Here is a 56,645-nt window from a genome sequence, read left to right as displayed (position 1 = left end):
TGTAATAATGGGCCGTCGCCGACAGCCCGGCCCAGCCCAGCGGCAGGGTATAGTTGTCGAAATAGACCAGGTCGGGCCGATAGCGATCGACCAGGTCGTTCTGCCGGGCCAGCCAGTTCCGGACAAAGCCGGGATTGTTTGGCGGCGGGGTCTCGATCCATTCGCCGTCGTGGGCGTCATGCCAGGCGTTGGCGGCCTTGATGCTGTCCATCCCATCGGGGATCAGCATGTTGCGGCCAGTGTAGAGCTCCTGTGGGTCGAGGCCCTGCCACCACTGGCCCTTGCCATCGGCCTTGGTCAGGCGGAAGGCGTCGTAGCGTTGGCCCTCCAGCGGACCCTCGGCGTCATAGCCATAGGCGGTCTGCCACCAGTGCCAGGCATGGGCCGAATGGTTGGAGACGCCGAACCGCATGCCGTGGGCGCGGGCGACCTTCTCCCAGGTCCCGACGATGTCGCGGCCCGGCCCCACGCGGGTGGCGTTCCAGGCGTGGTGGCGGCTGGCGAACATGTCGAAATTGTCGTGATGGTTGGCCATCGACATGAAGTAGCGGGCCCCGGCGGCCTGGTACTTCTTCATCAGGCCATCAGGATCCCAGCGCTCGGCCTTCCAGCGGCCGATCAACTCCATGAAGCCGAATTTGGTGGGGTGACCGTAGGTCCTGACGTGGTGTTCGTAGAACGGATTGCCCTGGATATACATCTGGCGGCCGTACCAGTCGCCGTACTCCGGCACGCATTGCGGACCCCAGTGCGACCAGATGCCCAGCTTGGCGTCGCGGAACCAGTCGGGGGTCTCGTAACGCTCGGCCAGCGATTCCCAGCTGGGTTGGAAGCCGCCCTTCGCGCCCGCGAGGGCGGGGCCGGCCGAGGCGGCCAGGCCGGCGGCGCCGAGGTTCAAAAGGTCGCGGCGGTTGACAGTCATGGCGATCCTCAGTGTGAAGCCGGCGACGGATCGCCATAGACGACGCCCCGGCCATGGACGCCGAGATAGACCCGGCCGAACCGCGCCGGATCGCCGGTCAGGGCCCGGACCTCGGCGAAGCCCCAGCGCTCGTCATTGAGCTTGAGCCAGGTCTTGCCGACGTCATCGGAGCGGAACACTCCTTCGGCGCCCTCGACCTTGCCCCAGATGAACACCGCCGGGTGGGCCTGGCCCGGCGCGGCCTTGCCGAAGCCGACCAGGCCGGCGTCATTGACGCCCGCCAGGCGCTTGAAGCTGTCGCCGCCGTTTGTGGAGCGCATCAGGCCCTGGCGGGTCGGCAACCAGACCTCGCCCTCGATGCCAGGAACGGCCTTGAGCGGCGCGCCGTCGGGCAGGTCGCGGGAGACGACCTTGAAAGCCTCGCCGCCGTCGGTGCTGGCCAGCACCGCGCCGTGGGCGGCGTCATAGACGTAGAACCGCAGAGGGTTCACGCGATCGGAGGCCGGGGTGAAGTTGGGCTGGTCACCGGCCGTGACGCCTTGGACCGGCCGCCAGGTCCTGCCCTGATCGCTGGAGACGTAGGGGCCAGCCTTGCGCATGGCCCAGACCATCCGCGTCCCGTCGGCCGACAGGGCGATGCGGCCGGTCTCCTTGCTCGCGTCGCGCGGCGGGGCGCTTGCGAAAGCCTTCCAGCTCTTGCCTCCGTCGGTCGAGCGGAAGCCGCCGGTCGGGGTCGGGTCGCTGGTTCGCACCATCACGTCGGGCGAGAGGGCGGCGTAGTCGAGGCCGCGATTGGTGCCGCCATTGGGCTCGAAATAGCGGCTGGCCGCAACGGCGGTCAGGTCGTCGTGACGGAAACCGCCGATGTCGCCGATCGTGCTGACCACTGGCGCACCACCTGGCGGACTGACGAGCTCCAGCGGCACGGTCTCTTCCAGACCCTCGTCGTCGAACCGCCAGTCGGTGCGGCCACTGTGATCGGCCTCGGTCAGGTTCTTCGTCCGCCACAGGCCATAGCCGGTGACATAGATCGCCTCGTCGGGATTGGTCGGGTCGATGTCGATGTCGCCGATCCAGTGGCCAAACTCCCGGCCCGGCTTGCTGGACAGGTGATCGACCCAGGTCGCGCGGCCGACATCGTGGTGGGCCTTGGCGCGCAGGGCCTTCCAGCTCTTGCCGTCATCGATGCTGCGGAACACCTCGTCGCCGACCGCCCAACGGTCGAGGGTCGAGACCACGATCACGCCGGGATGGGCCGGGTCGAGGCTCAGGCCGCCATAGCCGAAGACGTCACCGCCCTCGGGCTTGAGCGGGGTGATGTCGGTCCAGGCGCCGGTGTCGGGGTCCAGCCGCCAGACCGCGCCGTGGGTCACGCCGTTGGGGCCCAGGCCATTGCCATAGGCCACATAGGCCGCGCCCTTGGTGTCGATCGCCAGGTGATGGGGGACCAGGCCCTTGGGCTGGCCGGTCACGAGGCCCCAGGTTGAGCCGCCGTCGGTGCTGACCAGCAGGCCGCCGCCATGCTCGCTGGCCACGCCGGCATAGAGGATGGCGGTGTCGCCGGTCTTGGTTTTCAACGCCGGATCAAAGGCCACCAGGGTGACATGCAAGCCGGGAAAGGCCTCGACCCGCGCCCAGGTCGCGCCGTAGTTCCCGCTGCGATAAAGGCCATCCTTGGCGCCCAGGAACAGCACGGCGCCGTTCTGGGGATCGACCACCAGGCGCTCGCCAGTGTTGCGGCCGTCCTCGTTGCCACCGATCTTCACCGGCAGTTCGGCCTTGGTCCAGGTCGCGCCGCGATCGACGGAGGCCAACACCGCGCCGGCCCGCGCATAGGGGCCGGTATATTCGCCGGCCGCCATGTAGAGGCGGTCGGGGTCTTGTGGATCGACCGCCAAGCTGAGCGCGCCGGCAAGCTGGTTGTCGGCTCGCTTGAGGGAGTCATTCAGGGCGACCCAGGTGTTGGTCGCCCGGTCAAAGCGATAGGCTCCGCCGATGTCGGTGCGAGCATAGACCAGCCCCTTTTCGGTGGGGTGATAGACGACGCCACTGACGAAGCCGCCGCCAAGGATCTCCGCGCTGCGCCAGACGTAGGGTGTGCCGACCGGCGAGGCGGAGAGGGCGGGCGGGCCGAGGGCCAGCACACAGGCGGTCGCCGCCAGGGTGAGGATGGATTTGACCCGGCACGACGGGCGAGGTCTCCACGCACTGGCCAAAATCCAGGCTCGAAAACCACGCATTATTCCACTCCCCGGATTTTATTTGTCACACAAATTAGACCGTGTATGCATCGTCGTCGAGCTATTAGATACCGGTACCAAGATTGCCGGACCGACCTCGGCGTGCGACTGACAACGTTGTCGCATCCAATAAGAAAATGTGGGGAGTGTATGAACACCAAGGCCTTCTGCGCTGCGTTGCTGGCGACCACCCTTCTGACGGCGCCCCTTGCGAACGGCGCGTCCGCCGCCGAGGCCAAGAGCACCGCTCACCCCGCGTCTTGGCCGGCGGCCAAGAGCCAGGGCGTGGTCGATTCCCGGACCGAGGCCTTCGTTGATTCCCTGTTGGCCAAGCTGACCCTTGAGGAAAAGGTCGGCCAGATGATCCAGGGCGACATCGGTTCGGTAAAGCCGGACGACTTGAAGACCTATCCTCTCGGCTCGATCCTGGCCGGCGGCAGCTCGCCGCCGCTGGGCGCGCCCGATCGCTCGCCGATCGGCCCGTGGGTCGAATCCGTGAAAGCCTTCCGCGCCGCCGCCGAGGCCCGTGACGGCGGCACGCACATCCCGCTGATGTTCGGCATCGACTCTGTGCACGGCAACGGCAACGCGGTCGGCGCAACGCTTTTTCCGCACAACAGCGCGCTGGGCGCCACCAGGGACCCCGAGCTGATCCGCAAGATCGGCGCGGCCACCGCGCGGGAAACCGCCGCCGCCGGGTTCGACTGGGCGTTCGGCCCAACCCTGACCGTGCCGCGCGACGATCGCTGGGGCCGGGCCTATGAGGGCTATTCGGAAGATCCCGAGATCGTCCGCTCCTATGCCGGCCAGATGATCCTGGGTCTTCAGGGCGCCGTCTCTCAAGGCGGCGTGATCCAACAGGGCCACGTGGCGGCCAGCGCCAAGCACTTCCTCGGCGACGGCGGCACCCACAACGGCAAGGACCAGGGCGACACCCAGGTCTCCGAAGCCGAGCTAATTCGCCTGCACGCCCAGGGCTATATCCCGGCCATCAACGCCGGGGCTCTAACCATCATGGCGTCGTTCAACAGCTGGAACGGCGAGAAGATGCACGGCAACAAGAGCCTGCTGACCGACGTGCTGAAAGGCAAGATGGGCTTCGAGGGCTTCATCGTCGGCGACTGGAACGGCCACGGCCAGGTGGCCGGCTGCACGCCCCAAAGCTGTGCCCAGGCCGCCAATGCCGGGCTCGACATGTACATGGCGCCCGATAGCTGGAAGGCGCTGTTCGCCAACACCGTCGCCCAGGCCAAGTCGGGCGAGATCCCGATGGCGCGCATCGACGACGCCGTGCGTCGGATCCTGCGCGTGAAGGCCAAGATGGGCCTGTTCCAGCAGGCGCGTCCGCTGGAGGGCAAGGACGCTGTGATGGCCTCGGCCGAGCACAAGGCCATCGCCCGGCAGGCGGTGCGCGAGTCGCTGGTGCTGCTGAAGAACAACGGCGTGCTGCCGGTCAAGGCCTCGGCCAACATCCTGGTGGCCGGCTCGGGCGCAGACGATATCGGTCAGCAGGCCGGCGGCTGGACCCTGTCCTGGCAGGGAACGGGCAACACCAAGGCCGACTTCCCCAACGCTCAGTCGATCTATGCGGGTCTGAAGGAGACGGTCGAGGCCTCGGGCGGCTCGGCCACCCTCAGCGTCGATGGCGCCTTCGCCAAGAAACCCGATGTCGCCATCGTGGTGTTCGGCGAGACCCCCTATGCCGAGGGGGTGGGCGACATCAGGACCCTGGAATATCAACCGGGCGCCAAGACTGACCTGGCTCTGCTCAAGAAACTGAAAGCCGCCGGCGTGCCGATGGTGGCGGTGTTCCTCAGCGGCCGCCCGCTGTGGGTCAATCCCGAGATCAACGCATCGGACGCTTTCGTGGCGGCCTGGCTGCCGGGCTCTGAAGGTGGCGGGATCGCTGACGTGCTGATCGGCGACAAGGCCGGCAAGCCCCGCGCTGACTTCCACGGCAAGCTGGCCTTCAGCTGGCCGCGCAACGCCGGCCAGTTCACGCTGAACCGTGGCGACAAGGGCTATGATCCGCAGTTCGCCTATGGCTATGGCCTGACCTACCGCGACAAGGTCCGATTGGGCGCCTTGTCGGAGAAGCCCGGCTTCACCGTCGCGACCGAGAACGTCAGCAATTATTTCGTTGGCGGCAAGACGCTGGCCCCGTTCGAGTTCCGCCTGACCCCGACCACGGCGGTGCAAGTCCGGCCGATCGACGCCGGCAATGTGCAGGAAGCCGGACGCCAGCTGACCTTCTCCGGCAGCGCGCCGGCCACGGCAGCCCTAGCCGCCGACCAAGCCTTCGACCTCAGCTTCCAGGCCAATGCCGACATCGACCTGCTGGTGGATTACCGCCTGGACGCCAGGCCGACCGCGCCGGTCAGCCTGTCGATCGGCGGGGGCAGGCTGGATGTGACGCCGGTGCTGGCCGCTTCGCCGCTGGGCGAATGGAGGAGCCTGAAGATCTCGCTCAAGTGCTTCCAGGCGGCGGGGACCGACGTGACCAAGGTCACCACGCCGTTCGCCCTGTCGACGGCGGGCGCCATGGCGGTGTCGTTGCAGAGCGTCAAGCTGACGACCGATCCAGCCGGCGCGGTGTGCCCGGCCAAGGCTGACGTTCAAAACTAGAGCATCGCGCCCCCGGGGAAAGCCCCCGCGATTCACCGTTGGAGCGCGATACTCCAGGTTCGATTCTAATTCCGCTCATCCCGGCCTTCGCCGGGTTGAGCGGAGATTTTAAGAACAGCTCCCCCCATTCAGCTTCCGCTGATAGGCCTCGGCCAGGCTCATATACGGCGGCAGGAAGGTGTGCAGCACCACGGCCTTGCCGTCCGTCGTCACGCCCGACACCCCCGCCCGCATCTCGAAATGCAGGTGGATCGTCGTGGGCGTGCCGCCAAAATCGTTGGCCACCCTGCCCAACTTCTGGCCAGCCACCACGGTGTCGCCTTCCTTCACCGCCAGGGCCGCCATCTGCATGTGCAGGTAGCGATAGGTGCGGTGCGGCGCGGCCGAGGAGACCAACGTGACGCTGTAGCTGCCGATATCGGTGACCACGCCCTTCTCGGCGGCCACGGTCCAGTGCAGGTTCTTCTTGCAGGAGCCCGGACGGATGTCCTGGCCCTGGTGCCCCGTGCCGCCGCCAGCGCACAACGGATTGTCGCGCGAGCGGGCCTCGCAGAAGGTGTCGCGCCACGGCAGGCTGTAATTGACCGTGTCGCATTGGGCGGTGCCGCCCGGACCCATGCCGCCGCCGTGGCCGTAGACCTGGGAATTGGCGAAGGCGGCGTCCTGCAGCGGCCAGCACATGGCCGGCGCCCAGACCGTGCGGTCCAGATAGCCGTGGCCCTGTCCAGCCGGGATCGCGCCCGGCGCGCCATGGTCGAAGGTGGCGGGCGAGGGGGACGGGGGGGTGTCGGGCTGAACCGGCGGACCGGGCGCGGGCGGGATAGGCTCGCTGGGCGTCTGCTCGGCGCCGCCGTCGCTGGGCGCGTCCTCGGGCGTCGGGGCGCTCGGCTCGGGCGAGGCCGGGGTCTTGACCTCGCCGGCCAACGGCGCGGGGGGCTTGGTCTTGTCGTCGCAAGCGCTCAGCGCCAGGGCGGCCATCAAGGCCAGGGGCGCGAGCGCCAACAAGGAAGACTTGCGCATGGTCTTACCCCCCCAGGCCGGCGGCGGCGCGGGCGGCGGCGCCCATCACCACGGCGGTGGTCTTGGCCGCCAGGCCCATCACGTAGTTGTCGTCGGCGCAGCGCGGGTCGGTGGGGGCGTCGCAGCGCACCTCGACGGTGTAGAGCACGCCGTAGCGCACGAAGCTGACCAACTGGCCGTCGACCGTGCGCTGCACCGTCGCGCCCTCGGGGCCCATCGGCGTGATCTTCAGCGGCGTGCCGGCCGGCAGCGGAACCACCGTGGTCGTGCCGCTGAGCGATATCCCGACGCCCGGCGCGTCGGCGGTGATGGTGTAGTAGTCGCCGAACGAATAGATCCGCGCCCCGGCCGTCAGGTCGGTGTCGGTAGGCAGCAGGATGGGCACGCGGGTGGCGTCCACGGCCGCCTGGTTGAGGTTGGGAGCCAGCTTCTCGGCGATGCCGGTGCTCTGGCGCAGGCCGCCGACCGCCGCCTGCCAGTCCACCTGACCGCCGCGCTGTTGACGGGCGGCGAGGGCGGCCGCGCGGCGCGCGGCGATCTGTTCGGGGGTGGCCCCCCGGGTTGGAGCGGCCGCTCCAGCCGCGGTTGGCGCCGTGGTCGGGGCGGCGCCAGGGATCGGCCTGCCCGCAGCGTCGCGTGTCTGAGACAGCGCGCCGCTCAGCGCGCCCGCCGCCAGGATCGCTCCCAGCGCCAAACCGGTTACAAGTCGCATGAGAGCCCCCTCGCATCACGTCGTTCTTCCAACCATAGGGCGCCAAAGCGCGGCTGTTAACCTGTGTTCGCCGCCCAAGCGAAGGCGAGACGATATCGGGCCGCGATTGAATGGGCTGGGCTTCGTGTCTATATGGCTGACTGATCACGGGTCATGTGTGTGGCGATCCGGAAAATCAAAAGCTGTTTCAAACCCATAGGGTGATTTCGCCATGCTGTTGACGATGATGAAGGCCAAGCTTCACCGCGCCACCGTCACCCAGGCCGACCTCGATTACGAAGGCTCGATCGCCATCGACACCGACCTGCTGGAGGCCGCCGGCATCCTGCCCAACGAACAGGTCGATGTGCTCAACATCACCACCGGCGCCCGCTTCACCACCTACGCCATCGCCGCGCCGCGCGGCTCCAAGGTGATCGGCGTCAATGGCGCCGCCGCCCGGCTGGTGCAGAAGAATGACACGGTGATCGTGGTGACCTACTGCCAGATGCCGGCGGAAGAGGCCCGAAACTACGCCCCCACCGTCGTGCTGCTGGAAGCCGGCAACCACATCAAGCAGGCCGCCTGAGCGTGCGGGGCGTCGTCGCCGTCGCCCTGGCGGGCCTGACGCTCTGCAGCCTGTCCCTGGCTGCCTGCGCGCCGAAGCTGCCGAAGGGCGTCGATGACGCCAATCTGACCCTGGCCGTGGGGCGAGCGATCGGTGGACCCAACACCTGCGTCGAGATCGGGAACGACAAGGGCCAGCGGGTCTGGCGCGGCGGCGGCTATATCGGCTGCGCACGTCCGCTGCCGGCCTGTGACGGAACCACCACCACGGCCGACGCCGCCCTCAAGGCGGCCGTGGGCAAGCCCGCCCACTTCGCCAGCTGCCCGAGCGGCAGCGACGTCCCTGGCGCCACCGTCGGCTGGGCCATGGGCCCGGTCCCGACCGGCGCCGGCCAGCCGGACCGTCACCTCACCTATGTAGCGATGATGGAAGGCGAGCGCGCCCTGCCGGGCGTCGAGATCCAGGACCGTGTGGAGCACGCCTTCAAGAAGGCGGGGCTGTAGTCTTTTTCCTTCTCCCCTTGCGGGAGAAGGTGTCAGCGAAGCTGACGGATGAGGGGTCTCTCAAACGAGAACCGCCGCGACCGGCCTTTCGGCTGATCGCGGCGGCACGGTCTTTCGACCTCTCACCCGACCTCGCTCCGCGAGGCCACCCTCTCCCGCAAGGGGAGAGGGATCACCTCTTACTTCGCCAGCTCATACGTCGCCGACACGTCCACCCGCACCTTCAACTCGCCGGCCGCGACCGGGGTGCTGTCGGACATTTCGCGCTTGGCCATGGCGTATATCGGCATCGGCGGGGCGGGTGTATAGCCGCCGCCTTCGCCCAGTGTGACCAGGCGCACGATCTTGTAGCCCGTGGCCCGAGCATAGAGGTCGGCCTTGGCCTGCAGGGCCTTGACCGCGTCGACCCGTGCCGCGTCCTCGGCGGCCTGGGGGTTCTGCAGACCAAAGGCGATGCCGCCCACCGTGGTGGCCCCGGCGCCGACCGTGGCGTCCACCGTCGATCCCAGCTTGGCCAGGTCGCGCACCTGCACGGTCACTTGGTTGCTGGCCTGGTAGCCGGTCAGCTTGGGCGGCAGGTTCTGCTCGTAGACATATTGCGGATTGACGTTGAGGCCCGAGGTCTGGATGTCGCGCTCGGCGATGCCGGCCTTCTTCAGGGCGGCGATCACCTTGGTCATCTGGGTCGCGTTGGCGCTGAGCGCCCCTGCGGCGGTGGGCGCGTCGGTCTGGACGCCCAGCGAAATGGTCGCCATGTCGGGCGCGACCTTTGTCTCGCCGAAGGCCGACAGGCTGAAGGTGGTGGCGCGGAACGCCGCGTCCTCGGCATGGGCCGGCAGGGCGACGGCGGTGAGCAGGGCGCCGGCCAGGGCGCTGGCCAAGACGCTGGCGGGTGCGAGGCTCGCGGCGCGGGACATCAGGGTCGTCATTTTGGTTCTCTCCATGCGGGCACGCCAGGGCGCCGCGACCGTTACCGTCCTATCCCACGATCACGACGAGCGTGGCCAGAGGAGGGCTGCGCGCAACGGATGACAGCCTGAACCTGAACCGGACCTTTAAGCGCCGTTCGGCTCATGCTAATCGACCCGTCCTCCTGCCTATGGGGGCCTGTAGCTCAATGGTTAGAGCCGACCGCTCATAACGGTCTGGTTGGGGGTTCGAGTCCCTCCAGGCCTACCACCGCCCATCTAAGGCGTTGTTTCTGCTGGAAGACTAGGTAATTCAAGGACTTGTATTTCGCCCGTGACGCACAAAACTGTATCACAACGGGGCGACGAGACTTTGCCAAAGCCACAGTATGTGAACCGCCGAGGAGCCGTTTACTGGTTCCGCCGCCGGGTGCCCGACGACATCGTCAAGATCGTTGGGAAAGCGTTCTGGAACGAGAGTCTGGGGATAAAGGACATCAGGGAGGCGGGTCGCCTTGCTCGTGTCCGGGGTGTCCAGACGGACCAAGAGATCGCGGACGCCCGTAGGCGGCTTGCGGGCGAGACTGCTCCCCCCTTGTCGGTCCCTGAAGCGCAGGCGCTGGCGAAGCGGGAACTTGCCGACTGGATGGCGACTGATGCCGAGGCTCGCCTCATGGCCGGACGGTCCGCCTCGGAGAACGTGGACCTCGTGCTGGAGTTTGTGGAGCCGGAAGCCCGTGAGGCGCTGGCGTCGGGCGACTGGCAGCCAAGGGCAGTGCAGGCCGCTGAGGTTCTCGCGAAGGCGGGCCGCTGGTATCCCGAGGGCGACCCGAGCGTCCGCCTGATGGCAGGCGCGTTGCTCGCCGCCCAGGTCGAATGGCTGGACCTGTTGAGGGAGCGTCAGGCGGGTAGGGTGGTCGAGGTAGGTGCCCCCGGCATCCCCGCTGCTCAGAGCGCGGCGGTCAAAAGCGGGGGCGTGACCCTAGGTAAGCTGATCGACGACTATCGGCGTGAGCGGGAGGCCCTGCATGGGCTGGAGTCCACCGCTCGGAAGTACGACCACATCTTCAAGGCGCTTGAGGAGTGTTTAGGGCGCGGCCGAGACATCGAGACGATCACGCGGGCCGACTGCCGCAACCTTCGTGACCTGCTGCGGCGGGTTCCTGTTCATATGACCAAGCGCTACCCGAAGCTGTCCATGGTCGAGGCCGCCGCTGCCGGTGAACGGGATAAGGTGAGCGTCCTCGCCCCCAACACCGTGACCACATACCTGCAGCACCTCGCGGCCATCTTCAATTGGGCGGTGAAGGAGGACTTGATCGGCAAGAGCCCTGCCGCTGATCTGGTTAAGAAGGGCAGGGCCAACGTCAAGCGCCGGGGCTTTACCTCGGACGAACTGCGGAAGGTTTTTGCCGGTCTGCCTGACGAGAAGACCGAGCGGCCCAGCCGCTACTGGGTCACGGCACTCGCCGCCTACTCAGGTGCGCGGGCTGGGGAACTCTGTCAGCTTGCGCCCCAAGACGTGAGGGTGATCGGCGGCGTGACCTGTCTCGACCTCTCGGAGTTCGATGCTGACGGTAAGCGGGCAGGGGCCAAGCGGCTGAAGACGTCAGCGAGCGAGCGCGTCATACCTGTCCATCCCGAGGTCTTGGCTGCGGGCTTTTTGGACTTCGTCGAGGCTGCCCGCGCGGCGCGGCAGGAGCGCCTCTTCCCGGAGCTTAGGCCGGGCAAGGGGGGCGAGTACTCCCATGATCTCAGCAGGTGGTTCGGGCGACACATGGACCGCATTGGGCTGTCGGAACCGTCGCTAGTCTTTCACAGCTTCCGGCACGGCTTCAAAGACGCCTGCCGCCTCGCCGGGGTAGGCGATGAGACATCCGACGCGCTAGGAGGCTGGACGACGAAGGGCATTTCCACGAGGTACGGGAAGCGCGACATGGTGGAGGTGCTGCACCGCGAGTTGGTCAAGGTGGCCTTAGGGGACTTCAGGCTGCCGAGGTAGGGCAAGGCTTGTGGCGCTACTAGGCATGCAGCGCGCCAGACCCGGTGGGCTGCGGTGGCAAGGCGGCAGGCGTCTCGCCGGGCCTCACGGCGCAGCGCAGTTTTCCACGGACTTGGAGCCGGTAACTCCGGCGGCGTAGGACGCGCAGGGATTGAGGTCGGCAACCCAGCCGACTGCCCGTGTGCCCACCCAGTGCGCTCCAGAAGCGACCAAGCTCACGGTTACGACGGTAATCACAGTCGAGCCAATTTTACGACCTGTTGAGGTTGCCGTGTCCGTCCAAATCGGCGGAAGTGCGTTCAGGAGCCCGAGGTACAGAAACGGAGAGATCACGCAGAGGAACAGAAACGGGCCAAAGCATAGGAACACCCCAATGATCCCGCCGACCGCCCAGGATGCTTTGAACCCCACGATGATGAGCGTCAGTGCACCGACCACCGAAACGACGACGCAGTAGACCAGCCAGAAGAACAAGGGCACCGTGAGGACCGAAGCCAGCCCCATCCGAAAGTACGTGCGAAGCCCGGCTGTCTGTTCGCTTCTATGCGCTGCAAGTTCGGTCATGAGTGGTCCCCGATGCGCGGATAGCGCCACTGCCGGGTAGGCACCAGTTGCACGGGTGTTGCAAGTGCCTAGCCCTTTTAGAACTGGGGGTTTAGCGCCTCGCCCTGACCTGATTGCTGGAGTTGTACTGCCGTTCCAGCCTCCTGCACCGGATCACCCCGCCCAAACCCCCACCATCTTCACCTTCGCGCCAACCGGACGCGACGAGCCGGTCAACATCAGGACCACCATGATCAACGGTGAGCCGTGGTTCGTGGCGGCTGACGTCTGCCGAGCGCTCGGTATCTATCAGACCACCAAGGGGCAGGCCTCCGCGATCATGCAGCGGCTCGAAGACGACGAGTTCCGAACTCTGCTGCTTTTATCCCCCACCCACGGTGGGTGGGTAAGGAAGTCCGCCGCTCGATGCTCGTGCTCGCCGAGTCCGGCCTCTACGCCTTGATCAACCGCTCGGACAAACCCGAGGCCAAGGTCTTCCAGCGCTGGGTGAACCGCGAGGTCCTGCCGTCCATCCGCAAGACCGGCGGCTACCTCCTCAACGAGGAGGCCCGTGAGACGGCCCACGCTGACACGCGGGAAGCCATGCCGCTTCCTATGGACCTCGCCGAGGCCCTCGCTGCGTTCACGACGGCGCAGCAGGAGACGAACCGCCTGCTGGGGGAACTGTTGGCCTCTGGTGCCAAGACGGTTGCCGCCGCCTCCGCAGACCTGCCGTCCGTTCGGTGCCGCCGTTTGGCTCGATGGTTTTTAGGGTCAGAAAGCCGAGGGGGCATATGGTAGGTGCCTAGCCTTCTTTACCCCCCTACCGGGGGGCGGCCTGACAGTTCCGGGAGCCCTCCGCTCGCTTCACGCTGGATGCAGCCTCAAATGCTGGCGGGGCGCTACTATACGGCGCTTGGGCAGCGCGGCACTTCGGTCAACCTCAGCACTGCCCTGGCTGACGGCGGGTCGCGGTTCGTGGCGGCTGACGTCCGCCGGTCGCCCGGCCTTCGGCCCGATGCCCCTCCATTGGCTAGGGCGCTGCACGACCGCCACGGCGGTTGCTCCTGCCCAAGCGCGTAGGTGGGCGCACAAGCAAAAGGACCAGATGGGTTGTCCATCTGGTCCTTCGGTTGCTCTAGCCAGCTACCCGGTCCTCGGCGCTAGCGCGCCGGGGGCCGCGTCAGAATTCTACAGCGGTGACGCGCAGCTTCAACAGGAATCGAGCCTATCCCCGCTGGGTATGGTTCGTTCTGAAAGCTTGGAGCTGTACCCTGAACGCAGCCGCTGAGGCCTGTATCCATGCAGCGTCATCGAGCCCGACTAGCTCGTCATCGACGGTGCCAGTGGAAACGGACGGGGCGTCGCTACCGGCTTGGGCAGCGACGCGCGTCAAGTGAGCAATGTTCAAGGGAGAACTCCGTAAGACGCGGCGGGTGTTCGCCGGTGAAGCTTCTCTGAGTCGTCCGGCAGAGTCTGTCAACCGATTGATTATATTTAACTATCTGCGCCAGTGCGGAGGCTGCAGCGTTGCAGGCAGGCGACAGCGCGGGACTGGAGGGGGAGGTGCGGCGTCCGTCATATCGCGGTTGACACCCGACTCCATCGACCATATCGAACTGTGTAACGTCCGTTTGGAAGTTTGATATGAACACCCGCTTTGTAGCCTACTACCGAGTTTCGACCGCCCGGCAGGGGGCTTCTGGTCTTGGGCTGGCTGCCCAGCGCCGCGCCGTGGGGGAGTACCTTGAGCGGTCAGGCGGGACGCTGGTCGCCAGCTATGAAGAGGTCGAGAGCGGGAAGCGCGCCGACAGGCCCGCCCTGGCGGAAGCAATGGAGCGGTGCCGGCTGACAAACGCGCGGCTCCTCATCGCAAAGCTCGACCGCCTTTCGCGCAACGTCCACTTCCTGACCGGCTTGGAGGAGGAGGGCGTGGACTTCGTCGCCTGTGACATGCCCCAAGCCAACCGGCTGACGGTCCATATCATGGCGGCGGTGGCGCAGCAGGAGCGCGAGGCCATCTCGACGCGGACGAAGGCGGCGCTAGGTGAGATCAAGGCGCGCTTGAAAGACGGGTTGCCCTATGCGTCGAAAAAGAGCGGTCGGCCCGTCACCCGGCTGGGCAACCCTGCGGGCCTCAGCGTCTCTCGGCGCGACCTGGGTCCAGCGGCAGCGGCTGCCAAGGCTGACGCCTTCGCTGCTCGCGTCCAGCCCATCGCCACTAGGCTTCGTGCCGAGGGCCTATCGCTCGCCCATGTGGCGGCGCAGTTGGACGAGATGCATATCGACACCCCTCGCGGGAAAGGCTGGACAGCGATGGGCGTCAAACGCCTGCTCGACCGGCGGGTGTGATGGCGGCGGCAAGTTACTGATTTGTTTAGCCTATCCGGCTCCGGCTTCGTTGTCGCCAGGCACGGCGAAAAGCTGAACGAAATCAGATGGATCAATTGGTACGTCCTTTAGAGACCAAGCCAGTCCGCCCTCCGGTTTCCCTACAGTTGTTCCCCTAGGCTGTCCTACGGCTCCCCGCCGCTAGCCAAAGGCTGCCGACTGCTGGCCCACAAGGTCAGGGCAGGGAGATGCACCTCCACAGTCCATCCCCTCATGCCAGCTTCGTCGTGCTGGCCTTCTCCTGTCGAGGAGTCCCGCCCGCGCTGGCGTGTCGAGGCTGACCTTAACGAATCCCGCAGCGAAGCTTCTTCGTTGCGTCCCCTTCGCCCCTGACCTTGCCCTCTGGTCAGTTGGCGTCGTTCCCCCGGTCGCCTCTGGCGCTCCCGAAGCTCCCTGGCCCTGGCTTAGGCGACGCGACGGGGGCGACCGGGGGCTTTGTCCGAAATCACCACGCCAACCCTGTCAGACCTCGGCCCCGCTCCCTGCGGCGTTCGTTCGTCTGCCCCACTTTTTGCCCATGTGTATCGACCTGCACAGGGCGTCCCTCACCCCCTTCATCATCCATCAACGCTGCGGCCTTTTGGCCGGGGCTCCAGACCCATGAGCACCATGCAAGCCGCCACCCTACCCGACAATCGAACACCCGCCTTTTCCACGGGGAACGAGGTCTTCCTGAAGACCGTCCAGCGCCGTCGCGTTGGCGAGGCTGAAACCGCATACGCCATCGCCGACTGGTTCGCCGGTCACCCGTGGACGCTTGAAGACGCCCAATGGGTCGCGAAGGAACGCAAGTCCGTCCACCTCCACGATATGGGCGACAAGCTCGTCAACAAGGGTGTGGTCATCGCGACCCGCAACCCGCCTGCGGTGCCCGACGCCCAACCGGGGGCCAACCTCGCGCACCTGTCGGAAGCCCGCGCCGTCGCCCGCGTGGCGCTTCGGGGCGACCATGAGCGGCTTTACGGCCCTCGCCCCTAACCCTGCGCACACCGCCCCCTCATCAAGGCCCCTGTCAGCCAAGCGCTGCGGGGGCCTTCTGCATTTCAGGACCTCACATGACGAAGACCAAAACTCCCATGGCCACCCACGAAGACGATGGCTCCACCTTGCGCGTCCCCCTGGGCAACCGCCCTGGCTACTTCGCCACCATCGACGCCGCTGACCTCTCCCGCCTGCACGACTGGGGATACCGGGGCGGGTGGTTCGCCAACTCCAACGGAAATCGCCGACAGTACGTGAGGACCAGCGGCCAGCCAGGAGACCCCACGTTGGTGCAGGTGTCCCGACTGATCACCGGGGCAGGCCCTCGGCAGATCGTCCGCCACCGAGACGGCGACCGTCTGAACATGACCCGCCGGAACCTTGAGGTCATCTCGCGAGCCAGCCGCCGGGTCTAGGCCCCCAGCCAATAGCGAGGCCATCGCCACGGCCTCGTCAGGTTGGTTACGCGCGGTCGCATCCTGTTCGCCGCCCCGCTCAAACGCGCAAGCGGCTCAATAACCCCGTCATCAGAACCATTCCCACCGCTGCCCGCTAGAGGAGAGCCGCTTGGCCCATAGCCCCCAACACGTCGCCGGACGCACTAACCTTAGCAGTGATGATCAAATCGACTTCGCGACCCCTGCCCAGAACCACCCCGCCGCCGGCGGTCTCGACCTCAGTGCCGACGACGGGGTTGATTTCGGGGCCTCTGAGGCTTCCTTCGCACCCACATTCGCCGCCTCCAGCATCCCCCAGCGCAGCTACGCGCCGCCGATCGTCAACCCCACCCCCCGCAAGCCGGGCTGGGTCGAGGACATCCTGTGGCGCGGCGTGGCGGGAGGCCTGGAGCGCGCCATTACCGGCGTCGCCGAGACCGCCTTCGACGTCGTGGACGGCCTGTACGACATGCAGCGCCAGGACGACGCCACGCTCGACAAGGCGCTGTTCGCCGAGAGCGGCCAGCACACCAAGATCATGACCTTCGAGGGCGGTAAGTTCGCCTTCGTCCCCTATGACCAGGCCAAGGACCACACCGTCCGCCGCCTGCTCGACGAGCACAAGGTGTTCGACGCCCAGATACCCAAGTCCGAGGGCGGCTTCGCCAAGCTCACCCAGGCCGTCGTCGGGTTCGCCATCCCCTTCAGCAAGACCAAGCTGGCGCTGGAAGGCGCGGGCATGTTCGCTCAGTGGGGCAAGTTCGCTCCCCTGGCGGCTGACGTTGTGGCCAGCGGCGTGGCCGCGTTCAGCAGCCTGCACCCGCTCGAAGGCAACCTCGCCAATACCGCCCACGAGATGGGCATGGACCGCTCCGCCTTCGGCGAAGCGACCAAGTTCAACGGGCTGGTCGATGCGCTGAGCGTGGACAAGAACGACGACGCCATCATGGCCCGCATGAAGAACACCGCCGCCGACTTCACGACCAACCTCGCGTTCGCCGGGGGCTTCGAGACCCTCGCCAGGGGCTTCAAGCTCCTGCGGGGGTCACAGATCGTTGATGCCGCTGGCACCCTTACGGAGGCCGCTGGCAAGACGGTCGTGGCTCACGACGCCTCGGTCACCCATGCCGAAGTCAAGGCGCACGTCGCTGACCAGATCGCCGCCGAAGCTGGCCACCAAGCCGACCTCTTCCCCGAGGGTGGCCTGGGCGTTGCTCCGGCTGAGGTCCACACCGCCCGCCCTGTCGGCGACCAGATCGACAGCGTCGAGTCCATGATCCTGAACGTCGAGCGCAAAGGCGCGACGATGACCGAGGGCGAGATCACTGAGCTGGCCCAACAGTTCCTCGGGCACACTCAGTTCGAGGGTATCGAGCGGATCGGCGTCAACCCCAGCCGCCTGGACTTCGGCGAGTGGATGGCCAAGCACGCTGACCCCGAGGCCCTGCGCGGCTCCATCGACGACCTCCTGAACCGCATCTCTTCCTCGGAGGTTGGCAAGCGGCTGGCCGACGCGATGGGCTCCGCGCCCCGCACGGATGAGGCTGCTGCCTTCCTGTCGAAGATGATCGGCAGCGACGTCGCCAAGGTGATCAACACCTTCAAGGGCAAGACCCGCAACCTCGACGTCCACGTCCGCGCCGCTTCGGCCCTGGTCGGCGGCGAGGCGCGCAAGCTGATCGTCCACGGGGAAGCCCTCGGGGAAGCCATCACGCGCGGCGAGTTCACCTTCGACAACCCTGCCCACCCGGCCTACGTCGCCTTCCTCAAGCAGTTCGAGACCCTGACCACCCTCCAGGCTGCCATGCGTGGCTCCTTCTCGGAGATGGGCCGGGGCCTGCGCTCCATCCAGATGATGAACGCGGTGCGGACGTCGAAGGAAGGCGTCGAGCTGGCCAAGAGTGTGATCAAGGACCCCGCCGCCCGAGCCGCCAAGCTCAAGTCGTCCTGGGAGGAGAAGCTCCGCCAACTCGGCGATGCCTCCACCCCGGCGCAGCGCAAGGCCCTGTTCGACCAAGTCATGAAGGCCAACGGCGACCTATCAGCCGTCGCGGCTGCCATCGCCAAGCAAGAGGGCGGCTTCAAGGTGCGGGGCATCCGTGCGCTGCGCGAGACCTCCGCGAACCTGTTCAGCGTCGGCACCGCCTCGGCGACCGCCCTGGGCATGGTGACCAACCACAGCCTAGACCTGATCGCTGGCCTGGGCCACGGCCCCCTGGCTTGGCTGACCAAGCGCGACGACTTCCTGATCGCCGCCGCCGTCAACCGCGCCAAGTGGGCGACCGTCGCTCCTGCCTACGTCAACGGCCTGACCCGCGCCCTCCAAGTGGCTGGTGCCTCCCTCATCCGTGAGGTTGGACACGCTGCCGAAGGTGCTGGATCGGCTGGCCTCAAGGGCTCCATGGCTGCCGAGAAAGCGGCCAAGGACTGGGAGCGGATGATGGGCAGCGTGCCCACCCTTGCTGGCGACAAGTTCGGCCAGCACGCCAGCGGATCGGTGAGCCTCAGGTTCCACCGCGAGGCTGCCATGCGCGACCCGGCGATCTACCTGTCGGCCAGCGAGGTGGACAGCCTGATGGCCCAAGCCGACCACGGCCCGGCCTTCCTGGCTGCGTCCGCGCGGGCGACTGTCGGCCTGATCGTCAACACCTTCGGCGCGCTCACCCGCGCTGGCCGTGTGATGACCATCGAGTTCCTCGACGAGCTGACCGGCACGGCAGTCTACAGCGCCCACCGCTATGCGGAGGCCGTTGGGGTGACCACCGAGCAGGGCCTGAAGATCGGCAAGACCGGCAAGGAACTCTCCGACTACGCCCACCGCAACGCCAAGGTCCTCGTCTCCAGCACCTCGCGGGAGACTGCGGTCCACCTGCAGAACGCCATTGAGGCGGGAGGCGGTGACCCGGCGCGCATCGCGCAGTTGGCTGAGGACGTGATCCAGCGCCACGGCATCGAAGAGATCGCCCAGGCTGACGCCCGTCGCATGCTGTTCCAAGACGCTCCGACCACCAGCATCGGCAACGCAATGTCCAAGGCTGCCAAAGCAATGGACCCCGCAGGCATCATCGCGCCGTTCGTCAACACTCCGATCCGCATCCTTGAGACTGGCATCATGGACTACTCCCCCGTGGGGTTGTTCAAGAAGCAGCTTCGGGAAGACCTCCGGTCCAACGGACCCAAGGCCACCGAGGCCCTGGTCAAGATGGGCATGGGCACCTCGGTGCTGCTGATGGGCTACAACATGGCAGCCAATGGCTCCCTGGTGGGCTACGACGGCGGCTTCAAGTCGAGCAGCCGGTCCCTCCGGTCGCAATACTCCATGAAGGTGGGAGACCACTGGATCGAGTACGGCCGGATCGACCCGCTCGCGACCCTGATCGGCATTGGCGCGGACCTTTATCAGTTCGAGAAGGCTATCGAGGACTCCGACCTGTCGGGCGACCCCTCCATCGCCCACCGCTTGGCAAGCCTCGCCGACGCCGGGTGGTCCGCGATCACCACCAACATCATGTCGAAGACCTACCTCCAAGGCCTCCAGGCTGTTTCGCAGCTCGCCAAGGAAGACACCCAGGCCCAAGGCCTCCAGCAGATCGCGGGGGGCCTCCTCCAGCGGTTCGCCCCCATGGGCGGGATACAGAAGGGCATGTCCAGCGAGGCCAACGACCAGACCCTACAGACGACTGATCCGGCGGACTGGTGGGAGCAGATGAAGAACCAGTACGTCTCCTCGTACTTCTTCGCCAACGTGGCGCTCCATGAGCGTCGTGACGGCTTCATCGGCCAGCCCGTCGAGTACGACCGCGTGGCTGGCATCAAGGTGTCCAGCCGCGACGAGGACCCGCTCTACGTCGAATTGGCCCGTCTGTCGTTCCAGTTACCGAAGGTTCCAGGCTCCATCGGCGGCGTCAGGCTGACCGGCGACCAGCAGCACCGCCTATTGGTCCTGATGGGCGACACCAAGCTGGGCGACAAGACCCTGCCGGAGAGCCTCCGTGACTACGTCACCTCGCCTGAATGGTCCAGCTATACGGACTACCAGAAGGTGGAGGTCATGAAGGTTGTTAGACAGGACTACTACGACAACGCCAAGGCTATACTGGTCGAGGAGGAGCGCGGCTTGCAGATCGACGCGGCGGCCCTTCAGTTCCAGCGCGAGCTGCGGCAAGGCGGGACGCCTGACAAGGCGATCCCCGCACAGGTCCAGGCGTTTAAGGAGCAGTTGTCCAGGCAGTGAGCTTGGGCGGCGCGGCGGGAAGTGGCATGCGCGCTGCCTCCCGACTCCATCTCATTCCAACTTCATCATGCGCCCTCGTCAGCATCCCGCTGGCGGGGGTTTTTCCAAGGGATCAAGACATGCGCAAGAGCAACAACGGCGCGCCTATCAGCGTTCGTGGAGAGGGCAGGGAACTCCGAACGACATACGGTCGCTGGGCATATGACACTGCCGCAGCCGAGGTGATGGAGGACCCGAGGGTTGCCCTTGGATTGCCTGCGGTGGTCGAGACGGTCAGCGAGAAGGAGGCCGCTGTAATCCTCGGTATCGCGCCTCGGTCTCTTGCAGATCGGAGAAGGCGGGGGACGGGGCCACGGTTCGTGCTTCACATGGGCGCGGCCCGATACCACCATGAAGACATCGGACGTTGGGCAACAAGGTGAGTCGGGTTTGGGCACCCCGCCCGCATCGCGGCTCACGCCATGTCGTGGATAACGGCCTGTTAGGAAATGCGGACGAACCTCCGCGTGAAGCGTTGCGTTCTAAGCTTGTTCTGCTAGTCGTGCCGAGCTCTGTGGCGTTGATGGGAAGGGGAGGGAATGGCGTTTACGACACTCGACCTGTTCTCAGGGGCTGGCGGTTTGAGCCTTGGCCTTGAAGCCGCAGGCATTCACAGCACCCTGGCGGTCGAGATCATGCCCGACGCCGTCGCCACTTACCGCGCTACCTTCCCCCATGCAGAGGTCCACAACGGCGACATTCGCAATGTCGAGTTCGCGCGCTGGGCTGGCGTTGACGTTGTGGCCGGTGGGCCGCCCTGTCAGCCGTTCTCAATCGGCGGCCTCCGCCGTGGACGCGAGGACGTCCGAGACTTCCTGCCCGAGTTCGTTCGGGCCGTACTCGAAGTCCGCCCGCGCGCGTTCATCATGGAGAACGTGCCGGGCCTTGCCTCTTTCGGCCCGTACCTCAGAACGGTGTTAGAGCCCCTCTTCGATCTCTACGCGATCTCCGAGCCTCAGGTGCTCAACGCCGCCGACTACGGTGTCCCGCAGAGCCGCAAGCGCCTCGTGATCGTGGGCAGCGCCGAGGGCGCGCCGTTCCGCCTGCCGCCCGGCTGTCCCGAAAACCGGGTACCTGCGGGCGCGGTGCTGACCCGTGAGCCTCGTGGTGAACCGAACCCGTCAAAGATCGTCTTCGCGAAGAACCCCGACCTCCGGCCGAACCCGTATCAAGGGCACCTGTTCAACGGTGGTGGCCGGGCTGTCGAACTTGGCCGGGCGTCACCCACGATCCTCGCCGCCGCCGGGGGCAATAAGACCCACTTCCTCGACCTCGAAGACCGCATTCCGGCGTACCACCGCCACCTCAAGAACGGCGGCTCGCCCTACGTTGGTGAACTGCCGGGCGCGCGACGCCTGACTGTGATGGAGAGCGCCGCGCTCCAAAGCTTCCCCGAGCATGTGCGGTTCCTGGGGTCGCGCAGCTCCCAGTATACGCAGATCGGCAACGCGGTGCCGCCCAGGTTGGCGCAGGCTATCGGTAACGAGCTGGTGGAGCAGGTGTTGGGGCGTTCACGCCGTAAGCGCGTGGCTGCCTAGAAGCCCAACGAACTTGTTGACCCGTTCCATGTCGGGTTGGCTGTGGACCAGATGGCCGTGGAGCCGCCGAAGGGCCTCTTCGCGGCCTGGCTTCCTTAGAACGCCCACAAGCGTCCGCAGGAAGCTTCTGACGTCCATAACCGACACGTCCGTGGTCGTCCCGGTCAGCGCGTCTACTAGGCCGGTGAGGTCGTTTCCGTGAGCTAGTATGTGGACGCGGGAGAGGTCTGCTTCACGGGCGGAGATCAATGCCTGGGCGACCTTGAGTTTCCAGTTGCTGGCGGAGACCTCAAACGCTTCCTCGATCTTGTTCCCGCGCATGATTTGAACGTCGGCGGTCGCGCCGGAACTGGCGTCAGAAGCATTGATGTGCTTGGTCTTGATCGACAGGCCGCCGCCGATCCCGCCGCTTAGCCCGAACTCATCGAGCAGCGCTTCGAGGATGGCGGCGGTGGCGAACTGCTCGTATGCCCCGCCCGAGCCCTCCAGAAGCAGAGCGTCAAGGAAGCCTGATACCTTGGCGAAGGTCAGTTCACTCCGAGCGAGTGAGGGCATCGCTAGAACCGGCCGGGATGTGATCGCGGTCGCGGCGACCACGTAGGAGAATAGATCGGCACGCTCCTCTTCGGACGTGTCATTGAGCATGGACAACAGCTCGTCGTACTCACGCACGTTGCCCCGGATGAGGTTGTCGTTGTTCTTCCCGATGTTCTGGTAGGCGTCCTTAACGCTGAGAATGTGACGATACCGCGCAGCGGTACCCACCAGCTTGCCGCTGACCCTCGCACCGAACGCCGCAATGCTGTGGTCGAACTCCCCAGTCTGCTCCAGACCGAAGGCGAGCTGAATCAGGATCACGTCCCGGTAGGACGCCCCCTTCTTGACGCTCACGTCCGCCCGCTCGCGGAGCGCTTCGGGTAGGCTTTGAGCCAGCCGGGCGACGTCTGCTTGTGCCGTTTCCGGCGCGGCCAAGTAGGCGTCGAGCGCGTCAATGATCCTTGCCGCTGCGACGTGCGACATAGGGCGGGACTTGGACGACTCAGCTTTGGCCATGCGCCTATGGTGGCGCACCGCGTTGCCGGGAGTCCACCAAGCAGCAGCGCCCCCCTTGACTGTATCACACGACTGTTTCACACAGCGGGCGTGGGTGGTGCTAAGCCCTTGAAATATCTAAGGTCAATTTCAGGAGCAGGCTCTCCCTCCAGGCCTACCACCTGCTTTTCAAGACCCGCCTAGTTCCCAACGATCTTCGGCAGCGCCGTGATCGGCTCCAGCGCGATGTCGCGGAAGAAGGTTTCGGCGCCTTCGGACTGTAGCTGGATCGCGCCGTGGGTCAGGGGCTGGCCCTCGGCGCGGATGTCACGGACCTCCATCACCGGCACGCCATTGACCACGTGGATGGCGCTGTCGCCCAGCACATAGAGGTCCAGGGTGTTCCACTGGCCGGGCGGCTTCTCGGCGTCGCTGGCGGCCTCGACGTTCCAATTTGGCGTAACGACGGCCACGTCGCGGCCGGTGGGCGAGAACCGCAGCTTGGGCTCGATCAGGCTGGGGTCGTCCACCGCCTTGACCGTGGCGCTGACCGGGTCGCCGACCCGCACGACCATGCCGACCGACCCGAGCATGATCTCGAACTCCATCGACCGGCTCCAGGTGCCAAACACCGCGCCGGGCGCGCCGTGCGAATGGTAGAGCAGGCCGTTGTTGGGGGCCTGGGTCTCGCGCGGCGCCCAGCGGCCCTTGCCCCATTTGTATTGCAGGCGCAGGTGGTAGTCGCGGAAGTCGCCCTTATGGACCAGGCTGCCCCAGGTCTTGCCATTGACATAGAGGGCGGGCCGGCCGTCCTCCTGAACCACCTTGAAGATCTCCGCGCTCTCGACGGTTGCGCCGATCGGAGCGACAGGCGGATCCTTGTAGGTCAGGCCCGGGTCGCGATAGCCGAGCCAGGCGTTCCAGTCGGTCAGGTCCTTGCCGTTGAACAGCGACACGGCGGGACCAGCAGCCTTGGGAACCTCGACGAGCTTCAGGGGCGGCCGGGCGAGGGCGAGGGCGAGGTCGGGGGTGGTGGCGACGAGCGCCATTGCCAGGATGGGGGCGACGGCCAGGGTCTTGAGCATGTTTCCTCCGCGGCCCTTTTCCGGGTCACACGCACCCTAACTGACAGCGTTGTCGGTTCAAGCCTTTCGACGGGGCTTGGCGGAACTCAAACAAGCGTTAGAATTCTTCGAAACCACAAAGAGGAAGCCCCATGCCCAAGGTCCGCGCGAACGGCATCGAGATCGAATACGAGGTTTTCGGACCCGAAGGCGGAGCTGCGCTGCTGTTGATCATGGGCCTGGGCCAGCAACTGACCCGCTGGTCGATGTCGCTGGTCGATCAGCTGGTGGCCGAGGGCTACCGCGTCATTCGCTACGACAATCGCGACATCGGCCTGTCGAGCGGGTTCGACCACGCCCCGACGCCCGACCTGCCGGCGGTGTTCGCCGCCCTGATGCAGGGCCAGGATCCTGGCGCGCCCTATCTCCTGAGCGACATGGCCGACGACGCGGCCGGCCTGCTCGACGCCCTGGGCGTCGCCCGCGCCCACGTGGCCGGCGTGTCGATGGGCGGGATGATCGGTCAGATGCTGGCGGCGCGGCATCCGTCCAAGGTGCTGTCGCTGGTCTCGGTGATGTCGACCACCGGCAATCCGGCCGTGCCGCCCGCCACGCCTGAGGCGCAGGCGGCGCTGTTCGCCCGCCCGACAGCGACCGATCTGGACAGCCTGACCGAACATGCGCTGAAGGCCCAGATCGCTATCCAGAGCCCGGCCTGGCCGGTCGATCCGGAGACCGAGCGACCCCTGCTGCGAGCCGCCATACAGCGCGCCAACCACCCGGCCGGGGTTCTGCGTCAGATGATCGCCGTCATCGCCTCGGGCGACCGCCGCGAAGCCCTGAAGACCATCACCGCCCCGACCGTGGTGCTGCACGGCGCCGCCGACCCGTTGGTGAATGTGGAAGGCGGCAGAGACACCGCGGCCACGATCCCCGGCGCAGAGCTGCGGATCATTGAGGGCATGGGTCATGACCTGCCGACCGCGGTGCATGACGCCTTCGTCGACGCGGTGAAGGCGGCCACGGCGCGGGCGAAGGCGCTGGCTTGATGCGATTGGGGACAGGCCCATGGGCCTGTCCCCTACGGTGCACACCGAAGGGGCAAGCTTGTCCTGAAAGCGCGACCGCGCCGCGCGCCGCTTCCCAGCCGGCCCCATCTGCGCCACCCTCGCACCATGGCCTACCGCGCGACGCTCGGATCGACGACCTGGACCTTCGACAACCTGGCCGACCTGCTGGCCAAGGCCTCGCCGCCGCGTTCGGGCGACGCCTTGGCCGGGATCGCCGCCACCAGCGCCCAGCACACGGTCGCCGCCAAGATGGCCCTGGCCGACGTGTCGCTGAAGACCTTACTGAACGAGGCGGTGGTTCCCTATGAAACCGACGAGGTCACCCGGCTAATCCTCGACACTCACGACGTGGCGGCCTTCGCGCCCGTGGCGTCTCTGACGGTGGGCGAATTTCGCGACTGGCTACTGTCGGAGATCGCCACCCCCGCCGCCCTGACCAGACTGGCGCCCGGCCTGACGCCGGAGATGGTGGCGGCGGTGTCCAAGCTGATGCGCAACCAGGACCTGATCCTGGCCGCCTCCAAGTGCCGCGTGACCACCAGGTTCCGCAACACCATCGGCTTGCCCGGGACCATGGCCGTGCGCCTGCAGCCCAACCACCCGACCGACGACCCGGCCGGGATCACCGCCTCGATCCTGGATGGATTGTTGTACGGCTGCGGCGACGCGGTGATCGGCGTCAATCCGGCCAGCGACAGCCTCAATGTGCTGGGCGACCTGACCCGGCTGATGGACGACCTGATCCAGCGGTTCGAGATCCCCACCCAGTCCTGCGTGCTGACCCACGTGACCACGGCGCTCCAACTGATCGAGCGCGGCGCGCCGGTCGACCTTGTGTTCCAATCCATCGCGGGCACCCAAGCCGCCAACGCCAGTTTCGGGGTGACGCTGGCCTTGCTGCAGGAGGGGCTGGACGCCGGCCGGTCGCTGAACCGGGGGACGGTGGGCGACAATGTCATGTATTTCGAGACCGGCCAGGGCTCGGCCCTGTCGGCCGGCGCGCATCACGGGGTGGACCAGCAGACCTTGGAGGCCCGCGCCTATGGCGTGGCCCGGGCGTTCGAGCCACTGCTGGTCAATAGCGTGGTCGGCTTCATCGGCCCCGAATATCTCTATGACGGCAAGCAGATCATCCGGGCCGGGCTGGAAGACCATTTCTGCGGCAAGCTGCTGGGCGCGCCGCTCGGGGTGGACGTCTGCTACACCAACCATGCCGAGGCCGACCAGGACGACATGGACAGCCTGCTGACCCTGCTGGCCACGGCGGGCGTCACCTTCGTGATGGGGGTGCCCGGCGCCGACGACGTGATGTTGAACTATCAGTCCACCTCCTTCCACGACGCGCTCTATGTCCGCGAGCTGTTGGGCAAGACCCGCGCGCCGGAGTTCGAGGCCTGGCTACAGCGGTCGCGGATCGTCGGGAGCGATGGCCGCCTGGCGCCGCGTGCGGCGGGCCATCCTCTGCTGACGGCGGGGGCGGGGACTTGAGCACGCCGGTCACTCCCGATCCCTGGACGGCCCTGCGTCGTCACACCCCGGCGCGGATCGCCCTGGGCCGCTCAGGCTCCAGCCTGCCGACCTCCGAGGTGCTGGCCTTCGCCCTGGCCCACGCCCAGGCTCGCGACGCGGTGCACGCGGCGTTCGACGCCGAGGGCGTGGCGGCGGCCATCGAGGCGCTGGGCATGCCCGCGACGATCGTCGATAGCGCCGCGCCGGACCGCGCCACCTATCTGCGCCGCCCGGACCTGGGGCGGGCCCTGTCGGACGCCGGCCGGGCGGCCCTGGTCGCCTCTGCGCGCGGCGCCTGCGACCTGGCCATCGTCGTCGCCGACGGCCTGTCCTGCGCCGCCGTCCACGCCCATGCCGCGCCGCTGGTCGAGACCCTACTGCCCGCCGTACGCGCGGCCGGTTGGCGGCTCGGACCCGTGGTGATTGCGCGCCAGGCCCGCGTGGCGCTCGGCGACGAGGTCGGGGCGCTACTGGGCGCGCGGTTGGTGATCCTGCTGGTCGGCGAGCGGCCCGGCCTGTCGTCGCCCGACAGCCTGGGGGCCTATATCACCTTCGAACCCCGCGTTGGCCGCACCGACGCCGAGCGCAACTGCGTCTCCAACATCCGGGGCGAGGGGCTGAGCTACGAGGCGGCGGCGTTCAAGCTGGCCTGGCACGCCCGTGAGGCGCTGCGCCTGGGCCTCACGGGCGTGGCGCTGAAGGACGAGAGCGACACGGCGCTGCTGGGGGTTTCAAGTCCTCCCCCTGTGGGGGAGGCGATGGCGTAGCGATCGGTGGGGGGAGTTTTAGGATCGCGGATTGGGCGCGGGCGATGGTGTGTCACTCCCCCCTCCGTCGGCTTCGCCGACACCTCCCCCACAGGGGGAGGAACGGTCCGCCGCCCGCCTTTTACGCCACAAGGCCGCGTGGCGCCGAAATAGTGAACGCGGGTCGCCCAAAGTGCGGATTGTGATCACGATGAATCGCCGTCGCCCTCATCGACGCGCAACCTCCACTGGGAAACAAAAGCAGGGGGACGGATCATGAGCGAGGAAATCGCGGGCGGCGGCGTCAGCTACGAGAAGGTCGATGCGGCCTATTTCGACAAGCGCGGACTGAAGCGCTACGCGGGGGTGTTCTCGCTGTGGGCCCTGGGGGTCGGGGCGGTGATCTCCGGCCAGTTCTCGGGCTGGAACCTGGGCATGGGGGTCGGCGGCTGGGGCGGCATGCTGGTGGCCACCCTGATCATCATCGTGATGTATCTGGGCCTGACGTTCTCGATCGCCGAGATGGCCGCCGCTCAGCCGCATACCGGCGGGGCCTACAGCTTCGCCCGCGCCGCCATGGGACCCTGGGGCGGCTTCATCACCGGGCTGTGCGAGAACGTCGAATATGTGCTGACCGCTGCGGTGGTGTGTTTCTTCATCGGCTCGTACCTGGGCGGCATCTTCGAGACGCCGGCCTGGGTGCAGCCGCTCTACTGGATCGGGGCCTATGTCATCTTCGTCGGGCTGAACGCTGGCGGGGTGGCGATGTCGTTCAAGTTCACGGTGTTCATCACCCTGCTGGCCCTGGGCTGCCTGGCGGTGTTCTGGGTCAGCGCCCTGCCGCACGCCGACTTTTTCAAATACGCCATGAACGTGGGGCCCGGCGGGACCGAGCTGAAGGACGGCCACGGACCGTTCCTGCCGGCCGGGGTCGGCGGGGCCCTGGCCCAACTGCCCTTCGCGGTCTGGCTGTTCCTGGCCATCGAGCAACTGCCCCTGGCGGCCGAGGAGAGCCACACCCCGGCCCGCGACCTGCCCAAGGGCATCATCCTGGGCATGCTGACCCTGATCGTCTCGGCCCTGCTGGTGCTGTGGCTCAACAGCGCCATCTCGCCCGGCGCCTTCGCCCTGTCGAAGTCGGGCGAGCCGATCCTGGAAGGTTTCCGCACGATCTATGGCGGAGGCTTGGCCAAGGTCCTGGCGGCCGTGGCGGTGGCGGGGCTGATCGCCAGCTTCCACGCCATCATCTTCGCCTATGGCCGGCAGATCTATTCGCTGTCGCGCGCCGGCTACTTCCCGCGCGGCCTGTCGGTGACCAGCGGCACGCGCAAGACGCCCGACGTCGCCTTGCTGACCGGCTCGGCGGCCGGCCTGCTGGTGATGCTGGCGGTGTGGTTCATGCTGGGGGCCGAGAAGGGCGCGGCGGTGATCGGCGGCACGCTGCTGAACATGGCGGTGTTTGGGGCCATGCTGTCCTACGTGGCGCAGGGCGTGTCGTTCATCCTGCTGCGCCGAAAATTCCCCGACATGGCGCGGCCGTACAAGAGCAAGTTCGGCGTGCTCGGCGCGGGCCTGACGGTGGTGATCTCGCTGGTGACGATCTTCTATCAGTTGAAGGACCCGATCTATCGGGCCGGCATGCTGGGCGTGGCGATCTGGTTTGCGGTCGGCATCGTCTATTTTGCCTTGGTCGGCCGCAAGAAGCTGGTGCTGTCGCCCGAGGAAGCCTTCGCGATCAGCGGTGGCAAGACGGCTTACGAGACGCATTGAGCGGGCGTTTAAATCCGCTCATCCCGGCAGTCGCCGGGATGAGCGGTGTATTACCCCCCGTACGAGCGCCCGCCGCCGCCGAAGCCCCCGCGGGAGATCACCGAGCTGCGGCTCTGGACGCGGGTCGGGGCCTTCATGGCGGGAGCGTCGAAGCTGTCGGCGCGGACGCGGGTGCGGCCGGTGACATAGTCGCGCGACAGCGGGGCGCCCGAGCCGCCGTAATAGGTGCCGCCCCGGTCGCGATACATCGGCGCGCCGTAAAACCCGCCGCCCATGTTGCTGAGCGCCTGGCCGACGATGAAACCGGTCAGCAGCGGGGTGAAGAAGCTGCCGCCGCCGTTGTTGTCACTGCGTGGCACGCACTGGGACACGCCGTAGCGCTCTTCGCAGCTCTGCTGGTCGCCAAACTTGGGGGCGTTGGTGGCGCTGTCCTTCTGGGCCTGGGCATAGGCGGTGTCGCACTGCTGGGCGGTCATGGCGCCGTCGGCCTTGCAGTCGGCGAGCGAGGCGAAGGTCTTGGCGTCGACCTCTTGCGTCGCGGCCGGTGGGTCGCCCCACTGGGTTGCGGCGGGCGAGCCGTCGCAGGCGCTGATCGACATCGCCGTGCCGGCCATCAGGCCGGTCAGGGCCAGGCTGCCCGAGCGGAGGCGGCGGCGGGGTTGCGGGTGATCGGTCATGGAAAGCCTCAGGCCGTCATGCAGGCGGCGTTGAGCAGGCCAACCGCCAGGGAGATGCTCATCAGATAGACGCCGGCGGCGATCTCGCCCCGTTCGATGCGGGCGGCGACGTCCTTCATCGCCACGACGCGCACCAGGCTGAAGGCGGCGACCTGGATCACGCCGGCCAGGGCCGCCCAGGCGCAGAACTCGACCAGCGACACGGTGTTGCTGAGCGCCGAGGCCAGGGGCAGCACATAGCCGACCAGGGCGCCGCCCAGGGCCAGGGCCGCAGCGACATTACCCTCGCGGATCAGCTTGGCCTCGTCATAGGGCGTAACCCACTGGTAGATCAGCTTGAAGGCCAAGGTGAACAGGCCGGCGACCACGAAGGCCAGTAGGAACGCCAGGGCGTTGCCGCCAAATCCGTGCAGGTCGCTCATGTTCATTCCCCTCGAAACTCGTTTGCCGCCTAGGCCCGGAACTCGCCGACGCCCAGGGCCACACCGATCATGATCTCGAACGAGACCTCGCGCTGGCGCGTGTCTTCGTTCTCGTTCTCCTGCTGGATGGCTAGCAGAAGCTCGCGGCCGTCGCCCGGCAAATCGCGGGAGAACAGCATGCTGGTCTGGAAGATCCGCCGGTCGGGGATCCCGTCTCGGTCGTCATGGACGTCTTCCCAGAAGGCCACCGGCTCCTGGCTCTCGGCCTCGTCGCCGAACCAGTCGCGGCGGTATTCCGGCAGGCCGGGACCCGTGAAGGTGCGGGCCCGCAGCCGCTTGGCCCAGGCCTCCTCGTCGGCCTTGCCGCCCGGATAGGCGCTGTCCCACGGAATGAACACGGTGATGTCGGTGACCCGCTGGCCCTCGCGGTCGTCGGTGACAGCCTGGAACATCACGTTGTCGTCCGTATAGAACCGGTGGACAAAGCCGCCCTCGCGCAGCTCGATCAGGCCCTGGGCGGTGATTTCCAGGGTGTCGGTGTCGAGGGTGAACTTCAAATCATCGCCCAGCCGGCGCCAGGCCAGGGTATCGAGCCAGACGGTCCGCCCCAGCGTGACGTTGCGGATCGCCGGCAGGGCCGAGACGGGGGCGGTGTCCTTGCGGCCGAAGAGCTTACCGAACATGAAGGCGACCCGATGCGAAACTCCGTCCACATGTACGGCGCCTGCCCCGGTCAAAAAAGAGGGGAGCGCAAAAGGGGCCGCGCCATTACCAACTTGTCATCCAAGACCGTAAGATCGCGCTCTCGACGACTGGCGTTCGCTCGCCCATCTAGTATGAAGCCGCCTAAGCAGGCCCCAGACCGAACGAAGACGAGGACCACGCCCCCATGAGCCAGACCGCCTGGACTGTCCGCACCCTGAAGGCCGCGCTCGATGACGCGCCCGGTCGCGGCGCCGACGAGTTGACCGTACGGGTGCTGGAAGGCGCCGAACCGATCCTGCTGGCCACCATGCACTGGCAGGGCGACCTGGAAATCTTCATCAGCGTCAGCGACCAGCAGATCGCCGCCTCCACCCTGCTGTGGCCGGTCGACGAGCAAGCCGACCGCCACGCCTTCAACGAATTCCTGCTCAAGGCCCAGAAGTTGGTGCCGCTGTCGAACTTCGGCATCAGCACGGTCGGCGAGCGCGATTTCTACGAACTGTTCGGCGAAATCTCGACCACCTCGCCGGTCGAGGAAATCCTGATCGAGCTGCGGACCCTGGCCGAGAACGCCATCGACGCCGCGTCCGACCTGCGCAACTCCTTCACTCCCGTCGCCGCTTAATTCACGACCCTACGGAGACTCCCATGTCCATCTGGAACAAACTGTTCACCCTGGGTCGGGCCGGCGCGCACGAAGCCACCTCGGCCGTCGTCGACGCCAACGCCCTGCGCATTCTCGACCAGGAAATCCGCGACGCCGACACCGCCCAGGGCAAGGCCCGCGACGACATGGCCAGCCTGGTGGCCCGTCGCCGCATCCTGGAAAAGGAAGTCGCCGGCTTCAGCGACCAGGTCACCAAATACGAGGGCTCGGCCCGCGCCGCCGTCACCAAGGGCGACATGGACCTGGCTCGTCAGGTGGCCCAGCGCATCGCCGATCTGGAGTCGGACATCGCCCTTAAGACGCCGCAGATTGGCGAGATGCGAGCGGCCGAAGATCAGCTGCATACCGCCATCAGCGCCACCGACCGCCGCATCGAGACCCTGCGTCGCGAGGTCGAGGTCGTGAAGGTCAATGAAAGCGTCCAGAAGGCCCAGGCCTCGGTCGCCGCGCGCGGCGCGGGCGCCGGCTCGTCGCTGGGCTCGGCCGCCGACAGCCTGGCGCGCATCAAGGAACGCCAGATGGTCCGCGGCGAGCGCATCAAGGCGGCCGGCGAACTGGAAGACCGCCGCACCGGCGCCGATCTGGACGAAAAGCTGCGCCTGGCCGGCATCATGCCCGGCCAGTCCTCGGCCGACGACGTGCTGGCCCGCCTGGCCCCGGCCAAGCCGACCCTGCAGATCGAGCAGAAGCCGGACGGCGAGGCCTAGGCGTAGCCGGTGCGCCGCCTCAAGCTGACGCCCCGTCCCGACTGGCAGGCCAAGGCCGACGCCGTGGGCTTCGTCTATCACCACACCGATGGCCAGGCCTATTGGGACGAGAGCGTGGCCTACGCCTTCACCCTGAAGCAGGTGGAAGACGACCTGGAGCCGGCCGCCGCCGAGCTCCACGACCTGTGCCTGGACCTGGTCGACGAGGTGGTCGGCAGCCAGGAGCTGATGGAGAAGCTGGCCATCCCAGCCGAGCATCGCGACTTCGTGGCCGGCGCCTGGCGCGCCAAGCAGCCGTCGCTCTATGGCCGGTTCGACTTCGGCTATGACGGGCTCAGCAAACCCAAGCTCTACGAATACAACGCCGACACGCCGACCAGCGTCTTCGAAGCCGCCACCTTCCAGTGGCTGTGGCTGGAGGAGCTGATCGCAAATGGGACGCTCCCCGCCAACGCCGACCAGTTCAACAGCCTGTTCGAGGCCCTGCGCGACCGGTTCAAGACCCTGTTCCCGACCGGCGGCTTCGTCCACTTCGCCAGCGACGCCGAGGCCGTCGAGGATCGCCAGACCGTGCGGTTCCTGGAGGACCTGGCCATCCAGGCGGGTCTCGACCCCAAGTTCGTGGCCATGAACGCCATCGGCCTCAACGAAGAGGGCCAGTTCGTCGATCGCGAGGGCTTCGTGCTGCAGGCGGCGTTCAAGCTGTATCCGTGGGAGCACATGCTGCGCGAGCCCTATGCCGTCCACCTGGTCAGCGCCGACGTGCGCTGGCTGGAGCCGCCATGGAAGGCCATCCTGTCCAACAAGGGCATACTGCCGCTGCTATGGGAGCGCCATCAGGGCCACCCGAACCTGCTGGAGGCCTATTTCGAGGGCGACGCCGCTGCGTCGGCGCTAGGCTCGACCTTCGTGCGCAAGCCGCTGTTCTCGCGCGAGGGGGCCAATGTCGAGGTGGTCGGCGCGGGCGACGAGCCGGTGCTCGACCAGGGCTATGGCGAGGAGGGCGCGATCGTTCAGGCCTACCATCCGCCGCCGGAGTTCGACGGCAAGCGCCCGGTGGTCGGGGCGTGGATCGTAGGGGCCGAGCCGGCGGGCATCGGCATCCGCGAGGACGGCAGCGTGGTGACCAAGAACCTGGCCCGGTTCGTGCCGCATGTGATCGAGGGGTAGGGGGCGAGCGAATGGCCGCTTTCGACCCTAGGCGGACCGTCAGGAGGGTGATCCGCAACTTTTTATGAGTGGGACAAGTTCCTGCTGGTGAAGCTGCGGAGTGACAAATGTTGCCCCATCAGTACGGGACGTAATGGCTTGATCCGCGAGCTGCATCAATCGTGCGGAACTAATGGAAGTCCTCAGAACGGGAAACCGTTGATCAGCCTGAGCCGACCAGGTTATGGGCCCCTCCAAGTTGAGCGCACCCGCTTTCACGCTCATGCGCGCAGGATCCGGAGGCCCATCGTCAACGTCGCGCGCGAGCGCTCGAACCACGATCTCAAGTTCCCCACCTGAAACACAAGCTATGCGGACAAGTGGTGGCGTGAACACGTCGCCTTCGGAAAGCCAAAGGCTATCCTTCCAGACTTGCCACCCCAGTGGAGGAGCATCTTGCGCGACAGGTTTGCTGGATGCAGCGCATCCCGAGACGCAAGCGACAGCTAAACCGACGACGATGGCATTGAAGACGTTCACATAGCCCCCAGGACTGCCGCCGGCAGCTTATCAGGCAACCTTCCGCTTTCTACCCTTCTCTGACTTTTGAAATGTCTGCTTCCGGCGACTGCCCGCATCCGCCCCTGATGCGGCCACGCCTTAAAGCCTTGGTGGATCGGAGCTCTGGCGTCTGACGATGTCAAGGACCACCTCTGGCGGCCGCGTTGCGGCGGCGCGGGAGCGCCGTCCTTGACTCGGCCAGACGCCAGAGCAAGCTCGCGATCGCGGTTTTAAGGCGCGGCCTCGCCGTTGCGGGCGGATCGGGAAGGGGCAGGGCTTTCGCGCGGGATCACACACACTTGCCCCCACCTGACGGCTTCGCCGTCTGTCCGCCCCCATCGGGGGCGGAGTTTCGCGCACTCACCTGAACTCTTCCCCCTCTGGGGGAAGACGATCGCGAAGCGATCCGTAGGGGGCAAGTGGGGTGAGCCTCTGACACCTTCACCCCGCCAGAACGTCGCAGCCCGCGACATGGTTAATGGGCCATTAGGAATCAGCCGCCATTGCTTGGGGAACCCCGCGCTGGGGCGGAGATTCGGCATGAACGGGTTCAATCGGCTGTCCTTCGGATGGAAGCTGATCGTGGTGGCGGGAGTGGTCGCGGGCCTTGGCCAGATCGGCTGGTCGCTGGCGACCCGTGCGGGCCTGGTCTCTCCGTTCGCCGTGGCCGGCCTGGCGACGCTGATCGCGACGCTGGCCCTGTTGATCCTGGCCTGGAGCGCCGCCAGCGGTCGCGCCGTGGCCTCGCTGGCCCGTTCGGTCGAGGGGCTGGGGGCCGGGCGGTATGACCAAGCCATCGCCGGCGCCGACGACCGTGAAATTGGCGCGGTGGCGCGCGCCCTTGACGGCGTCCGCAACGACCTGGCCCAAGGCGAGCGCGAGCGCGCCCAGCAGGCCGCCGACCGCGCTGTCGCCGAGGCCGCGCGCCAGCACCGCGCCGATCAGGTCGAGGCCTTCGCCCGCAGCCAGGCCGCCGCCGTGGCGACCCTGGGGCAGGGGATGGGCAAGCTGGCGCAGGGCGACCTGATCTGGCGGATGCGCGAGGACGGCTTCGAGGGCGAGGCCCGCCAGGCGCCGCGCGACTTCAACGCCGCGGTCGAGACCCTGCAGCAGGCCATGACCGGCATGCTGGCCACCGCCCGGGGCATCCGCGGCGGCTGCGGCGAGATCGCGATGGCCGCCGACGATCTTTCCCAACGCACCGAACGCCAGGCCGCCGGCCTCGAACAGACCGCCGCCGCACTCGACCAGATCACCGCCACCGTCCGCCGCAGTTCCGACAATGCAGAAAAGGCCCGCGGCGTCACGCAAAGCGCCAAGTCCAACGCCGAGAAGAGCGGCCAGGTGGTGCGTGAGGCCGTCGAGGCCATGGGCGGCATCGAGAAGTCGTCGCAATCGATCAGCCAGATCATCGGCGTCATCGACGAGATCGCCTTCCAGACCAACCTGCTGGCCCTCAACGCCGGGGTCGAGGCGGCTCGGGCGGGCGACGCGGGACGCGGCTTCGCGGTGGTCGCTCAGGAAGTGCGGGCCTTGGCCCAGCGCTCGGCCGACGCGGCCAAGGAGATCAAGGGTCTGATCCGCGCCTCCAGCGAACAGGTCGGCAAGGGCGTCAAGCTGGTCGGCGAGACCGGCCAGACCCTCGACCAGATCCTGGTCCAGGTGGCGCAGATCAACGATCTGGTCGGCGACATCGCCGCCTCGTCCAAGGAGCAGGCCGTGGGTCTGCAGCAGATCAATGTCGCGGTGAACCAGATGGATCAGGCCACCCAGCAGAACGCGGCCATGGTCGAACAATCCACCGCCGCTACCCACGCCCTGGCCTCGGAGGCCGCCGAGTTGGAGCGGCTGATCGGCGGTTTCCAGGTGGGCGCCGAGATTCACGACTACAGGCCGCGCCAGGAGGCTCCGCGTCGCTCCGCGCCGGCCCCGGCGCCAGCCCGGCGCGAAGCATTCCGTGAGCGCTATGTGCAGGGCGCCAACGCCCTGAAGATCGAGCCGCGCTCGCGCCCCGGCGAGTGGCAGGAATTCTAGGCCGATGACGGGCCGCCCGGCGTCTGCCGTGCCGGAAGGTCGTCGCGGTTGCGGAGCCAAGTGGTCCGCCCCACATTCTCTAGAGGGTCGACGATCGCGCCTTCCAGAGGCCAAGCCCGCTCATCCGACGTTAAGAACGGTCTGGTCTAGGTTTGAGTACGACGGGCTTGCGTCAGGACCAGCATGAACGAACGCGCCACGCCCTTTGTCAGTCCCGAGCCCGAGCCGGTCGCGTCGCCCCGCGCGCGCGCCGCTTTGCTGAAGCGCTTGGCCGACGTCCTGTGCCTGCCCGCCAGCCGCATCAACGCCTTCGAACGCTCGGTGACCGCCGACCTGATGGTCGAGATGCTGCGCGACGCCGTCGTCGGCGAGCGCGAAAAGGTGGCCCGGCGCCTGGCCAATCTCGCCGAGATGCCCGGCGTGCTGGTTCGCCTGCTGCTGCGCGACGACCTGCAGGTGGCCCGCGCCCTGCTCGAGAATTCGCCCAATCTCAGCGACGCCGATCTGATCAACTGCCTCTACAACGCCAGCCCCGATCACCGCCGCCTGATCGCCCTGCGGCGTGGGGTCAGCGAGGTGGTGGCCGACGCCTTGGTCGACATGGACGAGACCCTTGTCACCGAGACCCTGCTGAAGAACGAGCTGGTGCGCTTCAGCCACCAGGGGCTGGAAAACATCGTCGCGGCCACTCGCGACAACCCCCAACTGATCTCGCTGCTGCTCAAGCGGCCCGAACTGCGGCCCAGCCACGCCTATGTGATGTTCTGGTGGTCCGACGCCGAGGCGCGGCGGACGATCCTGCAGCGCTTCGCCGTGTCGCGCGAAATTCTCCAGGACGCCGTCGGCGACGTCTTCCCCCTGGCCTCAGCCGAGGGCTGGCAGGACCCGTTGTCACGCAAGGCCCTGCAGTTCATCGAACGGCGTCAGCGAAATCGCGCCGCCATCGCCAAGAGCCCCTATGACAGCCTGGAGGCCGCCGTCGGCGCCGCCCAGAACGGCATGACGCGCGAGACCGCCGAGGAAATCTCCTATCTGTCCGGGCTCAAGCCCATGACCGGGGCCAAGATCTTCACCGACCGGGGCGGCGAGCCCCTGGCGATCCTGTGCAAGGCCACGGGCCTGCCGCGCGCGGCGGTGCGCGCCTTGTGGCGTGGGCTGCGTCGACCCGAGACCGACGCCACTGGCGCCCCCGACCCGGGATTGGAACGCGTGCTGGCGGCGTTCGACACCGTCGCGGTCGATCGCGCCCAGACCGTGCTGCGCTATTGGAACTGGTCTCTGTCCTCTGCCATGACGCCCGCGCTGCTCAAGGCTATTCGCGAAGGCGACGAGGCCGCCGTCGATGAATATTCGGTGCCGCAACGCGCCGCAATGCTGGCCCTCTCGCGGGATTTCGGCCGCTAGAGCATTTTTCGACCGAAGTGAATCCGGTTCGCGTGAAGAGAAATGCGTCAAAACAGAAGATTAGAGCTCACGGCCTGACGCAGTCAGGTCGGGAAATGCCCTAGTCGCCAATAGCCGGTCGAACGGATTCAACGACGAGTGTCATCAGAAACGAAGACTTTATATCAACTGAAAATTGTTTTTGCGAATAAATAGATTTATTGTCCTGTCGGTTATCAGCAAATATAACGCGCTATCTATGTTTCCCGACTGTAATTATCTGCTATCCAAGACTGAACTAGACGCGGCTGGGCTAATTCCATGCGACTCGGGGGAGCAGTACTCAAATGGACGAACCGTCCGAGCTTATCGAAATCACGGCCAGCCTCGTCGCCGCCTATGTCGGCTGCAACACCATCGCCGCAACGGATGTGCCCAACCTGATCCGCAGCGTGCATGCCGCTTTTACGGGCGTCGGCGGCGAGCCAGAGCCGATCGCGGGGCTGGCCAAGGAGCCTGCGGTGCCCGTGCGGCGTTCGATCACGCCCGATCACCTGGTCTGTCTGGAGGACGGCCGGAAGTTCAAATCGCTCAAGCGACACCTGCGCACCAAGTACGACCTCAGCCCCGAACAGTATCGGGCGCGCTGGGACCTTGCCAAGGACTATCCGATGGTGGCCCCCAACTACGCCAAGGCGCGGTCGCACCTGGCCAAGCAGATGGGCCTGGGCCAGGGCGGCCGGAAGCCGGCGCGCAAAGGTCGCTAGCCCGACCGCCTGAGTCTGAGCGTTCAGTAACTTTAATTCAAACAACCGCTTGCGCCGCCGTTTCGCGAAATCGAGCGACGCCCGGCATCCCTCGCGGAGGCCGGGCGTTTGTCTTGCGGATTGACTCCCTTCGGTAAACTTTGTTTGAGGCGCGGTTTTCGCTGGCGACGATTCGGTCCTTAAGACATAGTGAATCGTCGTGATTCCAACGGCTTGTTAAGGAATCTGAAGATGAACGCGCAGTTGAGCGCATCGGCCACGGCGGCCCGCGCTCACCAGGAGATGTTCGCCTATTGGGCGTCCCTCCGTCGGGGGGCGAGCCTCCCGTCGCGCCTCGACCTGCATCCCGCGGGCATCAAGCGCATGCTGCCCACCGTCAGCCTGATCGACGTCAAGCGCGACGCCGATGGGGCGGTGGATTACCGCCTGCGGCTGGCCGGCACCGGCCTCTATTCGGTGTATGGCCGCGAAATCACCGGCCGCACCCTGGAAGACGTCTACAACACCGCCGCCGTTGAATACTGGCGTGAACAACTGAACAAGGTCGTCAACGAACGCCGCCCGGGCGTCGGCGTCCACAGCCTGGCCTGGAAGGGCTCGCCGCACATCTCGATCCTGTGGCTGCGTCTGCCGTTGGCCACCAATGGCAAGGACGTCGACATGATCCTCGGCTACGACGCGGTCGTGGGCTCGCAAGAAGCTGGCGGCCACAGCGGGATCCGCGCGGCCTAGGCTTTAAAATCCGCTCATCCCGGCACTTGCCTGCCTGAGCGGTTTGGAAGTCACCCCGCCAGAAACGCCTCGACCTCGCGCCGGCTGGGCATCGATGGCGCCGCGCCCGATTTCTGCACCGAAAGCGCGGCCGCGGCATTGGCGTGCTCGACGGCCTCGCGCAGGTCCATGCTGGCGGCCAGACAGGCCGCGAGCGCCCCGCAGAAGCAGTCGCCGGCCCCGGTGGTGTCGATCGCCTTGACCTTGCGGCCCTCGACCAGGAATGCCTCGTCGCGGCGCACAGCGGCGACACCGGCCGAGCCGAGGGTGACGATCACGATCTGGTCCGGACGACTCATCAGCTTGCGAGCCACGCGGGAGACTTCCTCAAGCCGCGTCGGATCGTGGCCCAGCCGGGCATAGGTGGCCAGTTCGGTCTGGTTGAGAATGAGAATGTCGGTTAGCGGAAACAGCGCCGCGCCCTGGGGCAGGGCGGGGGCGGCGTTGAGGATGCGCAGGGCGCCCTTGGCCGCGCCGGCCCGGAACAGGGCCTCAATGGCGGGCGCGGGGGTCTCCAACTGGCACAGCATCACCCGCTGTCCCTCCAGGGCCGTGGCGGCGACCTGTTGCGGCGAGAGCGTGGCGTTGGCGCCGCCGGTGACGACGATCATGTTCTCGCCGCTGGACGACACCCACACATGAGCCTGGCCCGTGGGGATGCCCGGCAGTTCCATGACGTCGGAGACCTGCACGCCATAGCCGGCCAGCCTGACCTTCAGGGTGGGGCCGCTGTCTTCCTTGCCGACCGCGCCCATCAGCCGGGTCGCCGCGCCCATGCGGGCGGCGGCCACGGCCTGGTTGGCGCCCTTGCCGCCCGGGAACAGCTCCAGCGAGATGCCGGCCACCGTCTCGCCGGGTCGTGGCAGGTCGTCGACCCGCGCCACGGCGTCCAGATTGATCGACCCCAGTACGAAAACGCCCATCGTTCTTCTTCTTGCCTGTGTTCTTTAGCCGCCGCCCGAGCCGCGCTGGAAGCTCTCGACCAGGCTGCCGGCGACGAGTCGCCAGCCGTCCACTAGCACGAAGAAGATCAGCTTGAACGGAAGGCTGACGGTCGCGGGGGGCAGCATCATCATGCCCATGCTCATCAGCACGCTGGCGACCACCAGGTCGATCACCAGGAACGGGATGAACAGCAGGAAGCCGATCTCGAAGGCCCGCTTGAGCTCCGAGATCATGAAGGCAGGGGTCACCACCTTCAGCGGCGTGTCGACGGCGGTCTTGGGTTTCTCGATCTTCGACAGGCGAATGAACAGGGCAAGATCATCCTGGTCCACCTGGCGCAGCATGAACACCTTCACCGGCGCCGTGGCGGCGTCGAAGGCCTCGGGCATCTCGATCTGCTTGTCGAGCAGCGGCTTGATCCCATCGGCATAGGACTTTTCGAAGGTCGGACCCATCACGATGGCGGTCAGGAACAGGGCCAGCGAGATGATCACCGGGTTGGGCGGGCTCTGCTGCACGCCGATCGCGGTGCGCAGCAAGCCCAGCACCACCACGATCCGCACGAACGAGGTGGTCATGATGACGATCGACGGCGCCAGGCTGAGCACCGTCAGCAGGCCCACCATCTGCACCACGCGCTCGGACAGGCCAGCGCCGGTGCCGAGGTCGACATTGATGGCCGATTGGGCCATGGCGACTGCGGGGGCGATGACCGTGCTTAGGGTGACCAGCGCGGCGATGGCGGCGGCGTGGCGGAGGTCCTTGGGATCGGCGCCGGTGACGAGTTTGATCAGGCCGCGCATCAGATCACGGGCTCCGTCGGGGCGATGGTCGGCGCGATGGGCTTGGCGACGACCGTCTTGGGGCCCCAGTTGAGCAACTGGCCTTCGCCCAGCATCAGCAGGCGCTCCTCGCCGTCGAGGCTGAAGAGCACCAGGCGGCGGGCGGGGTCCAGGACCAGGGTCTCGACCACCTGCATGCGGCGGTCCTTGCGCAGGGCGGTGATGCGCGACATGGCGTCGGGGCCGAACTTGCGCAGGGCCACGCCCGCCAGTCCGACCAGCCCCAGGGTCACAGCCAGGGCGGCGACGGCGCGGATCAGTTCTACGAAGTCGAAGTTCATGACGCCTGACGGTGCAAAGGGCGCGGCGCGGAGCCGCACCCCTGGTGTGCCCCAAGGTTCTTAAGGCCGGATTAACCCTGTTTCTTCACCATGAGCGCATGGGTCCCGATGACATTCCCCTCTTCTCAATGCTCAAGAGCCGCCTGAGCTATCTGTCCGAGCGGCAGAAGGTCATCGCCCAGAACGTCGCCAACGCCGACACCCCGGACTACCAGCCGCGCGACCTGAAGGCCTACAGCTTCAAGGCGACGCTGGACCAGCAGGCGACGGGCCAGCCCTACCGAGGCGGACCGGTGGCCCAGCCGGCCGGCGGTGTCCAGATGATCGCCACCAGCGCCGCCCACATGGCGCCGACCAAGCCGGCCAACATTTGGCGCGCCCCCGAGGGCCCCGACACCGAGACCACGCTGGACGGCAATTCGGTGACGCTGGAAGACCAGATGCTGAAGATGACCGACGCGCGGATGAACTACGACGCGGCGGTCAGCTTCTACCAGAAATCCATGGCGCTGCTGAGAACCTCCACGCGTCGGCCGGGCAGCTAAGGAACCCTAGATGACCGAGATCCGCTCCCAGTCGATGGCGACCATGGCGATCGCCGCCAGCGCTTTGAAGGCCCAGCAGGGCCGGATGCGGGTGATCGCCGAGAACATCGCCAACGCCAATTCCACCGCCCGCGTGGCCGGCGGCGACCCCTATCGTCGCCAGGTGCCGGTGTTCAAGCCCACCACCCTGCCCGGCGGTGGCGAGGGCGTGTCAATGGCCAAGGTCGATCCGGACATGAAGGACTTCCGCACCGAGTACGACCCCGGCAACCCGGCCGCCGACGCCAAGGGCTATCTCAAGCTGCCCAATGTCGACACCCTGGTCGAGGCGCTGGACATGAAGGAGGCGCAGCGCGCCTACGAAGCCAACATGAACGTCATCGAGACGTCGCGGGCCATGGAGTCCCGCACCCTCGACATCCTGCGCAAGTAAGGGCTGACCGATGATCACCGCGCTCGCCGCCGCCAAGGCCTATGCCGCCCAGGGCTCGATGGCCACGCCATCGCTCGGCGGGATCGGCGAGGTCAAGAAGGGCATGGACTTCGGGGCCATGGTCCGCTCGGCCATGACCGACACGCTGCACCAGACCCGCGCCGCCGAAACCAAGATGGCCCAGCAGGCCTCCGGCAAGGCCGAACTGATCGACGTGGTCACGGCGATTTCCTCGGCCGAGGCCAGCCTCGATACGGTGATGGCCGTGCGGGATCAGGTGATCTCGGCCTATCAGGAAATCATGCGGATGCCGATTTAAGGGATGGCTTAGCCCATCGCTAACACGATGAGTGTCCGCTGTTCGGCGGACGACCAATTTCGGCTTTCGACCCATTGCGGACCGTTGCACACCAACGCATGCTGCAGAACATGATCGACTACGTTTCGAGCCTGATGCAGGCGGACGCATTAAGCACCAAAGCCGCAGTCGTGGCTCAGGTGCCTGTTGGCACGCCGATAGCGCACGCGGAAAAGACCATGCGTCGCGCCGGGTTCAAGTGCTCGCGTGCGGTTAACGAGAGCTACGCGGACTATGCGAACAGAGGTGGCGCGCAGGTCACTAGGGGACCAGCGAATTTTCTTTACTGCGACTCAGGTGCTCGCCGGACCCGTAGCTGGTTCGTATCCAAACGATGGCAGGTCTCGCTGGAAGATGTCGGGGGACGCGTCGCCTACGTAGGCGTTGGCGTAGGCCTCACCGGCCTCTAAATTGGCCATACGTCCGACATCCACCCTTCGCTGACATTCCGAACGTCCGCTTCCGGTGAAACCGGCATCCGCTCCGGATGTGGCCACGCCTTATAGCCTTGGTGGATCGGAGCTCTGGCGTCTGACGATGTCAAGGACGGCGCGAAGCGCCGCCGCGACGCGGCCGCCAGAGGCGGTCCTTGACATCGTCAGACGCCAGAGCAAGCTCGCCATCAAGGTTTTAAGGCGCGGCCTCGCCGTTGGCGGGCGGATCGGGAAGGGGCTGAGCGACTTCATATCTCAGCACCATCATTCTCGCCCGAGAGTCAGCCGAGACGGATAGCGGTCCACCTAGAAACGCGCCAACGGCCTTGCGCCGTTGACCTCCGTCGTCCTGAGCCCACTGGAGAAGCGTCTCGAACTCGCTGCGTAGCTCGGCGAAGATCTCGCCGCGATTGGGTCCGGGCGTGAGGATAATCTCCTTGATCACCGCCCGCAACGCCTGGGCCGCTTCGTTGCGCTCCTCGGGCTGGCTGAGCGCTTCGCTGAGCCGTTCGACCTTGCGCCGGTATAGCTCGGCCATGTTGGGGTGAAGATCGGGCACGTCGGCGACGGGTTCGGCGAGCTTGGCCTCCAACCCTTCGACCTCGGCCTCCAGCCCCTTCAGCCGCTCCATGAGCGGGCGGGTATAGCCGCCGTCCTCAATGGCGCTGACGATGCCGGCGATGGACTTGCGGGCCTTCTCCAAGCGTACCACGTCACCCCCGCGCGTGGCGCGGCGCTGATGGTTGAGGCGATTGCTCTCCTCGATAAATGACCGCATGGCCTGGGCGATGGCGTCGGGCGTGACCAGACGCTCTTTGAGCCCCTTGAGAACGCGCTCCTCCAGTCGGTCGCGGACGATGGTGCGGCCATTTGCGCAGCCATTGCCAAGGGCGTTGTTGGAACAGCCAAACCGATTGCCCGACCGCTTGGCGACCGTGCCACCGCAGACACCACAGACGATCAACCCTGACAGCAGGGTCTTAGGCCGCCGCATGGCCGTTAGGGCCGAGCGGTGCTTGGCCATGTTCTCCTCGTAGACGTGGACAAGGCTGGACTGCTTGGCCCGCGCGGCGGCCCACAGCTCATCGCTGACGATCTGGAGGTGCGGCGCCAGGACGTGAACCCACTCGCTCTCAGGGTTGAACCGCAGGGTGATCCGGCCGGTGTCGGGGTGTTTCATCCGGCGACGCCGGTTCCAGATCATCTCGCCGACATAGAACTCGTTGTTGATGATCCCCGAGCCCAAGGCCCGGTTGCCCCGGATCGAGGTGTCGCTCCACCGACCGCCCCACGGCGCGGGCACGCCCTCCGCGTTCAACTCAATGGCGATGCGGCGCGGGCTCTTGCCGGCGGCGTAGTCGCGGAAGATACGCCGAATGACCTGCGCCTCATCGGCGATGATCTCACGCTCGCCGGTTGAGACCCGGCCCGCCTCGTCGATGGTGCGGATGACCTTGTAGCCATAGGCGTTGCCGCAACCGACCTTGCCCGCCTCAACGCGCCCCCGGATACCCCGATGGGTCTTGGCGGCGAGATCCTTGAGGAACAGCGCGTTCATCGTGCCCTTGAGGCCGACATGCAATTCGCTGATCTCGCCCTCTGACAGGGTAATGATCGGCACGCCCGCAAAGCGCAGCCGCTTAAAGGCGGCGGCGATGTCCTCCTGATCCCGACTGAGCCGGTCCAAGGCCTCAGCGACCACCACGTCGAACTTGCCGGCCAGAGCATCGCGGAGCAGCGCCTGAAAGCCGGGACGGAAGATCACCGTCGAACCGGAGATCCCCGCGTCTGAATAGGTCTCGACGACGGGCCAGCCCTGCTTGTCGGCGTGCATTCGGCAGATGCGGAACTGATCATCAATCGAGTGCGGCGACTGCTTGTCGTCGGAGTAGCGGGCATAGAGCGCGACGCGGGACATGATCGAACCTCCAAGCTCTCAGGAATCGCCGTCACCGGCTGGGGCGTTGGCGGCCTCTTGAGCCGCAAGGAATTGCTCGCGAGCCATCTGCCGTCCCAGCAATCGCGCCAGGGTCATGACCACGGCGTCGAACTCGGGAGGGGTGGAAGGCTCATCGTTGGCGGGAATGATCGTCCCTGACGAGGGACGTGGGGCGTCGTCCATGCGGGGCTCCTTGGGGGCAGGAGCCAGAAGCGTTGGGCGCGTCTTGGTATCGGTCAACGCAAGGTCATCAGCCGAAACAAGGGCTTGGATCGAACTGCGGGATACGCCGGGAGGCCCGCCGGATACTGGCGGCGCCTTTGGAAACCGAAAGAGTAAATCGAGATTTTTTCCCACCAGCCCCTCAAGACGCGCCAAACCTGCAACAAACCCGGTGGCGACGCGCAGCATTCTGGGGTTCGCCCCCCAAATCACTGCGGCTCAACCCGCAACGATCCGCTGGGCGCGTAAGCCGCGCCACAGCCGGGACAGTAAGAGCGGGACAGGAACGTCCAAGCCTGTCGCACGAATGGCCAAGCGTCGCCGCGCTCGAAGTCAAGGATGCGATAGGCAATGGCAAGCTGAGCTGAAACGTCCTGAATGGTCTGGGGCGTGAGCTTGCCAAGGGGCTTCAGCGCCTCTTCGCGTACATCGCCAAGACGGCGACATTCGGCGTCGGTGGCGTCCATTTCCGGCCCCATGGGCAAGGCTCGGATCTGAGCTTGCGTGAGCTTGAAGTAGTCGAACTGACGGACTGCCAAGGTCTCAAGCTGCGACCAGCGCGAAGCGAGGCGATCAATCTCTAGGTCCAACGCGATCCAGTTGGCGCACTGCGCGGGAATCTCGGCCGCCCCTACGGGCGCCAATCCCCGCGCAGGCCCCGCCAACGGCAACGCAGCGGTTGCGCCGATCACGGCGCGACGTGAGAAGGCAGGCAGGCGCGTGCTGTCGCCCGTCTTTCGACGCTGGCCCATAGCGTAGGTCCTGATTCAGAGGTTATCGTCACTCTATCAATCCGAATCCTCCATATCAATCAAAAACAACCATACGGCATAAAAAATACCATTCATGCTGACAGGCGCGCAAATTCGAGCTGGACGGGCTCTCTTGGACTGGACTGGCGCTCAGCTGTCCGAAGTCTCGGGCGTGTCGCTCCAAACCATCCGGCGGATGGAGGGCACCGTAGGAACCGGCCGGAGCTCAGTCGCAAATATCGGGTCTATCCGGCGAGCCCTGGAAGACGCTGGGGTGGTTTTCCTGGAGGCTGATGAGGCCAATGGCGTCGGCCCCGGCGTTCGCCTCAAACTAGATCGCGGTTGAGCCGCAGGCGCGGAACGCGCCTGATTCGGCTTAAACCGCTTGCCGAGCCCAAGCCGGGCGGCGAGCGGCCGGTCAAGGGGGCGCGAAGCGCATCGCCGAAGGCGGCGGCAAAGCCGCCCTTGAGGGGGCGATCACCGGCTGGCCCACCCGCCAACAGCAAATGACCCAGAAGCGGACCCTCGCAACTTATCAGAAGGGTGGAAGTCGGCCGTTAGTCACCGTCCGGAAGCGCGCAAGGTTCGAACTCAATACCCACGCCGATCAACTGCTGCCGCACGTCATTGAGGAAGCGCGTAGCCTCATCGTCCGGCTGATACTTCCACACCAATCTGATAAGCGCGGGCTTACCCTCCGCAGACGGCAAGGTTTCGACCAATTGGCCGGAAAGATAAGCGTTCGCGTACGCTTCTACCTTAGCTTCAATGAACGAGAAGTGGTTCGGATCGCGCCATGGAAGGTGGTCGCTGATCAACATCTCGACGCACGAACCGCCTTTACTAAGGCCAAGGCCGTCGATCACGTTTGCATTTTCGACGCTCACTAGGCCCTCATTCGTAGAAAGGCATAGCTTCCCGATAACAGCTGGTGTCCGCAATGGATTTTGGCAATTCCGGATTTGCAGCGATGATGACAACTTGGCCGACGCAGCGGAGACCTGCACGACCCGATGGAGAATGAACTGAAACAAGATAGGGGGGCATTTGAGCCGAGCGACGCTTCAGTCGATGTGCGGTTCGTCAAGGGCAATGAAGGCTTCTCGTCGATCCCTGAAATTGTGGCGCTGTCGGGGTTGAACGAACGGTTTGCGGTCATCCAGGAGACAGCCGTCGAAGGTTGCTCCGACTGGTATTTTGACAAGCTGCTATGGCGATGCCTTGTAACATACCTGGCGGAACGGGGCGGCCAGGTGACCGTACTTGTTCAATGGCGCGGCACCGACGAGGTCCCGATTGACGAATACATCGGGCCTTGGGAGCGGATCGAGCCGCAAGATCAGGAGCCGCCCTGGGCTCTCCTTGTACGCATCGACGGTCGACTAACCCTCTCCATGGTCACGGAATATTGGTGCCTAGTCGGCGGTCCCATTCCCTATCACGACAGCTATACCTATTCGCTATTTAGCCAGCGCGATGTCAGCGAAGAGGTCCTGCTCGCTATCAAAGGGAGCCCTGCTGTCCGTCGATGGCATTTGCAAGAGGATGTCATTGGCGTCTCCCCTGAAAATTCGAGATCGTCGCCGGTAGAGCGATCTCCGCGTTGGTCGTTGATATCGTGGCTTCGGGGGCGGAGAAAAGCGCGCTCGTCAATACTGGGGGCGTGACGTCCAGGGTATCAGATGGGTCGGGTCCAGAAATCAGCCCCGCGCCTGTAAGCGGACCTTGGGCGCGATGCCGGGAGGCGGACGAGACGATAGCTATGCGTGGGGAAACCCGCCGTTTCTTTCCCACAGCCTGTCTTTCTACGACGACGGTTCACCTCCCCTTGAAGCCGCGAGCGTTGCGCGGACCATGGCGGCGCCATGCCCGAATCCGCTCCATTGCTGCCGACCGAAGTCCACCTGATCTGGCTCAAGGGCCAGTTTCAGCGCTGGATACGCTTCGGCCGCATCGCTGATGAGCGCCTGAGCGCCTGATCGACCGTCGCCGCCGCGTCGTCTCCTTCGCCCCTGGCGCGGTCTTCGCCGTCGTCCATTGGGAGGCCGGCCAATACGGCACCACCCTGTCACGGCTCTGGGTCCTGCGAGCGGTTGCCACGGGCGAAGCCTTCGATGCCGTGCCCCTCGTCGCCCCCGGCGCTGGAATCCTGCTGGACCTGAAGACCTGGGTGAAGGTTCAAGCCGCCCTGGTGGTCATCGACGCCATCGAAGCCCAGGGGCTGCGGCCCGAGCGGGTCGCACCTGACCATTGGCGCCACGTTGGCGCACGCATCGCCGTAGCCCAGGCGCCCTCCGCCTATGACCGCGCCCGCCATCGGGCTTGGTTGATGCGCAAGCGCTTGGGCCTAACCGGCGACAACAACCTCTTGGCGGGCGCCGGAGATCCCTCATGAAAGTCGAGACCAAGGTCTATCTGCCGCCTGATATCGCCAAGGCGCTCGATCAACTGGCGGCCCGTACCCGCCGCCCGAAGTCTGAGATCGTCCGTGCGGCGGTAGCCTCGTTCATGTCGCCCGATGGCGCGGAGCGAACGGAAGCAGCCCTGATCCGACGGCTGGACCGAATGAACCGCCACATGGAACGGATCGAACGGGAGACCCAGGTCGGCAACGAGGCTTTGGCGATCTTCATCCGCACTTGGTTCGCCTCCACGCCTCGCCTAAGCGCCCAAGACAACGCCGCCGCTCAGGCTATGGGACGCCAGCGCTATGGCGACTTTCTGGATTTGCTCGCCCGTCGCCTGTCCACGGGCTCGTCGCTGGTTGATCAGGTGTTTGAAACCACGAAGGGCGCCGATGCGCCCGACGCACCGGACTCCCCGGACTGACTCCCCTCAGATCCCCAGGCCGCGACCGCGCCCAAGCTGCCACCTCACCCCGCCGCCGGGCTCCATCATCCCGGCGATCTGCTGGCCCCGATAGCGCTCCAACGCCGGGCGCCAGGGCACAAGGCTGAAGTCATAGTTCCCCTCGATCACCGCGAACTTGCCCGACGCGAGTTGGATGCTGTCGGCGAGCCTTCCCTTCACGGGTTGACCGGCCTCCGGGACACGGAAGGGCAAGTTCTTCTCGTTAGCGAGTTCTGCCCCGACCTTGGCGACCTCCTGCCGCTCCAGGGTGCGCAGCAGATCGGGCTTGGCACGCCATCCGCCGTCGAGCGTCCGCGTGGCGTGGCCCTGCCGCAAGAGAACGCCGCGCCGCCGCTCCAGCGCCCTCTCGACCTCACCGCCAAACCCTTGCGACGCGGCCTCGGGCAGACCCTTGCCGACAAGTTGCCGGTCCAGCCAGGTTGCGCCATCGCTGGTGATCTGGCTCTCAAGGTCCAAGGCCGACAGAAGCCGAACCTGGGCGCGGCGGCCCTGCGACGCGTCGAAGGCCTCGGCGCGGGCCTGGAAGTCGTTCGGGATGTGCCAGATGTCAGTGCCCAGGCGCTCGACCACGTTGGCCCGGCGTAGCGCCTCCAGCCTGCGAACATGGGCTTCGACGAAGTCGTCGGCGTTGGCGCCCGGCGCAAGCCGCATCTCGCCGCTCTCTAGCCGCTGGCGGTGCCCACTGGGGCGATAGACGCCACCGTCCGCGAGCCCTGCGATTGTGCGATCGGCTGGCCGGCTGGTCGGCCGCGCGCCGGTCTCGACGATGGCGCCGAACTTGATCTCGCTGGCGGTGTCGCCATCGACCTCGACGTGACGGACCCGGCCGTCGAGGCCATCGACGATCAGGCCGATGCGGTCGCCCAGTTCATCGACCAGACGCTTGTCGATCACCCGGCCGATCTTCGGTGTTAAGCCCCCGCCATCGGCGTCGATGACCATTGTCTCCAAAGCGCGCGATTGGCCCCGGCGGCTGAGCGCCCGGCTCATGGCCTTGATGATGTCGCCGCGCTCTCCAAGCGCCTGTAAGGTCGGCTCGATGTCCTTGGATAGGGTCCAGACACCCGGCGCGGCCTGTTCGGCTAAGCCCAGGCGCTCGAGGGTCTTCAGTCGGCCAAGTCGTAAGGTTGCTTCGGCCTCGGCCCGGACCTGTCCGGAAGCCGGGCGAAGGTCGAGCGATTGGCTGGCGTCGAGATCCTGGATCATCGCCCGGTCGATGCGGGTCAGGCGTTCGGCCGTGATCTCGGCCTGGAGCTTGCGGGCCACCTCAAGCTCGGTCTCCTGAGCCAGCTCCAGGGTGGCGAGGTTCTCGGCGCGATGGCGCAAGCCGGCGGTGATGTAGTCCTGGGCGATGATCAGGTCTTTGCCACGATCATCGACGCCCCGGATGACGACATGGCTGTGCGGGTGTCCGGTGTTGAAGTGATCGACCGCCACCCAGTCCAGCCGCGTGCCCAGGTCGGTCTGCATCTGTTCCATCAGCTCACGGGTGAAGGATCGCAGATCCGATAGCTCCGCGCCGTCCTCCGGAGCGACGATGAACCGAAAAAAACTGGCGGCGGTCGCCGGCTCCGCGTTCGGTGAAGGCGTTGCTGTCCACGTCATCGGCGCTCGGCCCATAGAGCTTGGCAGGCTCGCCGTCGCGGGCGACACCATCGCGGACGAGATAGAGAAGATGCGCGCCGGCCGCTTGGCTACCGCGCTTGAGGCCGACGATGCGGCCCTTCACGACGACGCGGCGCGAGCGATAGCCGGTGGCGTGTCGCTGGCTGGCTTGATGCTTGAGGCTGTTGGCGGCGTCTTGGCCTCGGCCGATCCGCGAGCAGCGGCCGGGGGCGTTCGGAGCTATGGCCTTGCCGCCGGTCCGCTTCGTGCGGCTCGCGCCGCCACCCGCGCGCTTGGCGACAACACGGCTTAGGCGACCGGCGCGGCCGATCGCCTGTCGGCCGTCACTGTGGATACGGCCGGGACGAATCTCGAAATCCAGCAGGTGGTCGTCCATGGCCAAAGCATGCGCCTGCGGGGCAAGAAATCAACGATTTGGGGCTTGGGGCCGGGTCGTGGCGTTGAAAAAGAAACGCCCGGCAAGTTCGCCAAGACCACCCCCAAAAAGGTGGACCCGGAAAATCCAGTGTGCAGACAATCGCATCGCGCCCACCTGGGCCGGATGCTTCAATCTTGCCTTATGTCCACCCTCCCATGTTCCGCCATTGTTCTCTCGGAGCAAGCCGCTCAAAGGCAAACGCATGACGTACAAGGTGTCGAGGCGACGCCGTGGGCCGCGACGTGCGGCAGGCTTACCCTTTGCTCTGCATGCGCGGAAATAGCTTGACGGTAAAGCCAAGCTGCGCGCGCTATCCGCGCAATGCGTAGTGCAATAATCTTTCTCGACTGGGATACCGCGCGCCGCCTCGGCCCCCGCCCGAGCATCGCAACAAAGGATCTGAAACGCGCTGCTAGGGAGGTAGAAGGAGTCTTCAATGCGCTCCAGCCAGTGGTTGCTGCGCACCTAAAATCAGTCGATGCCAAGACGCCGTTTCGAGTTCGATGGCGCCTCTATCACGGCTGGTACACAGGAACGAGCAAGACTGACGACATGCGCGCAGTGGAACAATATCGCCTGGTAGCACGGTCCACAGTGATCGATCTTGTCTCGTTCGGTGCGGATATCGAAATCGCGGATCGGATGTTATGCGCCGGTCCACGCATGCCACTTTTCGATACGCTTAGATCCCAGATCGACGGCGATCCCGGTGCCCTGCGGCAGAAAATGGTTGATACGGGTCTGGTTGGTGACCTGCTGTGGTCCGTCCGCAGCGCCAAAGACGACATTCATGTCGTGATTGGCGATGACGATGATCTGCTACCCGGAATTTTCATGGCCGATCAGTGGGGCGCGAAAGTTCACATGCTGCGTCGGCAAGCTGGAAGCCGGCATCTAAAGACAGCGGGCCTAGTGACGATCTTACCAGATAGGAATGCAGCTTGATTAACGCTGACAGGTTCGAGCTTGATCTGCGCCCCTTTGCGGATCCGGCGACGGTGGTCGAGGTCATCGCAGGGGATGCGCTCCTGCGTGCCCGCCTATTCCGTGAAGGCGAAGAGCTAAACGTAACCATCGACGTGCAAACGGGGAAGGTAAATACTCGCTCCGAATCCGGCTCGGAGCGCAGTTTTGTCAATTTTAGATCCCTACTTGCCTCAGATTTGTTCGCCGCCGTCAAGACGATGGCGGATAATCAAAAGCGAATACTTTCACAGTCTCTACCTGCACTCTTCATAGAGCCTGAGGGGATTGTGGATGGGGCTCCGCTCAGTCAGAGCGTATTTGAAAACTCCACATCACTTCCCACGCACATAAACGACGAGAAGCCTATCAGGCTAATACTAATTGACGGACCGGCAGGTGTTGGAAAGACATCTACGATCTCACGGCTAGTTTCCAGGCGCGCTATCAACTATGGCAAAGAGGCGTTTGAGCCCCCTATACTGCATGTCGCAAATCGCGGAAGGCGCCTGGTGAGTTTCGACGAGCTTGTTGCTCTTTCAATCCAGCTTGTCCGCGCCAAATTTACGTATGATCAAGTTCCGTCTCTAATTCGCAATGGCGTCATTCAGATAGCTATCGACGGATTTGATGAGCTTGTAGACGCTGATGGTTACGCAGATGCGTGGTCTGTGCTGAAAGATTTCTTAAATGAAGTTGGAAGTGGAGGGCCAATACTCCTTGCCGGACGAGATACGTTCTTCGATCTTGCCGGCTTCAGGGAGAAGTTGGGGGATATATCGTCATACACAGCTATTTCCCACGTCCGCCTTTCATCCATCACCCCAAAATCAGCCAAGGAATGGCTAGTTAGGTCTGGATGGGGTGAAGATGACCTCAAAACAGACCAAGCGCAGGATCTGCTGAAGGAAAATTCATACGCGCTTCGACCCTACTTCCTCAGCGAAATAGCAAAAGTGGGCAAGCTCGAAACACTTTTACAGGAGCTGGTCAATCCACGAGAATATCTCGTCCGTAAATTTATAGAGCGCGAGGCTGGACTAATAGTTCAGAGGGTTCCACTAGAGAAGGAAAAGGCGATCGGCCTTCTCTTGGAGCTTTTCGAGCTCATAGCAATTGAAATGGCTGAAGCGGAAACAGAGGCAGTGGATGTTCCGTTTCTCCAACTGGCCGTCGAAGTCACGTTCGGTAAAGAAATCAAAGACCCCACTGATCTTGCGAAGCTTCGGCATAAGGCCGGATCCTTTGCCTTGATGGACAACGATGCTCGACAAGACTTCCGTAAATTTCCGCATACGGAAATATCCAACCATTTCCTTGCTAGCGCGCTTCTAAAGAGACTCAGAGATGGAGACACGCCGCGCTTTCTTCGAAGAGGTTATCTCGGTTCAGACTTTATGTCGGTTGTGGGCGACACATTCTTCAGCATGGATATCAAGACAGTCACCGAGGTACGGCGACGCCTGATTAATCTCACGCGTAGCGATGTCGGTTTTGAACGATTGACGGAAAATGCCAGCAGTTTGTCCTTGTCTACGCTTGTCGTTAATTCCCTACCGGAACCACTACAGCTAGTTGGGCTTCCAGCTGGCGAGGTGGTTATTTTCGGAACAGCAGGCAATGCCGACCTTACCAATGTCACTATCGCTCGAATGGATGCGCGAGGGGCTGATCTATCAGCAGTAAAGTTTGACAACTGCCGTGTATCAATAATGGTTGTTGATGGCAGCACTGCATTCGGGTCTCAGCCGCCCGCAGTAGATTGCTTGATGGTGGAAGACCTGGGTTCACAGGAAATGCACTACAACCCAGCAGCTATTTCTTCCTGGATTGAGGCGCACAGGCCAACACCTGTGCCTGAGGACGGTAATCGTGAAGCGGTCGAACTTTTAGAGCGCGTGGCGCGGGTGTTTATGCGGCAATTCTACATTAAAGACGAAGCGTCAGAATTTGAAGGTCGTTACCTATCGATGCCATTTTGGCCGGAGATCGAGGCGATCCTTATCGACGCAGATCGATTGCGGCGGAACGATCGCAAGGACGCCGCGGGGCGCCCCTGCGACTTCGTTCATATCGTAGATGCCGGTGCGCTGCTGGCTGCCGCGACAAATGAAGATCAGAGAATATGGCGCCAAGTAGCCAGCATATAGTTGGATGCGATCCACGACCTCTCAGAAAACGGCAGTGAAAACTCCCCGCTAGACTGGATGTTGGAGGAGGCCGTCACTTAAAGTCCTATTCGCGAGCCCACGCGAGAAGGTCCGGCTGCATGGGAACCTGCTCTCCATCGGGCTTGTCGTACAAGCGCGCAAGTTCTTCACACTTCTGAGTATTTTTCGCAAATTGAGCCAAATAGTCGTTGGCATGATTTGCTTCAATATAAGCCGACACTTTGATGAAAACCGGAGCGCACGCCTTACGTGCGGCCGTAGTTACATCTTCATCGGTGCAGTCAGGGGCAAAGCATCGTTTCACTTCGGGATCTTGAAAAACGAAATGCAAGACCACGCGGTTTAGGTGGATGGCCACTAGCGAAGCGCGCGGAGCCGCAGACGCCTTCAGGACGTGCAACTCCTCGTCGACAGCCCTCATAACTCTGACGGCCCGCCAAAGGCGGCCGGTGGATAAGCTGGCGTTGAAGAGATCGGTGTATGGGGGAGCTTCGGTATCTGCCCAAATGGCGCCGATCTCCCGCTTTACCTGCACCGCTAGAGCGATTGAGCGTTCGCTGGCAAGCGCCTGCGTTGCCTCAACGATGCTACATCCGTCATCGCTGCGTGGATCGGATTCGCCGGTCTTGTAAACGTAACGGCGCTTGTCCAGAGCGAAGTCCGTAGCCAGTCGATGCTGCAACGGGTCCATGGCCGCAAACTCGCGGTTTCCAACGGCGTTCTGCAAATTGGCAGCTCTGGTTATCAGGCGGCCGAACTCCGGGGAGGTTTTGGCTAGCGAAATAATCCTCACCGGCACAAACGATTCAGCAAACTCACCCTCTGGATCAACGGAAGATCCCACTATTGTGCCAATGCTCCCGACAGTTTGGGCTCCGTTGACAACACTTACACCTTCGCAATTAAAAATTCCGACTGCGCGACCAGGAGATCCCACCAAACTCTTGTCTACAGAATCGCAAATTACTGTTATGCCATTGTTGAAATACCAGAAATTGCTCGGGCTTTCAGCCAGCGTTCGTTGAATTGCATTATTAACTCCCGAGTTTGTATAGAAAAGTCGAAGGTTTTGGGTGAACAAGAAGCTGCGATGCTCTTTCCACCATTGCGCTACCTCGGTTACATTGGCGCGGCCATAGTAGGCCAAATACGGTTGCTCAATTAGACCCCAATCTTGAAGAGCGACCTGTAATTTAATTTTTGGATCGGTCGTTTCCGATGTGATTAGACCGTAGACGCCCGCTTGGTCGAAGTCGTCGTAGCTGGCGATTTGAACCGCGCCGTTTAGCTCGGTCACGAGGTCTTCGATGGCCTTGACCGCATGAGGTGCCGGCCGCTGGCTCCCCGTATGGATCGTAACAAGCCGCAGACGAATTGGCCGCTCCGAGTAGAGTATTGATCGAATTTCGGATTGCTTGTCGCGGATCCTCTGATCGAAACGTTCGAAACGATCGGCAAGCAGATCTCGTACACCGTTGGCGAACTTGTTTGAGGCGATCTCATTAATGCTGGAATTTCCGACCTTGCTCCACTTCGCCTGTACCAGCAGCAGCGTATCCGTCTTGGTATCGAAATGAATCGCGTCGATACCGCCATCGTTGTAGCCGTCAACAACTGAGTTTGCAGCAACACTAGGCTCTTCGCCAGCCAGGCGCCGCACAGCTAGAGCCGCAAGAGCTCGCGATAAGAAAGCGGCGTCTGCTTGCTCAGCCGGATGCTTGTCATAATCCGAAAGATCGATGTGGCTGCGAAATTGCTGGGTCAGCACGTTCGCAATGCGAGTGATCGTTAGCGAGCTCATTCCACACGATCCCGGTGGGCCGCTTCCTTGGCAAGGCTTAAGTGGCGCTCAGGGGGAACTGTCGCGCCGTCCACCACGGGTGACCGTCAGCTCCGAACCGCTAAAATTGCTAATGCGAGCTGTTGTCGGTTTGGCGAGCGCTCGGCCGTGAGTTTGTCGCCCGGGGTCGCAGCCATTAGTGCAGGCGTGGCATCCAGACCTTCAGATAGTTACCGCGAGTAATTGTCGGTCACGGATGACACCCGCCCTTGTGGCGGGAACCCCTTGTTCAGCCGACAGTGCTCTGCCTTGGCGGGCTGGCGCGCCACACCTCTGCCCTTGCGGCGGACGCAGGGGTTCTCGCCACAAGGGCGGGAATGACGGCTGAAAGATGATGGGCTTGCGGGATCAAAACTGAGACTGGAGCTAAGCCCCCTCAGCGCGTGATCGTCACGCTCAGATGCGGCAGCGCCGCGAGCCAGGTCGAGCCCAGGGCCCAGGCCTGGTCCACAGTCCCATGCACGTCCACCACGCCCCGCAAAGCCGCGATCATGCCGCCCCACACCAGGACGTTGAGCAGCATCATCGTCAGCAGCAACCAGCGCAGGCGGGCGTTGGCGGCGCGGGCCCGGCGGTGGAGGTTGACTGGGCGGGCGTCGAAGGCGGCGGTGGTCATGAGCGGTCTCCAGGGAGCCGGCGCCCGTCGCGGCGAACCGCGCCGGGAATCAGCTGTCGCTACAGGCTTCCCACGCCGCGCGTTCTGGCTGACTGTGACACGACGCCGTGCGACACGGCGCCGCTTCCCTCTGGAGCCGCATGACCGACGCCATCGTCCTCGACCAGGTCAGCAAGACCTATGACGGCGCGGCCGTTCTCCAGCCCACGAGTCTTTCGATCAGGAAAGGCCAGTTCGTGGCCCTGGTCGGCGGGTCGGGGGCCGGCAAGACCACCCTGCTGAAGACGATCAACGGCCTGGTCGCGCTCACCGCCGGCAGGGTGCGCATTGATGGCGCGGCGACCGCCGACCTCGACGGGCCGACCCTGAGGCGGCGCATCGGCTATGTGTTCCAGGAGGTGGGCCTGTTTCCCCACCTGACCGTGGCCGAGAACATCGGCGTCGTCCCCACCCTGCTGGGCTGGGAGCCCGCCAGGATCGCCGAACGCACCACCGAGCTGCTGGCCCTGGTCGACCTGCCGGCCGCCCTCGCCGCGCGCCGCCCCGCCGCCCTGTCCGGCGGCCAGCGCCAGCGAGTGGGCGTCGCCCGGGCCCTGGCGGCCCGGCCGTCGATCCTGCTGATGGACGAGCCGTTCGGGGCGCTGGACTCCGTCACCCGCGTCGCCCTGGCCGACGACGTGCGGCGCCTGCACGACCAGCTCGACCTGACCACC

The 56,645-nt window shown here is 65.3% G+C and carries 53 protein-coding genes and 1 tRNA gene (2 of these 54 cut by a window edge); 32 read left to right on the top strand and 22 right to left on the bottom strand.

Annotation, left to right across the window (positions count from 1 at the left end; genetic code table 11):
- Together ACP694_RS16335 and ACP694_RS16330 are read right to left on the bottom strand one after the other, a co-directional pair.
- Positions 1-922, bottom strand: partial view of an alpha-L-fucosidase gene (locus ACP694_RS16335; protein WP_426014088.1) — the 5' portion only. Its footprint begins 704 nt before the window's first position; 922 of the gene's 1,626 nt are visible here — the first part of the coding sequence; its start codon is at positions 920-922; the stop codon falls past the left edge of the window.
- 8 nt (positions 923-930) lie between these two features.
- Positions 931-3,162, bottom strand: a complete 2,232-nt coding sequence (locus tag ACP694_RS16330) for an exo-alpha-sialidase (RefSeq protein ID WP_426014086.1) — start codon at positions 3,160-3,162, stop codon at positions 931-933.
- 150 nt (positions 3,163-3,312) lie between these two features.
- On the opposite strand from ACP694_RS16330, the gene ACP694_RS16325 reads away from it, so the two are divergent.
- On the top strand, positions 3,313-5,787 hold the full coding sequence (locus ACP694_RS16325) for a glycoside hydrolase family 3 N-terminal domain-containing protein (protein WP_426014084.1): 2,475 nt from the start codon (positions 3,313-3,315) through the stop codon (positions 5,785-5,787).
- 108 nt (positions 5,788-5,895) lie between these two features.
- Here ACP694_RS16325 and ACP694_RS16320 read toward each other — a convergent pair whose 3' ends face one another.
- Both ACP694_RS16320 and ACP694_RS16315 read right to left on the bottom strand, forming a co-directional pair.
- Entirely contained in the window at positions 5,896-6,807 is a 912-nt protein-coding gene (locus ACP694_RS16320) for a M23 family metallopeptidase (RefSeq protein WP_426014082.1), read from the bottom strand.
- A gap of 4 nt (positions 6,808-6,811) precedes the next feature.
- Positions 6,812-7,519, bottom strand: a complete 708-nt coding sequence (locus tag ACP694_RS16315) for a hypothetical protein (RefSeq protein ID WP_426014080.1) — start codon at positions 7,517-7,519, stop codon at positions 6,812-6,814.
- Positions 7,520-7,730: 211 nt separating this feature from the next.
- On the opposite strand from ACP694_RS16315, the gene panD reads away from it, so the two are divergent.
- Positions 7,731-8,087, top strand: a complete 357-nt coding sequence (gene panD, locus ACP694_RS16310; protein ID WP_426014078.1) for an aspartate 1-decarboxylase — start codon at positions 7,731-7,733, stop codon at positions 8,085-8,087.
- Positions 8,088-8,089: 2 nt separating this feature from the next.
- The gene (locus ACP694_RS16305; RefSeq protein WP_426014076.1) at positions 8,090-8,569 is read left to right on the top strand and encodes a hypothetical protein; all 480 of its coding nucleotides are present in this window, start codon (positions 8,090-8,092) and stop codon (positions 8,567-8,569) included.
- Positions 8,570-8,748: 179 nt separating this feature from the next.
- Here the strand turns inward: ACP694_RS16305 and ACP694_RS16300 are convergent, their stop codons facing one another.
- On the bottom strand, positions 8,749-9,486 hold the full coding sequence (locus ACP694_RS16300; RefSeq protein ID WP_426014238.1) for an SIMPL domain-containing protein: 738 nt from the start codon (positions 9,484-9,486) through the stop codon (positions 8,749-8,751).
- Between the two features lie 186 nt (positions 9,487-9,672).
- Here ACP694_RS16300 and ACP694_RS16295 point away from each other — a divergent pair.
- Positions 9,673-9,748, top strand: a tRNA-Ile gene (locus ACP694_RS16295).
- Positions 9,749-9,811: 63 nt separating this feature from the next.
- Positions 9,812-11,479, top strand: a complete 1,668-nt coding sequence (locus ACP694_RS16290) for a DUF6538 domain-containing protein (protein ID WP_426014075.1) — start codon at positions 9,812-9,814, stop codon at positions 11,477-11,479.
- A gap of 84 nt (positions 11,480-11,563) precedes the next feature.
- On the opposite strand, the gene ACP694_RS16285 is transcribed toward ACP694_RS16290, so the two are convergent.
- A complete protein-coding gene (locus ACP694_RS16285) occupies positions 11,564-12,043 on the bottom strand; it encodes a hypothetical protein (protein ID WP_426014073.1) in 480 nt (159 codons plus the stop codon).
- A gap of 55 nt (positions 12,044-12,098) precedes the next feature.
- Here ACP694_RS16285 and ACP694_RS16280 point away from each other — a divergent pair, with 55 nt between their 5' ends.
- The 7 genes from ACP694_RS16280 (at position 12,099) to ACP694_RS16250 (ending at position 21,642) form a co-directional block, all read left to right on the top strand.
- Positions 12,099-12,485 (top strand): BRO-N domain-containing protein, encoded by a 387-nt coding sequence (locus tag ACP694_RS16280; RefSeq protein ID WP_426014071.1) that lies wholly within the window; start codon positions 12,099-12,101, stop codon positions 12,483-12,485.
- A complete protein-coding gene (locus ACP694_RS16275) occupies positions 12,425-12,823 on the top strand; it encodes a BRO-N domain-containing protein (protein WP_426014069.1) in 399 nt (132 codons plus the stop codon). The genes ACP694_RS16280 and ACP694_RS16275 overlap by 61 nt, the downstream gene beginning before the upstream one ends.
- 846 nt (positions 12,824-13,669) lie before the next feature.
- Complete coding sequence (locus ACP694_RS16270) at positions 13,670-14,374, top strand: recombinase family protein (protein ID WP_426014067.1); 705 nt, start codon at positions 13,670-13,672, stop codon at positions 14,372-14,374.
- Between the two features lie 639 nt (positions 14,375-15,013).
- A complete protein-coding gene (locus ACP694_RS16265; protein WP_426014065.1) occupies positions 15,014-15,391 on the top strand; it encodes a hypothetical protein in 378 nt (125 codons plus the stop codon).
- A 77-nt stretch (positions 15,392-15,468) separates the two neighbouring features.
- Positions 15,469-15,810 (top strand): hypothetical protein, encoded by a 342-nt coding sequence (locus ACP694_RS16260; RefSeq protein ID WP_426014063.1) that lies wholly within the window; start codon positions 15,469-15,471, stop codon positions 15,808-15,810.
- A gap of 151 nt (positions 15,811-15,961) precedes the next feature.
- Positions 15,962-20,065, top strand: coding sequence for a hypothetical protein (locus ACP694_RS16255; protein WP_426014061.1), 4,104 nt, complete (start codon positions 15,962-15,964; stop codon positions 20,063-20,065).
- 578 nt (positions 20,066-20,643) lie between these two features.
- Positions 20,644-21,642 carry a DNA cytosine methyltransferase gene (locus tag ACP694_RS16250; RefSeq protein WP_426014059.1) on the top strand — a complete coding sequence of 333 codons (999 nt, stop codon included), beginning with the start codon at positions 20,644-20,646 and terminating at the stop codon, positions 21,640-21,642.
- Here the strand turns inward: ACP694_RS16250 and ACP694_RS16245 are convergent.
- Positions 21,616-22,662: a hypothetical protein gene (locus ACP694_RS16245; protein ID WP_426014058.1), complete on the bottom strand. Its 1,047-nt coding sequence runs from the start codon at positions 22,660-22,662 to the stop codon at positions 21,616-21,618. The two genes, ACP694_RS16250 and ACP694_RS16245, sit on opposite strands and share 27 nt — an antisense overlap.
- A 212-nt stretch (positions 22,663-22,874) precedes the next feature.
- Complete coding sequence (locus ACP694_RS16240; protein ID WP_426014057.1) at positions 22,875-23,759, bottom strand: 3-keto-disaccharide hydrolase; 885 nt, start codon at positions 23,757-23,759, stop codon at positions 22,875-22,877.
- Positions 23,760-23,890: 131 nt separating this feature from the next.
- Between ACP694_RS16240 and ACP694_RS16235 the strand changes: the two genes are divergently transcribed.
- The 4 genes from ACP694_RS16235 (at position 23,891) to ACP694_RS16220 (ending at position 28,833) form a co-directional block, all read left to right on the top strand.
- The gene (locus ACP694_RS16235) at positions 23,891-24,787 is read left to right on the top strand and encodes an alpha/beta hydrolase (RefSeq protein ID WP_426014055.1); all 897 of its coding nucleotides are present in this window, start codon (positions 23,891-23,893) and stop codon (positions 24,785-24,787) included.
- A gap of 126 nt (positions 24,788-24,913) precedes the next feature.
- On the top strand, positions 24,914-26,296 hold the full coding sequence (locus tag ACP694_RS16230; RefSeq protein ID WP_426014053.1) for an ethanolamine ammonia-lyase subunit EutB: 1,383 nt from the start codon (positions 24,914-24,916) through the stop codon (positions 26,294-26,296).
- Positions 26,293-27,084, top strand: a complete 792-nt coding sequence (eutC, locus tag ACP694_RS16225) for an ethanolamine ammonia-lyase subunit EutC (protein ID WP_426014052.1) — start codon at positions 26,293-26,295, stop codon at positions 27,082-27,084. The genes ACP694_RS16230 and eutC overlap by 4 nt, the downstream gene beginning before the upstream one ends.
- Before the next feature lie 255 nt (positions 27,085-27,339).
- Positions 27,340-28,833: an amino acid permease gene (locus tag ACP694_RS16220; protein ID WP_426014051.1), complete on the top strand. Its 1,494-nt coding sequence runs from the start codon at positions 27,340-27,342 to the stop codon at positions 28,831-28,833.
- A 50-nt stretch (positions 28,834-28,883) separates the two neighbouring features.
- Here the strand turns inward: ACP694_RS16220 and ACP694_RS16215 are convergent, their stop codons facing one another.
- From ACP694_RS16215 to ACP694_RS16205, 3 genes are read right to left on the bottom strand one after another with little or no spacing between them, the layout of a single operon-like run.
- Complete coding sequence (locus ACP694_RS16215; RefSeq protein WP_426014050.1) at positions 28,884-29,510, bottom strand: DUF1190 domain-containing protein; 627 nt, start codon at positions 29,508-29,510, stop codon at positions 28,884-28,886.
- A gap of 8 nt (positions 29,511-29,518) precedes the next feature.
- Positions 29,519-29,932: a DUF350 domain-containing protein gene (locus ACP694_RS16210; protein WP_426014048.1), complete on the bottom strand. Its 414-nt coding sequence runs from the start codon at positions 29,930-29,932 to the stop codon at positions 29,519-29,521.
- A 29-nt stretch (positions 29,933-29,961) separates the two neighbouring features.
- Positions 29,962-30,615 carry a DUF2491 family protein gene (locus ACP694_RS16205; RefSeq protein WP_426014046.1) on the bottom strand — a complete coding sequence of 218 codons (654 nt, stop codon included), beginning with the start codon at positions 30,613-30,615 and terminating at the stop codon, positions 29,962-29,964.
- Between the two features lie 206 nt (positions 30,616-30,821).
- Here ACP694_RS16205 and ACP694_RS16200 point away from each other — a divergent pair, with 206 nt between their 5' ends.
- From ACP694_RS16200 to ACP694_RS16170, 7 genes are all read left to right on the top strand, one after another.
- Complete coding sequence (locus tag ACP694_RS16200; RefSeq protein ID WP_426014044.1) at positions 30,822-31,262, top strand: YjfI family protein; 441 nt, start codon at positions 30,822-30,824, stop codon at positions 31,260-31,262.
- A gap of 23 nt (positions 31,263-31,285) precedes the next feature.
- Positions 31,286-32,011 (top strand): PspA/IM30 family protein, encoded by a 726-nt coding sequence (locus tag ACP694_RS16195; protein ID WP_426014042.1) that lies wholly within the window; start codon positions 31,286-31,288, stop codon positions 32,009-32,011.
- 9 nt (positions 32,012-32,020) lie between these two features.
- The gene (locus tag ACP694_RS16190) at positions 32,021-33,181 is read left to right on the top strand and encodes a glutathionylspermidine synthase family protein (RefSeq protein ID WP_426014041.1); all 1,161 of its coding nucleotides are present in this window, start codon (positions 32,021-32,023) and stop codon (positions 33,179-33,181) included.
- A 1,080-nt stretch (positions 33,182-34,261) separates the two neighbouring features.
- Positions 34,262-35,755 (top strand): methyl-accepting chemotaxis protein, encoded by a 1,494-nt coding sequence (locus ACP694_RS16185; RefSeq protein WP_426014039.1) that lies wholly within the window; start codon positions 34,262-34,264, stop codon positions 35,753-35,755.
- Positions 35,756-35,938: 183 nt separating this feature from the next.
- A complete protein-coding gene (locus ACP694_RS16180; protein WP_426014037.1) occupies positions 35,939-37,159 on the top strand; it encodes a DUF2336 domain-containing protein in 1,221 nt (406 codons plus the stop codon).
- 326 nt (positions 37,160-37,485) lie between these two features.
- Positions 37,486-37,905 (top strand): MucR family transcriptional regulator, encoded by a 420-nt coding sequence (locus ACP694_RS16175; RefSeq protein ID WP_426014035.1) that lies wholly within the window; start codon positions 37,486-37,488, stop codon positions 37,903-37,905.
- Positions 37,906-38,130: 225 nt separating this feature from the next.
- Positions 38,131-38,637, top strand: a complete 507-nt coding sequence (locus ACP694_RS16170) for a PAS domain-containing protein (RefSeq protein WP_426014236.1) — start codon at positions 38,131-38,133, stop codon at positions 38,635-38,637.
- 50 nt (positions 38,638-38,687) lie between these two features.
- On the opposite strand, the gene ACP694_RS16165 is transcribed toward ACP694_RS16170, so the two are convergent.
- From ACP694_RS16165 to ACP694_RS16155, 3 genes are read right to left on the bottom strand one after another with little or no spacing between them, the layout of a single operon-like run.
- The gene (locus ACP694_RS16165; protein ID WP_426014034.1) at positions 38,688-39,599 is read right to left on the bottom strand and encodes a ribokinase; all 912 of its coding nucleotides are present in this window, start codon (positions 39,597-39,599) and stop codon (positions 38,688-38,690) included.
- Positions 39,600-39,623: 24 nt separating this feature from the next.
- Positions 39,624-40,427, bottom strand: a complete 804-nt coding sequence (gene fliP, locus ACP694_RS16160) for a flagellar type III secretion system pore protein FliP (protein ID WP_426014233.1) — start codon at positions 40,425-40,427, stop codon at positions 39,624-39,626.
- The gene (locus ACP694_RS16155; RefSeq protein WP_426014231.1) at positions 40,424-40,744 is read right to left on the bottom strand and encodes a hypothetical protein; all 321 of its coding nucleotides are present in this window, start codon (positions 40,742-40,744) and stop codon (positions 40,424-40,426) included. The genes fliP and ACP694_RS16155 overlap by 4 nt, the downstream gene beginning before the upstream one ends.
- 128 nt (positions 40,745-40,872) lie before the next feature.
- On the opposite strand from ACP694_RS16155, the gene flgB reads away from it, so the two are divergent.
- The 3 genes from flgB to ACP694_RS16140 are packed head-to-tail and all read left to right on the top strand — an operon-like array spanning position 40,873 to position 42,041.
- On the top strand, positions 40,873-41,289 hold the full coding sequence (gene flgB, locus ACP694_RS16150; protein ID WP_426014032.1) for a flagellar basal body rod protein FlgB: 417 nt from the start codon (positions 40,873-40,875) through the stop codon (positions 41,287-41,289).
- 10 nt (positions 41,290-41,299) lie between these two features.
- Positions 41,300-41,722: a flagellar basal body rod protein FlgC gene (gene flgC, locus ACP694_RS16145; RefSeq protein ID WP_426014030.1), complete on the top strand. Its 423-nt coding sequence runs from the start codon at positions 41,300-41,302 to the stop codon at positions 41,720-41,722.
- Between the two features lie 10 nt (positions 41,723-41,732).
- The gene (locus ACP694_RS16140; RefSeq protein WP_426014028.1) at positions 41,733-42,041 is read left to right on the top strand and encodes a flagellar hook-basal body complex protein FliE; all 309 of its coding nucleotides are present in this window, start codon (positions 41,733-41,735) and stop codon (positions 42,039-42,041) included.
- Positions 42,042-42,710: 669 nt separating this feature from the next.
- Here the strand turns inward: ACP694_RS16140 and ACP694_RS16135 are convergent.
- From ACP694_RS16135 to ACP694_RS16120, 4 genes are all read right to left on the bottom strand, one after another.
- Positions 42,711-44,432: a recombinase family protein gene (locus tag ACP694_RS16135; protein WP_426014027.1), complete on the bottom strand. Its 1,722-nt coding sequence runs from the start codon at positions 44,430-44,432 to the stop codon at positions 42,711-42,713.
- Between the two features lie 18 nt (positions 44,433-44,450).
- Complete coding sequence (locus tag ACP694_RS16130) at positions 44,451-44,864, bottom strand: hypothetical protein (RefSeq protein WP_426014025.1); 414 nt, start codon at positions 44,862-44,864, stop codon at positions 44,451-44,453.
- A 20-nt stretch (positions 44,865-44,884) separates the two neighbouring features.
- Positions 44,885-45,427, bottom strand: a complete 543-nt coding sequence (locus ACP694_RS16125) for a hypothetical protein (protein WP_426014024.1) — start codon at positions 45,425-45,427, stop codon at positions 44,885-44,887.
- A 557-nt stretch (positions 45,428-45,984) separates the two neighbouring features.
- Positions 45,985-46,314, bottom strand: a complete 330-nt coding sequence (locus ACP694_RS16120) for a DUF6572 domain-containing protein (RefSeq protein WP_426014022.1) — start codon at positions 46,312-46,314, stop codon at positions 45,985-45,987.
- Positions 46,315-46,440: 126 nt separating this feature from the next.
- Between ACP694_RS16120 and ACP694_RS16115 the strand changes: the two genes are divergently transcribed.
- The 3 genes from ACP694_RS16115 (at position 46,441) to ACP694_RS16105 (ending at position 48,256) form a co-directional block, all read left to right on the top strand.
- Complete coding sequence (locus ACP694_RS16115) at positions 46,441-47,094, top strand: hypothetical protein (RefSeq protein ID WP_426014020.1); 654 nt, start codon at positions 46,441-46,443, stop codon at positions 47,092-47,094.
- Positions 47,095-47,402: 308 nt separating this feature from the next.
- On the top strand, positions 47,403-47,822 hold the full coding sequence (locus ACP694_RS16110) for a DUF2840 domain-containing protein (RefSeq protein ID WP_426014230.1): 420 nt from the start codon (positions 47,403-47,405) through the stop codon (positions 47,820-47,822).
- Positions 47,819-48,256, top strand: a complete 438-nt coding sequence (locus ACP694_RS16105) for a ribbon-helix-helix protein, CopG family (RefSeq protein WP_426014019.1) — start codon at positions 47,819-47,821, stop codon at positions 48,254-48,256. Before ACP694_RS16110 ends, ACP694_RS16105 begins: the two co-directional genes overlap by 4 nt.
- A gap of 6 nt (positions 48,257-48,262) precedes the next feature.
- Here the strand turns inward: ACP694_RS16105 and ACP694_RS16100 are convergent, their stop codons facing one another.
- Both ACP694_RS16100 and ACP694_RS16095 read right to left on the bottom strand, forming a co-directional pair.
- Positions 48,263-49,777: a DUF3363 domain-containing protein gene (locus ACP694_RS16100; protein ID WP_426014018.1), complete on the bottom strand. Its 1,515-nt coding sequence runs from the start codon at positions 49,775-49,777 to the stop codon at positions 48,263-48,265.
- A gap of 4 nt (positions 49,778-49,781) precedes the next feature.
- On the bottom strand, positions 49,782-50,300 hold the full coding sequence (locus ACP694_RS16095) for a hypothetical protein (protein WP_426014016.1): 519 nt from the start codon (positions 50,298-50,300) through the stop codon (positions 49,782-49,784).
- A 363-nt stretch (positions 50,301-50,663) separates the two neighbouring features.
- Between ACP694_RS16095 and ACP694_RS16090 the strand changes: the two genes are divergently transcribed.
- Positions 50,664-51,287, top strand: a complete 624-nt coding sequence (locus ACP694_RS16090; RefSeq protein WP_426014014.1) for a hypothetical protein — start codon at positions 50,664-50,666, stop codon at positions 51,285-51,287.
- The gene (locus ACP694_RS16085; protein WP_426014012.1) at positions 51,284-53,455 is read left to right on the top strand and encodes a hypothetical protein; all 2,172 of its coding nucleotides are present in this window, start codon (positions 51,284-51,286) and stop codon (positions 53,453-53,455) included. Before ACP694_RS16090 ends, ACP694_RS16085 begins: the two co-directional genes overlap by 4 nt.
- 85 nt (positions 53,456-53,540) lie before the next feature.
- On the opposite strand, the gene ACP694_RS16080 is transcribed toward ACP694_RS16085, so the two are convergent.
- Both ACP694_RS16080 and ACP694_RS16075 read right to left on the bottom strand, forming a co-directional pair.
- The gene (locus tag ACP694_RS16080; protein WP_426014010.1) at positions 53,541-55,277 is read right to left on the bottom strand and encodes an AIPR family protein; all 1,737 of its coding nucleotides are present in this window, start codon (positions 55,275-55,277) and stop codon (positions 53,541-53,543) included.
- A 415-nt stretch (positions 55,278-55,692) separates the two neighbouring features.
- Positions 55,693-55,932 carry a hypothetical protein gene (locus ACP694_RS16075; RefSeq protein ID WP_426014009.1) on the bottom strand — a complete coding sequence of 80 codons (240 nt, stop codon included), beginning with the start codon at positions 55,930-55,932 and terminating at the stop codon, positions 55,693-55,695.
- Between the two features lie 140 nt (positions 55,933-56,072).
- Between ACP694_RS16075 and ACP694_RS16070 the strand changes: the two genes are divergently transcribed.
- Positions 56,073-56,645 carry the 5' portion of an ATP-binding cassette domain-containing protein gene (locus ACP694_RS16070; protein ID WP_426014007.1) on the top strand. It continues 192 nt past the right edge of the window, so only the first 573 of its 765 coding nucleotides appear in the window; its start codon is at positions 56,073-56,075; the stop codon falls past the right edge of the window.

Origin of the sequence: Caulobacter sp. DWR2-3-1b2 (assembly GCF_049896345.1) — a bacterium.
Classification (GTDB): Bacteria; Pseudomonadota; Alphaproteobacteria; order Caulobacterales; family Caulobacteraceae; genus Caulobacter.
Note: the sequence above shows the minus strand (reverse complement) of the source record. Positions and strands in the feature narration are given on the sequence as shown.

Coding starts and splice junctions, on each gene's coding strand:
- ACP694_RS16330 (WP_426014086.1), bottom strand. CDS start 3,162: ATGCGTGGTTTTCGAGCCTGGATTTTGGCCAGTGCGTGGAGACCTCGC.
- ACP694_RS16325 (WP_426014084.1), top strand. CDS start 3,313: ATGAACACCAAGGCCTTCTGCGCTGCGTTGCTGGCGACCACCCTTCTG.
- ACP694_RS16320 (WP_426014082.1), bottom strand. CDS start 6,807: ATGCGCAAGTCTTCCTTGTTGGCGCTCGCGCCCCTGGCCTTGATGGCC.
- ACP694_RS16315 (WP_426014080.1), bottom strand. CDS start 7,519: ATGCGACTTGTAACCGGTTTGGCGCTGGGAGCGATCCTGGCGGCGGGC.
- panD (WP_426014078.1), top strand. CDS start 7,731: ATGCTGTTGACGATGATGAAGGCCAAGCTTCACCGCGCCACCGTCACC.
- ACP694_RS16300 (WP_426014238.1), bottom strand. CDS start 9,486: ATGTCCCGCGCCGCGAGCCTCGCACCCGCCAGCGTCTTGGCCAGCGCC.
- ACP694_RS16285 (WP_426014073.1), bottom strand. CDS start 12,043: ATGACCGAACTTGCAGCGCATAGAAGCGAACAGACAGCCGGGCTTCGC.
- ACP694_RS16270 (WP_426014067.1), top strand. CDS start 13,670: ATGAACACCCGCTTTGTAGCCTACTACCGAGTTTCGACCGCCCGGCAG.
- ACP694_RS16265 (WP_426014065.1), top strand. CDS start 15,014: ATGAGCACCATGCAAGCCGCCACCCTACCCGACAATCGAACACCCGCC.
- ACP694_RS16260 (WP_426014063.1), top strand. CDS start 15,469: ATGACGAAGACCAAAACTCCCATGGCCACCCACGAAGACGATGGCTCC.
- ACP694_RS16250 (WP_426014059.1), top strand. CDS start 20,644: ATGGCGTTTACGACACTCGACCTGTTCTCAGGGGCTGGCGGTTTGAGC.
- ACP694_RS16245 (WP_426014058.1), bottom strand. CDS start 22,662: ATGTCGCACGTCGCAGCGGCAAGGATCATTGACGCGCTCGACGCCTAC.
- ACP694_RS16240 (WP_426014057.1), bottom strand. CDS start 23,759: ATGCTCAAGACCCTGGCCGTCGCCCCCATCCTGGCAATGGCGCTCGTC.
- ACP694_RS16235 (WP_426014055.1), top strand. CDS start 23,891: ATGCCCAAGGTCCGCGCGAACGGCATCGAGATCGAATACGAGGTTTTC.
- ACP694_RS16230 (WP_426014053.1), top strand. CDS start 24,914: ATGGCCTACCGCGCGACGCTCGGATCGACGACCTGGACCTTCGACAAC.
- ACP694_RS16220 (WP_426014051.1), top strand. CDS start 27,340: ATGAGCGAGGAAATCGCGGGCGGCGGCGTCAGCTACGAGAAGGTCGAT.
- ACP694_RS16215 (WP_426014050.1), bottom strand. CDS start 29,510: ATGACCGATCACCCGCAACCCCGCCGCCGCCTCCGCTCGGGCAGCCTG.
- ACP694_RS16210 (WP_426014048.1), bottom strand. CDS start 29,932: ATGAGCGACCTGCACGGATTTGGCGGCAACGCCCTGGCGTTCCTACTG.
- ACP694_RS16205 (WP_426014046.1), bottom strand. CDS start 30,615: ATGTTCGGTAAGCTCTTCGGCCGCAAGGACACCGCCCCCGTCTCGGCC.
- ACP694_RS16200 (WP_426014044.1), top strand. CDS start 30,822: ATGAGCCAGACCGCCTGGACTGTCCGCACCCTGAAGGCCGCGCTCGAT.
- ACP694_RS16195 (WP_426014042.1), top strand. CDS start 31,286: ATGTCCATCTGGAACAAACTGTTCACCCTGGGTCGGGCCGGCGCGCAC.
- ACP694_RS16185 (WP_426014039.1), top strand. CDS start 34,262: ATGAACGGGTTCAATCGGCTGTCCTTCGGATGGAAGCTGATCGTGGTG.
- ACP694_RS16180 (WP_426014037.1), top strand. CDS start 35,939: ATGAACGAACGCGCCACGCCCTTTGTCAGTCCCGAGCCCGAGCCGGTC.
- ACP694_RS16175 (WP_426014035.1), top strand. CDS start 37,486: ATGGACGAACCGTCCGAGCTTATCGAAATCACGGCCAGCCTCGTCGCC.
- ACP694_RS16165 (WP_426014034.1), bottom strand. CDS start 39,599: ATGGGCGTTTTCGTACTGGGGTCGATCAATCTGGACGCCGTGGCGCGG.
- ACP694_RS16155 (WP_426014231.1), bottom strand. CDS start 40,744: ATGAACTTCGACTTCGTAGAACTGATCCGCGCCGTCGCCGCCCTGGCT.
- flgB (WP_426014032.1), top strand. CDS start 40,873: ATGCTCAAGAGCCGCCTGAGCTATCTGTCCGAGCGGCAGAAGGTCATC.
- flgC (WP_426014030.1), top strand. CDS start 41,300: ATGACCGAGATCCGCTCCCAGTCGATGGCGACCATGGCGATCGCCGCC.
- ACP694_RS16140 (WP_426014028.1), top strand. CDS start 41,733: ATGATCACCGCGCTCGCCGCCGCCAAGGCCTATGCCGCCCAGGGCTCG.
- ACP694_RS16135 (WP_426014027.1), bottom strand. CDS start 44,432: ATGTCCCGCGTCGCGCTCTATGCCCGCTACTCCGACGACAAGCAGTCG.
- ACP694_RS16130 (WP_426014025.1), bottom strand. CDS start 44,864: ATGCTGCGCGTCGCCACCGGGTTTGTTGCAGGTTTGGCGCGTCTTGAG.
- ACP694_RS16125 (WP_426014024.1), bottom strand. CDS start 45,427: ATGGGCCAGCGTCGAAAGACGGGCGACAGCACGCGCCTGCCTGCCTTC.
- ACP694_RS16115 (WP_426014020.1), top strand. CDS start 46,441: ATGGAGAATGAACTGAAACAAGATAGGGGGGCATTTGAGCCGAGCGAC.
- ACP694_RS16105 (WP_426014019.1), top strand. CDS start 47,819: ATGAAAGTCGAGACCAAGGTCTATCTGCCGCCTGATATCGCCAAGGCG.
- ACP694_RS16100 (WP_426014018.1), bottom strand. CDS start 49,777: ATGGAACAGATGCAGACCGACCTGGGCACGCGGCTGGACTGGGTGGCG.
- ACP694_RS16095 (WP_426014016.1), bottom strand. CDS start 50,300: ATGGACGACCACCTGCTGGATTTCGAGATTCGTCCCGGCCGTATCCAC.
- ACP694_RS16090 (WP_426014014.1), top strand. CDS start 50,664: ATGCGTAGTGCAATAATCTTTCTCGACTGGGATACCGCGCGCCGCCTC.
- ACP694_RS16080 (WP_426014010.1), bottom strand. CDS start 55,277: ATGAGCTCGCTAACGATCACTCGCATTGCGAACGTGCTGACCCAGCAA.
- ACP694_RS16075 (WP_426014009.1), bottom strand. CDS start 55,932: ATGACCACCGCCGCCTTCGACGCCCGCCCAGTCAACCTCCACCGCCGG.